Origin of the sequence: Citrobacter sp. CK198 (genome assembly GCF_030333295.1) — a bacterium.
Classification (GTDB): domain Bacteria; phylum Pseudomonadota; class Gammaproteobacteria; order Enterobacterales; family Enterobacteriaceae; genus Citrobacter_B; species Citrobacter_B koseri.
The window spans coordinates 403,699-459,671 of sequence record NZ_JAOWGE010000035.1; the positions used below are offsets into that span (position 1 = coordinate 403,699).

60 protein-coding genes (2 of these 60 only partly in view) are annotated in these 55,973 nt (G+C 54.4%); 18 read left to right on the forward strand and 42 right to left on the reverse strand.

Going from position 1 to position 55,973, the window contains the following annotated elements; all coding sequences use genetic code 11:
* The 8 genes from OGY62_RS19710 to pmbA all read right to left on the reverse strand — a co-directional run.
* A protein-coding gene (locus OGY62_RS19710) for an amidohydrolase/deacetylase family metallohydrolase (protein ID WP_112001304.1) crosses the window boundary here: on the reverse strand, positions 1–91 show its 5' end (the start). Its footprint begins 1,043 nt before the window's first position; 91 of the gene's 1,134 nt are visible here — the first part of the coding sequence; the start codon lies at positions 89–91; the stop codon falls past the left edge of the window.
* Between the two features lie 58 nt (positions 92–149).
* Complete coding sequence (locus OGY62_RS19715; RefSeq protein WP_012134365.1) at positions 150–794, reverse strand: DUF4310 family protein; 645 nt, start codon at positions 792–794, stop codon at positions 150–152.
* Positions 795–808: 14 nt separating this feature from the next.
* Positions 809–1,585: a DUF4311 domain-containing protein gene (locus OGY62_RS19720; RefSeq protein WP_012134366.1), complete on the reverse strand. Its 777-nt coding sequence runs from the start codon at positions 1,583–1,585 to the stop codon at positions 809–811.
* Positions 1,586–1,607: 22 nt separating this feature from the next.
* Positions 1,608–1,907, reverse strand: coding sequence for a DUF4312 family protein (locus OGY62_RS19725; protein ID WP_012134367.1), 300 nt, complete (start codon positions 1,905–1,907; stop codon positions 1,608–1,610).
* A 2-nt stretch (positions 1,908–1,909) separates the two neighbouring features.
* Positions 1,910–2,272, reverse strand: coding sequence for an SFCGS family glycine-rich protein (locus OGY62_RS19730; protein WP_012134368.1), 363 nt, complete (start codon positions 2,270–2,272; stop codon positions 1,910–1,912).
* 10 nt (positions 2,273–2,282) lie between these two features.
* Entirely contained in the window at positions 2,283–2,603 is a 321-nt protein-coding gene (locus OGY62_RS19735) for a glycine dehydrogenase (RefSeq protein ID WP_012134369.1), read from the reverse strand.
* Positions 2,604–2,934: 331 nt separating this feature from the next.
* On the reverse strand, positions 2,935–3,321 hold the full coding sequence (gene cybC, locus OGY62_RS19740) for a cytochrome b562 (RefSeq protein ID WP_130028971.1): 387 nt from the start codon (positions 3,319–3,321) through the stop codon (positions 2,935–2,937).
* Between the two features lie 44 nt (positions 3,322–3,365).
* On the reverse strand, positions 3,366–4,718 hold the full coding sequence (gene pmbA / locus OGY62_RS19745) for a metalloprotease PmbA (protein WP_047459405.1): 1,353 nt from the start codon (positions 4,716–4,718) through the stop codon (positions 3,366–3,368).
* 95 nt (positions 4,719–4,813) lie between these two features.
* Here pmbA and yjgA point away from each other — a divergent pair, with 95 nt between their 5' ends.
* Positions 4,814–5,365: a ribosome biogenesis factor YjgA gene (gene yjgA / locus OGY62_RS19750; protein WP_012134373.1), complete on the forward strand. Its 552-nt coding sequence runs from the start codon at positions 4,814–4,816 to the stop codon at positions 5,363–5,365.
* 25 nt (positions 5,366–5,390) lie between these two features.
* Positions 5,391–5,654 (forward strand): hypothetical protein, encoded by a 264-nt coding sequence (locus OGY62_RS19755; protein WP_286460450.1) that lies wholly within the window; start codon positions 5,391–5,393, stop codon positions 5,652–5,654.
* Between the two features lie 32 nt (positions 5,655–5,686).
* Here the strand turns inward: OGY62_RS19755 and mpl are convergent, their stop codons facing one another.
* Positions 5,687–7,060, reverse strand: coding sequence for a UDP-N-acetylmuramate:L-alanyl-gamma-D-glutamyl-meso-diaminopimelate ligase (gene mpl, locus OGY62_RS19760; RefSeq protein WP_024130777.1), 1,374 nt, complete (start codon positions 7,058–7,060; stop codon positions 5,687–5,689).
* A 175-nt stretch (positions 7,061–7,235) separates the two neighbouring features.
* Between mpl and fbp the strand changes: the two genes are divergently transcribed.
* The gene (gene fbp, locus OGY62_RS19765) at positions 7,236–8,234 is read left to right on the forward strand and encodes a class 1 fructose-bisphosphatase (RefSeq protein ID WP_024130778.1); all 999 of its coding nucleotides are present in this window, start codon (positions 7,236–7,238) and stop codon (positions 8,232–8,234) included.
* A 102-nt stretch (positions 8,235–8,336) separates the two neighbouring features.
* Here the strand turns inward: fbp and OGY62_RS19770 are convergent, their stop codons facing one another.
* The 5 genes from OGY62_RS19770 to ytfQ all read right to left on the reverse strand — a co-directional run bounded on the left by OGY62_RS19770 (position 8,337) and on the right by ytfQ (position 14,136).
* Positions 8,337–9,449 (reverse strand): methyl-accepting chemotaxis protein, encoded by a 1,113-nt coding sequence (locus OGY62_RS19770; protein ID WP_080750335.1) that lies wholly within the window; start codon positions 9,447–9,449, stop codon positions 8,337–8,339.
* A gap of 81 nt (positions 9,450–9,530) precedes the next feature.
* Positions 9,531–10,532 (reverse strand): galactofuranose ABC transporter, permease protein YjfF, encoded by a 1,002-nt coding sequence (gene yjfF, locus OGY62_RS19775; RefSeq protein ID WP_024130779.1) that lies wholly within the window; start codon positions 10,530–10,532, stop codon positions 9,531–9,533.
* Complete coding sequence (gene ytfT / locus OGY62_RS19780) at positions 10,519–11,541, reverse strand: galactofuranose ABC transporter, ATP-binding protein YtfT (RefSeq protein ID WP_024130780.1); 1,023 nt, start codon at positions 11,539–11,541, stop codon at positions 10,519–10,521. The genes yjfF and ytfT overlap by 14 nt, the downstream gene beginning before the upstream one ends.
* A 13-nt stretch (positions 11,542–11,554) precedes the next feature.
* Positions 11,555–13,057, reverse strand: coding sequence for a galactofuranose ABC transporter, ATP-binding protein YtfR (gene ytfR / locus OGY62_RS19785; RefSeq protein WP_286460451.1), 1,503 nt, complete (start codon positions 13,055–13,057; stop codon positions 11,555–11,557).
* A gap of 122 nt (positions 13,058–13,179) precedes the next feature.
* Complete coding sequence (ytfQ, locus tag OGY62_RS19790) at positions 13,180–14,136, reverse strand: galactofuranose ABC transporter substrate-binding protein YtfQ (protein WP_012134381.1); 957 nt, start codon at positions 14,134–14,136, stop codon at positions 13,180–13,182.
* 310 nt (positions 14,137–14,446) lie between these two features.
* On the opposite strand from ytfQ, the gene ppa reads away from it, so the two are divergent.
* Positions 14,447–14,977, forward strand: coding sequence for an inorganic diphosphatase (gene ppa / locus OGY62_RS19795; RefSeq protein WP_012134382.1), 531 nt, complete (start codon positions 14,447–14,449; stop codon positions 14,975–14,977).
* A gap of 209 nt (positions 14,978–15,186) precedes the next feature.
* Here ppa and OGY62_RS19800 read toward each other — a convergent pair whose 3' ends face one another.
* The 5 genes from OGY62_RS19800 to tamA all read right to left on the reverse strand — a co-directional run bounded on the left by OGY62_RS19800 (position 15,187) and on the right by tamA (position 22,660).
* The gene (locus tag OGY62_RS19800; RefSeq protein ID WP_047459410.1) at positions 15,187–15,459 is read right to left on the reverse strand and encodes a colicin immunity domain-containing protein; all 273 of its coding nucleotides are present in this window, start codon (positions 15,457–15,459) and stop codon (positions 15,187–15,189) included.
* Positions 15,460–15,469: 10 nt separating this feature from the next.
* Positions 15,470–16,546, reverse strand: a complete 1,077-nt coding sequence (tssD, locus tag OGY62_RS19805; protein ID WP_286460452.1) for a type VI secretion system tube protein TssD — start codon at positions 16,544–16,546, stop codon at positions 15,470–15,472.
* Positions 16,547–16,803: 257 nt separating this feature from the next.
* On the reverse strand, positions 16,804–17,148 hold the full coding sequence (locus tag OGY62_RS19810) for a gamma-glutamylcyclotransferase family protein (RefSeq protein ID WP_012134386.1): 345 nt from the start codon (positions 17,146–17,148) through the stop codon (positions 16,804–16,806).
* A 2-nt stretch (positions 17,149–17,150) separates the two neighbouring features.
* Positions 17,151–20,930: an autotransporter assembly complex protein TamB gene (gene tamB, locus OGY62_RS19815; RefSeq protein WP_286460453.1), complete on the reverse strand. Its 3,780-nt coding sequence runs from the start codon at positions 20,928–20,930 to the stop codon at positions 17,151–17,153.
* On the reverse strand, positions 20,927–22,660 hold the full coding sequence (tamA, locus tag OGY62_RS19820; protein ID WP_286460454.1) for an autotransporter assembly complex protein TamA: 1,734 nt from the start codon (positions 22,658–22,660) through the stop codon (positions 20,927–20,929). Before tamA ends, tamB begins: the two co-directional genes overlap by 4 nt.
* A gap of 213 nt (positions 22,661–22,873) precedes the next feature.
* On the opposite strand from tamA, the gene msrA reads away from it, so the two are divergent.
* Positions 22,874–23,512, forward strand: coding sequence for a peptide-methionine (S)-S-oxide reductase MsrA (msrA, locus tag OGY62_RS19825; RefSeq protein WP_024130782.1), 639 nt, complete (start codon positions 22,874–22,876; stop codon positions 23,510–23,512).
* 151 nt (positions 23,513–23,663) lie between these two features.
* Positions 23,664–25,007, forward strand: coding sequence for a polyamine export protein PaeA (gene paeA, locus OGY62_RS19830; protein ID WP_012134390.1), 1,344 nt, complete (start codon positions 23,664–23,666; stop codon positions 25,005–25,007).
* A gap of 81 nt (positions 25,008–25,088) precedes the next feature.
* On the opposite strand, the gene OGY62_RS19835 is transcribed toward paeA, so the two are convergent.
* Entirely contained in the window at positions 25,089–25,295 is a 207-nt protein-coding gene (locus OGY62_RS19835) for a DUF1107 domain-containing protein (RefSeq protein WP_004857160.1), read from the reverse strand.
* A 326-nt stretch (positions 25,296–25,621) separates the two neighbouring features.
* Between OGY62_RS19835 and OGY62_RS19840 the strand changes: the two genes are divergently transcribed.
* Positions 25,622–26,179: a YtfJ family protein gene (locus tag OGY62_RS19840; RefSeq protein ID WP_275166077.1), complete on the forward strand. Its 558-nt coding sequence runs from the start codon at positions 25,622–25,624 to the stop codon at positions 26,177–26,179.
* On the opposite strand, the gene cysQ is transcribed toward OGY62_RS19840, so the two are convergent.
* Positions 26,176–26,916, reverse strand: coding sequence for a 3'(2'),5'-bisphosphate nucleotidase CysQ (gene cysQ / locus OGY62_RS19845; RefSeq protein ID WP_047459424.1), 741 nt, complete (start codon positions 26,914–26,916; stop codon positions 26,176–26,178). The two genes, OGY62_RS19840 and cysQ, sit on opposite strands and share 4 nt — an antisense overlap.
* A 190-nt stretch (positions 26,917–27,106) precedes the next feature.
* Between cysQ and cpdB the strand changes: the two genes are divergently transcribed.
* The gene (gene cpdB / locus OGY62_RS19850) at positions 27,107–29,050 is read left to right on the forward strand and encodes a 2',3'-cyclic-nucleotide 2'-phosphodiesterase (protein ID WP_286460455.1); all 1,944 of its coding nucleotides are present in this window, start codon (positions 27,107–27,109) and stop codon (positions 29,048–29,050) included.
* Between the two features lie 88 nt (positions 29,051–29,138).
* Here cpdB and OGY62_RS19855 read toward each other — a convergent pair whose 3' ends face one another.
* Positions 29,139–29,519, reverse strand: a complete 381-nt coding sequence (locus OGY62_RS19855) for a winged helix-turn-helix transcriptional regulator (RefSeq protein ID WP_012134394.1) — start codon at positions 29,517–29,519, stop codon at positions 29,139–29,141.
* 89 nt (positions 29,520–29,608) lie between these two features.
* Here OGY62_RS19855 and OGY62_RS19860 point away from each other — a divergent pair, with 89 nt between their 5' ends.
* From OGY62_RS19860 to OGY62_RS19870, 3 genes are all read left to right on the forward strand, one after another.
* Positions 29,609–30,457, forward strand: coding sequence for an SDR family oxidoreductase (locus tag OGY62_RS19860; RefSeq protein ID WP_058668468.1), 849 nt, complete (start codon positions 29,609–29,611; stop codon positions 30,455–30,457).
* Between the two features lie 81 nt (positions 30,458–30,538).
* The gene (locus OGY62_RS19865) at positions 30,539–31,363 is read left to right on the forward strand and encodes an AraC family transcriptional regulator (RefSeq protein WP_047459432.1); all 825 of its coding nucleotides are present in this window, start codon (positions 30,539–30,541) and stop codon (positions 31,361–31,363) included.
* A gap of 76 nt (positions 31,364–31,439) precedes the next feature.
* Positions 31,440–32,405, forward strand: coding sequence for a DMT family transporter (locus OGY62_RS19870; RefSeq protein WP_200074042.1), 966 nt, complete (start codon positions 31,440–31,442; stop codon positions 32,403–32,405).
* 63 nt (positions 32,406–32,468) lie between these two features.
* Here OGY62_RS19870 and OGY62_RS19875 read toward each other — a convergent pair whose 3' ends face one another.
* A complete protein-coding gene (locus OGY62_RS19875; protein WP_286460456.1) occupies positions 32,469–34,022 on the reverse strand; it encodes a methyl-accepting chemotaxis protein in 1,554 nt (517 codons plus the stop codon).
* A 245-nt stretch (positions 34,023–34,267) separates the two neighbouring features.
* On the opposite strand from OGY62_RS19875, the gene ytfE reads away from it, so the two are divergent.
* The gene (gene ytfE / locus OGY62_RS19880; protein WP_012134400.1) at positions 34,268–34,930 is read left to right on the forward strand and encodes an iron-sulfur cluster repair protein YtfE; all 663 of its coding nucleotides are present in this window, start codon (positions 34,268–34,270) and stop codon (positions 34,928–34,930) included.
* A gap of 79 nt (positions 34,931–35,009) precedes the next feature.
* Here the strand turns inward: ytfE and cycA are convergent, their stop codons facing one another.
* Positions 35,010–36,419, reverse strand: coding sequence for a D-serine/D-alanine/glycine transporter (gene cycA / locus OGY62_RS19885; RefSeq protein ID WP_012134401.1), 1,410 nt, complete (start codon positions 36,417–36,419; stop codon positions 35,010–35,012).
* A 309-nt stretch (positions 36,420–36,728) separates the two neighbouring features.
* Entirely contained in the window at positions 36,729–37,349 is a 621-nt protein-coding gene (gene bamJ / locus OGY62_RS19890; protein WP_024130787.1) for a BamJ family beta-barrel-assembly machinery protein, read from the reverse strand.
* 219 nt (positions 37,350–37,568) lie between these two features.
* Here bamJ and OGY62_RS19895 point away from each other — a divergent pair, with 219 nt between their 5' ends.
* Positions 37,569–38,219, forward strand: coding sequence for an OapA family protein (locus OGY62_RS19895; RefSeq protein WP_012134403.1), 651 nt, complete (start codon positions 37,569–37,571; stop codon positions 38,217–38,219).
* Positions 38,220–38,307: 88 nt separating this feature from the next.
* Here the strand turns inward: OGY62_RS19895 and OGY62_RS19900 are convergent, their stop codons facing one another.
* From OGY62_RS19900 to rpsF, 5 genes are all read right to left on the reverse strand, one after another.
* On the reverse strand, positions 38,308–39,237 hold the full coding sequence (locus tag OGY62_RS19900) for a DMT family transporter (RefSeq protein WP_012134404.1): 930 nt from the start codon (positions 39,235–39,237) through the stop codon (positions 38,308–38,310).
* Between the two features lie 138 nt (positions 39,238–39,375).
* Positions 39,376–39,825 (reverse strand): 50S ribosomal protein L9, encoded by a 450-nt coding sequence (gene rplI, locus OGY62_RS19905; RefSeq protein WP_012134405.1) that lies wholly within the window; start codon positions 39,823–39,825, stop codon positions 39,376–39,378.
* Positions 39,826–39,866: 41 nt separating this feature from the next.
* A complete protein-coding gene (gene rpsR / locus OGY62_RS19910) occupies positions 39,867–40,094 on the reverse strand; it encodes a 30S ribosomal protein S18 (protein ID WP_000135199.1) in 228 nt (75 codons plus the stop codon).
* 4 nt (positions 40,095–40,098) lie between these two features.
* Positions 40,099–40,413, reverse strand: a complete 315-nt coding sequence (gene priB, locus OGY62_RS19915; protein WP_012134407.1) for a primosomal replication protein N — start codon at positions 40,411–40,413, stop codon at positions 40,099–40,101.
* A gap of 6 nt (positions 40,414–40,419) precedes the next feature.
* Complete coding sequence (gene rpsF / locus OGY62_RS19920; RefSeq protein WP_012134408.1) at positions 40,420–40,815, reverse strand: 30S ribosomal protein S6; 396 nt, start codon at positions 40,813–40,815, stop codon at positions 40,420–40,422.
* A gap of 333 nt (positions 40,816–41,148) precedes the next feature.
* On the opposite strand from rpsF, the gene yjfY reads away from it, so the two are divergent.
* Positions 41,149–41,424 (forward strand): DUF1471 family protein YjfY, encoded by a 276-nt coding sequence (yjfY, locus tag OGY62_RS19925; protein WP_024130788.1) that lies wholly within the window; start codon positions 41,149–41,151, stop codon positions 41,422–41,424.
* A gap of 134 nt (positions 41,425–41,558) precedes the next feature.
* On the opposite strand, the gene OGY62_RS19930 is transcribed toward yjfY, so the two are convergent.
* Genes OGY62_RS19930 through ulaA form a run of 6 tightly spaced genes read right to left on the reverse strand, consistent with a single transcriptional unit; the run spans position 41,559 to position 45,968 of the window.
* Positions 41,559–42,245: an L-ribulose-5-phosphate 4-epimerase gene (locus OGY62_RS19930; RefSeq protein WP_012134412.1), complete on the reverse strand. Its 687-nt coding sequence runs from the start codon at positions 42,243–42,245 to the stop codon at positions 41,559–41,561.
* Positions 42,245–43,099, reverse strand: coding sequence for an L-ribulose-5-phosphate 3-epimerase (locus tag OGY62_RS19935; RefSeq protein WP_230012262.1), 855 nt, complete (start codon positions 43,097–43,099; stop codon positions 42,245–42,247). Before OGY62_RS19935 ends, OGY62_RS19930 begins: the two co-directional genes overlap by 1 nt.
* A gap of 9 nt (positions 43,100–43,108) precedes the next feature.
* The gene (gene ulaD / locus OGY62_RS19940; RefSeq protein WP_024130789.1) at positions 43,109–43,759 is read right to left on the reverse strand and encodes a 3-keto-L-gulonate-6-phosphate decarboxylase UlaD; all 651 of its coding nucleotides are present in this window, start codon (positions 43,757–43,759) and stop codon (positions 43,109–43,111) included.
* Between the two features lie 13 nt (positions 43,760–43,772).
* Positions 43,773–44,240, reverse strand: coding sequence for a PTS ascorbate transporter subunit IIA (gene ulaC / locus OGY62_RS19945; protein WP_012134416.1), 468 nt, complete (start codon positions 44,238–44,240; stop codon positions 43,773–43,775).
* Positions 44,241–44,249: 9 nt separating this feature from the next.
* Positions 44,250–44,555, reverse strand: a complete 306-nt coding sequence (ulaB, locus tag OGY62_RS19950; protein ID WP_024130790.1) for a PTS ascorbate transporter subunit IIB — start codon at positions 44,553–44,555, stop codon at positions 44,250–44,252.
* 15 nt (positions 44,556–44,570) lie between these two features.
* Positions 44,571–45,968 carry a PTS ascorbate transporter subunit IIC gene (ulaA, locus tag OGY62_RS19955; protein WP_286451485.1) on the reverse strand — a complete coding sequence of 466 codons (1,398 nt, stop codon included), beginning with the start codon at positions 45,966–45,968 and terminating at the stop codon, positions 44,571–44,573.
* A gap of 363 nt (positions 45,969–46,331) precedes the next feature.
* Between ulaA and ulaG the strand changes: the two genes are divergently transcribed.
* Entirely contained in the window at positions 46,332–47,396 is a 1,065-nt protein-coding gene (ulaG, locus tag OGY62_RS19960; RefSeq protein ID WP_047459442.1) for an L-ascorbate 6-phosphate lactonase, read from the forward strand.
* Positions 47,397–47,502: 106 nt separating this feature from the next.
* Complete coding sequence (gene ulaR, locus OGY62_RS19965; protein ID WP_012134422.1) at positions 47,503–48,258, forward strand: HTH-type transcriptional regulator UlaR; 756 nt, start codon at positions 47,503–47,505, stop codon at positions 48,256–48,258.
* Here the strand turns inward: ulaR and yjfP are convergent.
* Positions 48,255–49,004 carry an esterase gene (yjfP, locus tag OGY62_RS19970; RefSeq protein ID WP_286460457.1) on the reverse strand — a complete coding sequence of 250 codons (750 nt, stop codon included), beginning with the start codon at positions 49,002–49,004 and terminating at the stop codon, positions 48,255–48,257. The genes ulaR and yjfP overlap by 4 nt on opposite strands.
* A 178-nt stretch (positions 49,005–49,182) precedes the next feature.
* Here yjfP and bsmA point away from each other — a divergent pair, with 178 nt between their 5' ends.
* Together bsmA and yjfN are read left to right on the forward strand one after the other, a co-directional pair.
* Positions 49,183–49,512 carry a biofilm peroxide resistance protein BsmA gene (gene bsmA / locus OGY62_RS19975; protein ID WP_012134424.1) on the forward strand — a complete coding sequence of 110 codons (330 nt, stop codon included), beginning with the start codon at positions 49,183–49,185 and terminating at the stop codon, positions 49,510–49,512.
* Between the two features lie 130 nt (positions 49,513–49,642).
* The gene (yjfN, locus tag OGY62_RS19980; RefSeq protein ID WP_012134425.1) at positions 49,643–49,918 is read left to right on the forward strand and encodes a DUF1471 family protease activator YjfN; all 276 of its coding nucleotides are present in this window, start codon (positions 49,643–49,645) and stop codon (positions 49,916–49,918) included.
* Positions 49,919–49,991: 73 nt separating this feature from the next.
* Here the strand turns inward: yjfN and OGY62_RS19985 are convergent, their stop codons facing one another.
* From OGY62_RS19985 to purA, 5 genes are all read right to left on the reverse strand, one after another.
* Entirely contained in the window at positions 49,992–51,614 is a 1,623-nt protein-coding gene (locus tag OGY62_RS19985; RefSeq protein ID WP_286460458.1) for an isovaleryl-CoA dehydrogenase, read from the reverse strand.
* A 117-nt stretch (positions 51,615–51,731) separates the two neighbouring features.
* Positions 51,732–52,463: a 23S rRNA (guanosine(2251)-2'-O)-methyltransferase RlmB gene (rlmB, locus tag OGY62_RS19990; protein ID WP_012134428.1), complete on the reverse strand. Its 732-nt coding sequence runs from the start codon at positions 52,461–52,463 to the stop codon at positions 51,732–51,734.
* Between the two features lie 93 nt (positions 52,464–52,556).
* Complete coding sequence (gene rnr, locus OGY62_RS19995) at positions 52,557–54,989, reverse strand: ribonuclease R (RefSeq protein ID WP_047459451.1); 2,433 nt, start codon at positions 54,987–54,989, stop codon at positions 52,557–52,559.
* A gap of 38 nt (positions 54,990–55,027) precedes the next feature.
* Positions 55,028–55,453, reverse strand: a complete 426-nt coding sequence (nsrR, locus tag OGY62_RS20000) for a nitric oxide-sensing transcriptional repressor NsrR (protein WP_024130794.1) — start codon at positions 55,451–55,453, stop codon at positions 55,028–55,030.
* Positions 55,454–55,680: 227 nt separating this feature from the next.
* Positions 55,681–55,973 carry the end of an adenylosuccinate synthase gene (gene purA, locus OGY62_RS20005; protein ID WP_012134433.1) on the reverse strand. It continues 1,006 nt past the right edge of the window, so the window shows 293 of its 1,299 coding nt (coding positions 1,007–1,299); its start codon lies off the right edge, out of view; it ends in the stop codon at positions 55,681–55,683.

Genomic DNA, 55,973 nt, shown 5'->3' on the forward strand with positions numbered 1-55,973 from the left:
TGCCCAACGCGGCAATTTTGCCGTCCTTCAGGGCGATATCGCTCACCGTATCGTCAACCAGACGCGCACGGCGCAGGAGTAAATCATACATCGCTCTCTCCTTTGCCGGATGGCGGCGTAACCGCCTTATCCGGCCTACAAATCAACAGTTAGCTAATGGCAATCGGGAAGATCGAACCTAAAATCATGGCGCCGAGGATCGCGCCGCCGGTGATCGGCTTCTGCCAGAGATAGAACAGCAACGCCCCCAGCAAAGAACCCACGCCGATTGGAATCGAGGCGGTCATCGCGCTGAGGATGATCAGCGGCCCCAGGAAGCGGCCTGACGCATTACCCGCCCCCATCATCACGTCCGCCCCGTAGGTGGAGTCGCTCTGATTGATGGTGAACTTACGCGCCAGAATGATGACGTAGCCAATTGCCAGACCAATCACCAGACCGGTGATTAACGAGGCGACAAAGTTAGCGACCGGGAAAACGATCCCTGCGCCCAGCAGCAGCGCCGGAACCCCAAGACCGACGCCGGTCTGGATCGCCCCGCCGATGTCCAGAATCCCCACCAGCGACCCTTCGATAATGCGGGCAAACAGGAAGCTTGCGCCAAACGCAGCCACCGCACCGTAAACGCCGGTGTCCATCCCCGCTTTCAGCATTGCCACAAAGGCCACTTCGTTAAACGCGCCGATACCGTACAGGTAGTACATATGCGTCCCGGCAAAAACGCCGGATGAGAGCAAGCCTACAAAGATCGGGAACGACCAGTCGGCATACCAAAAACCTTTATTCTGTTCCATTATGATGGCCTCCGTTATTTGCCGCTGAGCGAGCCGTGGATCAGTTCGAGCCAGTTCGGCACGGTCATATTGAAGGATTCGATCATCTTCATGTCGAAGCCGCGGAAGAAGCCGCTCAGGACAAACAGCGCCACAATGGCGACCATCATCACTTTGGTGACGTGGTTCCAGCCGCTCTCTTCAACGCCTTTGCCGATCAGAATACCCAGCACCAGACCCGGAACGGCGTTACCCATGATCAGCTGCGCCGCGCCGCCAAACACGGTGGCCCAGAAGCCTGATTTTTTCCCGGCGTCGATCGCCGCCAGCCAGAAGATAACCGGCATCACGGTATTCACCAGCAGGTTAGCCGCAGGCACCAATACCTTAACGGCGGTGACCTGCAACGCTTCCGGTACGGAAGAGGCGGTAAGGTTGAGGAAGGTCACGACGATCATGCCGATGATGCCGCAGGCAATCGCCATTTTCTTCGGATCGTGCAGCGTCTCGCCGACATTGCGGTTTTTGATCATCAGCGCTGCCGCGCCCCAGTTCGGGATGATGCGGTGATCGACATCCTGCGTGAATGAACCCGCCGCAACGGATGAAGCCCAGGCGTTGAAGAAGAAGCCCAGACCGAAGGAGAAGTGAGAAGCCGGGTCTCCTTCACAGGAGTTCAGTTCCCCCAATGTACGAAACGCGCCCATACCCTGTGTAGTCGGCGCATGAAACATGCGTGCAGCCCCGGCGCCCACACCGACGCCGACCAGGCCACCAATGATGAGCGATTTTATTAATATTATCAGGAACATATTTATGCCTTTTAATAAAGAATCAGCGTTGCGCGACGAAGTCCACCTTGTCGAGATTGATGGCAGTCACGTTGACGGTCACTTCCAGCTCCACGCTGTAGGTGCGTCTTTCCCGGCGCAAAAAGACAAATAAAAACGCTTCTTTGCGCACCGTTTCACGCGCTTGAACAACCTGCACATCCTGTGGCTCAATACGCAATAAAATATGCGGCGATGCTTTCATCACCGCGCCCTGAACGTGGTTCAGGGCATCGGCAAAGGCGCGCGCTTTGGCTTCGCCTTTACCGGTGACTCTCACCGTAGTGGTGAATTGTTCTTTCATACTTAAGCGCCGTATTTCTTCTGCCACGCCTGAACCAGACGCTCGCCAAGTTCTTCTTTATCCATAAAGCCGAACCCCAGCACGTTGCAGCCTTCGTTGATAGCCGTGACGCCTTCATCCACAGAGCGCATCCCGTATTTGGCTTTGTAGCCATACTTGTTTTGCGCCGTGATGGCGCCCGCGCCGCCGCTACCGCAAAAAGAGATGCCAAAGGTGGCGTTTTCCGCTTTCATCACGTCGCCCAGCTTCATATCCGCCGCCACGCCCGGCACCACCACCGCACGACCACCGGCTTTTTCTACACCTGCCGCCACTTTCTGGCCCTTACCCAGACGATCGCCAATTACGACTGTAATCTGTTCCATTTTTTGCTCCTTAAAGGTTGTCTTTCGCGACTTCGAAATGTACTGACAGCAGCCAGGCTTCTTCCTCTGGAAGGTTGCCAAACGCCGCCACGATGTCGCGGGCAAGTGCCATTGATTCGGCTGAAATTTCATCAAATAAACTGGCATCCACTTCCGGCAAAGGCTCGCCGGTCACTGACCGATGCGCCATGGCGCGAACATGAGACGTCAGCATTTGTTCCTGTACGGCGTTGGGAATGATGTGATGTTCGCTGAGTAAGGCATACACCTGCGCCAGCATGCGATCGGCCAGTTCACCGATCTCCGTCACCTGCTCCCCCATGTCGTTCATTACTGCTCCGTTATTCACTCGTCTTACCCCGTTAATGGCTCTGGGTTAAAACTAACGGCAGGGGTTAAAAGTTTGTAGCGAGTTGTTTTCCACTTCGAAGTGGAAAGGCGAGTGGCGACAGTGATCTGTTCCACAGAAAAGGGGGATTTGGCGATTTATCGCTGAAAAACTGTGACATACGTCCCAAGGAAAGGCGGAAAAACCGATGAGAAAAAGCACATTCGCGCGATCGCCGAATGTGAAAAAGTGTGACGGGAATAGGGATTACTTATAGCCCAGGGGAAATGCCGGATGGCGACGCGATGCGTCTTATCCGGCCTACATCACGTTATTAACGATACTTCTTATGGTACGCGTTGCGGGTGGTTTTAAACGCTTCCGCCGCCGCTTGCGCCTCTTTGATTTTGCCTTCATTCGCCAGTTTTAATGCGCCGTCAATCTGACCGACCAGCGTATCTAAACCGTGGCGAAAATCCTTCATCTCCGGGCTATCCGGGGCTTTATCTTCCAGCTTAGGCGGCGTGCCTTTTTGCGCATCCAGCGCAGCAACGCGCATTTTGCTTAACGCGTCTTTCAGTTCGGTCGCGTTATCCGTTTTTTCCACCACCTTCAGATTGTCGTTAAGCGTGTCCATATTGTCTTCAAGATCGGCAGAAAACACCGCCGAACTGAACGCCAGGGATGATATGGCAAGAACAGCTAACAGGTTTTTACGCATTGCTCACTTCCTCATTTTTATTATGAAAAGAAAACAAACGAGTGCTACTGCCCGGCGATTTTCATCTCCGGTAACAGCACGGAACCACACTGTATATTGCTACGCGTTTCAATATCGTTACCCACGGTGACGATATTGCGCCACATCTCTTTTAAATTCCCGGCGATGGTGATCTCGCTGACCGGATACTGGATCTCGCCGTTCTCAACCCAGAAACCGGCCGCACCACGGGAGTAGTCGCCAGTAATGCCGCTCACTCCCTGGCCCATGAGTTCGGTGACGACCAGACCGGTGCCCATCTCTTTGAGCAGTTGTTCAAAGCTCAGCCCCTGCCCGGCAATGCGCCAGTTATGGATGCCGCCCGCGTGCCCGGTGCTTTTCAGCCCCAGTTTGCGCGCGGAATAGTTGGTCAGCAGCCACTGGGTCAGCACGCCGTCTTTCACAATGTCGCGACGCTCTGTGCGCACACCTTCGCTGTCGAACGGCGAAGAGGCCAGCCCTTTCAGCAGATGCGGGTGTTCTTCGATGGTCAGCCATTCCGGCAGAATCTGTTTACCCAGCGAGTCGAGCAGGAAGGTCGATTTACGGTATACCGAGCCGCCCGCAATCGCGCCGACCAGATGGCCAAACAACCCGGTCGCCACTTCATTCGCGAAAATCACCGGCGCTTTCATGGTCGAGAGTTTGCGCGGCGCCAGGCGAGATAACGTACGGCGCGCGCACTCGGCGCCCACCCATTCCGGCGTTTGCAGATCACCTAACGCGCGGCCAATGGTGTAGGCGTAATCACGCTCCATGTCGCCCTTTTCTTCGGCGATGACACAGCTTGAGAGCGAATGGCGCGTGGAGCAATACCCCTGCAACATGCCGTGGCTGTTGCCGAACACTTTGATGCCGTAATGGCTGTTAAAGCTGCCGCCTTCGGTGTTGGTGATACGTTTATCCGCCTGTAACGACGCCTGCTCCGCGCGAGCAGCCAGATCAATGGCTTCATCCGGGGTCACTTCCGCCGGGTGGAACAGGTCGAGATCCGGCGCCTCAAAGGCCAGCAGATCTTTATCTGCCACGCCCGCGCACGGGTCCGGCGAGGTATAGCGAGCAATATCCAGCGCCGCCTGTACGGTACGGGCAATCGCCTGCGGACTTAAATCGGTGGATGACGCGCTGCCTTTACGGTTCTGGTGATAAACGGTGATCCCCAGCGCGCCGTCACTATTAAATTCTACGTTCTCCACTTCACCATAACGGGTGCTGACGCTGATGCCGGTGGTCTTGCTGACAGAGACTTCCGCGCCGTCTGATTTGCCTGAGGCGAGCTCCAGGGCTGTTGAGACCGCTTCTTCCAGAATCTTACGCTGCGCTTCAACTTGTGAGATTACTTTCATCGCAAATGCCATACTGTAGAGAGAGTTTCTCTGAAGTCTAACAGAGAACCGTTTTTCAGTGCGCATCTTAACTGGTAACATTAGCCTCTTTTTTTAAGGAGCCTGACATGACAAAGCAGCCCGAAGACTGGCTCGACGACGTTCCCGGTGATGACATCGAAGACGAAGACGATGAAATTATCTGGGTCAGCAAAAGTGAAATTAAACGCGATGCCGAGGAGTTAAAACGCCTGGGCGCGGAAATTGTGGATCTGGGGAAAAACGCGCTGGATAAGATCCCGCTTGATGCGGATCTGCGCGCCGCCATTGAGCTGGCCCAGCGTATTAAGATGGAAGGCCGCCGTCGTCAGTTGCAGCTGATCGGTAAGATGCTGCGTCAACGCGACGTTGAACCTATTCGTCAGGCGCTGGATAAGCTGAAAAACCGCCACAACCAGCAGGTGGTGCTGTTCCATAAGCTTGAGCAACTGCGCGATCGCCTGATCGTTGAAGGTGATGATGCGGTGGAGGAAGTGCTGAGCCTGTGGCCGAATGCCGACCGTCAACAGCTTCGCTCGCTGATCCGCAACGCGAAGAAAGAGAAAGAAGGCAATAAGCCGCCGAAGTCGGCGCGGCAGATCTTCCAGTATCTGCGTGAGCTGGCGGAAAACGAAGAGTAATGCGTACGTGAGTTAAGTGTGCCGGATGGCGACGCAACGCGTCTTATCCGGCCTACAGCCTGGTGCATTTGGTATTGCCGGATGGCGACGCAATGCGTCTTATCCGGCCTACAGCCTGGTGCATTTGGTATTGCCGGATGGCGACGCAACGCGTCTTATCCGGCCTACAGCCTGGTGCATTTGGTATTGCCGGATGGCGACGCAACGCGTCTTATCCGGCCTACAGCCTGGTGCATTGGTATTTGCCGGATGGCGACGCAATGCGTCTTATCCGGCCTACAGATTGTAGGCCCGGTAAGCGCAGCGCCACCGGGCATATGATTACTCCGCCGCCTCTGCCTTTTTCGCCAGGCCATCCAACAGTTTTTGATGGATGCCGCCGAACCCGCCGTTGCTCATCACCAGAATATGATCGCCAGGCTGCGCGGTTTTCACCACCATATCGGCCAGCGCGTCCACATCCCCGCTCCAGTGCGCAGGCTGAACACAGGCATCCGCGACTTCCGCCACCTGCCACGGAATATGCTGCGGTTGCAACAAGAACACTTCATCCGCACGCCCTAACGACGGAGCCAGATCGTCTTTGCAAAGACCCATCTTCATGGTGTTGGAGCGCGGTTCCAGCACCGCAAGAATACGCGCCGTACCGCCCACTTTACTGCGCAACGCCGCAAGCGTCGCCAGAATCGCCGTCGGGTGGTGAGCGAAATCGTCATACACCGTCACACCGTTGGCTTCACCGCGCAACTCCAGACGACGACGGGCGTTGATGAACGATCCCAACGCGTTAGCCGCATCCGCAGGCATCACGCCAACATGACGAGCGGCGGCAATCGCCATCAGCCCGTTATTCATATTGTGTTCACCGACCAGCGACCACTTCACTTCACCGGCTTTTTCACCGTCCAGCCACACTTCCCAAACGGATGCATCCGCGTTCAGTTTCTTCGCCTGCCAGTGCCCCTGCTCGCCCACCAGCTCCTGCTCGCTCCAGCAGCCCATCGCGATCGTCTGCTTCAGGTTGATGTCGTGTTCCGGGAAAATAATACGCCCTTGCCCCGGCACGATGCGCACCAGGTGGTGGAACTGCTTCTGAATCGCTTTCAGATCGTCAAAGATGTCCGCATGGTCGAACTCAAGGTTGTTGAGGATCAGCGTGCGCGGGCAGTAATGCACAAACTTGGAACGCTTATCGAAGAACGCGCAGTCGTACTCATCCGCCTCAATGACGAAGAAGTGACTTTCACCCAGACGGGCAGAAACGTCGAAATTGCCCGGAACGCCGCCAATCACGAAGCCCGGCTGATAACCGCAGGCTTCCAGAATCCAGGTCGCCATGCCTGCCGTGGTGGTTTTACCGTGCGTACCGGCTACGGCCAGCACCCAGCGATCGCGCAGAACAAAGTCATGCAGCCACTGCGGGCCGGACATATACGGAATGTTCTTTTCCAGCACCGCTTCAACACACGGATTTCCACGGGTCATGGCGTTGCCGATGATCACCAGGTCTGGCTGTGGGTCGAGCTGGCTGGCGTCGTAACCCTGAATTAAATCAATGCCCTGCTTCTCAAGCAGGGTACTCATCGGCGGATACACATTGGCGTCCGAACCCGTTACTTCATGACCGAGCGAGCGCGCCAGCATCGCCAGACCGCCCATGAAAGTGCCACAAATTCCCAAAATATGAATGCGCATACGTCACTACCCTTTTTTAATCTGGGGGCCATTTTACGCACATGTCAGGCAAGTGAGAAACGCATTTCAGGATATTCCGTACTTTGCTGGCGCGATTCACCTGAGCGCGGCCGCTGAAATATTTGTTAAGATTGTTACGGTCGCTTTACTCCATATCAATTGCAGGGAAAGTGTTATGAAAACGTTAGGTGAATTTATTGTCGAAAAGCAGCACGAGTTCTCTCATGCTACCGGTGAGCTCACTGCTTTGTTGTCGGCAATAAAGCTGGGCGCCAAGATCATCCACCGTGATATCAACAAGGCCGGTCTGGTCGATATCCTGGGTGCCAGCGGTGCTGAGAACGTGCAGGGCGAGGTTCAGCAGAAACTCGACCTGTTCGCGAACGAAAAACTGAAAGCTGCACTGAAGGCGCGCGATATTGTGGCAGGCATCGCTTCTGAAGAAGAAGATGAAATTGTCGTCTTTGAAGGCTGCGAACACGCGAAATACGTGGTGCTGATGGACCCACTGGATGGCTCGTCCAACATCGATGTTAACGTCTCTGTCGGTACTATTTTCTCTATCTACCGCCGCGTAACGCCTGTCGGCACGCCGGTGACGGAAGAAGATTTCCTGCAACCGGGCAACAAGCAGGTGGCTGCGGGTTATGTGGTCTACGGCTCTTCAACCATGCTGGTTTACACCACCGGCTGCGGCGTACACGCCTTCACCTACGATCCGTCGCTGGGCGTTTTCTGCCTGTGCCAGGAGCGTATGCGCTTCCCGGAGAAGGGCAACACCTACTCCATTAACGAAGGCAACTACATCAAATTCCCGAATGGCGTGAAGAAGTACATTAAGTTCTGCCAGGAAGAGGACAAGTCCACGAATCGCCCGTACACCTCGCGCTATATTGGCTCCCTGGTGGCGGATTTCCACCGCAACCTGCTGAAAGGCGGGATCTACCTCTACCCGAGCACCGCCAGCCACCCGGAAGGGAAACTGCGTCTGCTGTACGAATGCAACCCGATGGCCTTCCTGGCTGAGCAGGCGGGCGGCAAAGCGAGCGACGGTAAAGAGCGCATTCTGGATATTACGCCGGAAAGCCTGCACCAGCGCCGTCCGTTCTTCGTCGGCACCGATCATATGGTGGAAGACGTAGAACGCTTCATCCGCGAGTTCCCGGACGCATAATTATCATTAATCGCACGGATGTAGGCCGGATAAAACGCGCAGCGTTGCCATCCGGCAATTTATTGCCTGGTGGCGGCTTCGCCTTATCCGGCCTACGTTCGGTTACGCTGCCTGTAGCTTAAATACGGCCATCGCCTCCAGCAGCGCATGGGACTGCTCTTCCAGCGAACGGGTGGCTGCGGAAGATTGCTGTACCAGCGCCGCGTTCTGCTGTGCGGTTTCATCCATCTGACTGACCGCGATATTCACCTGCTCAATGCCCCGGCTCTGTTCCTGAGAAGCACTGGCAATCTCACGCATCAGTTTGGTCATGCGCATCACTTCTGTCGCAATCTCATCCATCGTTTCACCGGCCTGCATCGCCAGATCGCTGCCCTCTCCGACATGCGTTTGCGAGTCGCTGATGAGCGCGCGGATCTCTTTCGCAGCATCGGCGCTGCGGCTGGCGAGATTACGCACCTCACCGGCAACCACCGCAAAACCGCGCCCCTGTTCACCAGCGCGCGCCGCTTCAACGGAGGCATTCAGCGCCAGAATATTGGTCTGGAAAGCGATGCCGTCAATTACGCCGAGAATATCGGCGATACGGTCAGAGCTGCCGGAAATATCACGCATTTTCTCAATGACATAGCACACCATCTCGCTGCCGCGATCGGCGGTGTCCGAGACTGATTTCGCCAGTTGGTGCGCCTGATCGGCATTTTCAGCGTTCAGTTTCACCGTCGCAGTCAGCTCTTCCATGCTGGCGGCTGTCTGTTCCAGCGAGGTGGCCGTAGACTCCGTGCGTTGCGCCAGATGCAGGTTGCCCGCCGTCAGTTCACGGCTGCCGGTATCAATTTGCGTGCTGGCGTCACGAACGCGTACCACGGATTCACTCAGCGCCGCACGCATCTCTTCAAGGGCGGTATTCAGACGGTTAAATTCAGAGCTGGCAAAACGGCTTACCGTCGGCGATAAATCCCCTGTCGCCAGACGCTCCAGTTGCTCAACAACATTATCAAGAGGTTTCAGGAGCTTATTACGCAACATCAGCCATACCAGCGCCAGCAGGCCGATGGCGGCCAGCGTCGCCCCCGTCATCACCCCATAATAGACCCAGGAAGTGATAATACGGGTGGAGGCGTAGAGCCCCATACCGCCCGTCAGCAACAGGAGCAGGGTAAGTAAAGACAGTAAAACCAGTAAACTTGTACGAATAGAGAGGGATTTTGGCATCGTTATCTTTCCGGTTGTAGGGATATAGAATCTATCGACTACAACCGGAAAAAGTTTATACGTTTCAGGAAATTCAATATGTTACTTCGGTGTTGCGGCTGTGTTGACACGCGTAACCGGAGAGCTCTGGCGATTCTCCCACAGCACCGTCAGACCACGCTGCAAGGCAATAAAAATAAACAACAAAATCCCGATAGCGATCTTCGTCCACCAGGAACTCAGCGTGCCATCGAAGTTAATATAGGTCTGGATCAGCCCCTGGATCGCCACGCCGAACAGCGTACCTAACACCGTCCCCACGCCTCCGCTCAGCAACGTACCGCCAATCACCACCGATGCGATGGCATCCAGCTCAACGCCAACGCCCGCCAGCGCATAACCGGCCTGGGTATAAATGGAGAAAACAATACCCGCCAGCGTCGCAAGCCCGGTAGAGAGCATATAAATACGGATGGTGGTGCTGCGCGTCGAAATCCCCATCAGGTTCGCCGACGCCGCATTTCCGCCAATGGCGTAAACCTGATTACCAAACCGCGTACGGTGCGCGAGGAAAATACCGATCACCACCACCGCCAGCATCAGCAGCCCCATTGCGCTCAGACGCCCGCCGCCGGGGATTTTCCACGCCAGGCTGGAGAGCGTATCGTAAATCGGGTGGTTAATCGGAATCGACTCCTCAGACACCAGGTAGCTGACGCCACGCAGGAAGAACATCCCCGCCAGCGTAATGATAAACGCCGGAATCTTCAGCGCATCAATCAGTAGCCCCATAAATGCCCCGAACGCACAACCCATCGCCAGTACCAGCGGGAAGGCCAGCAGCGGCGAGATCCCCCAGTAGCCAATGGCCTTCGCCAGAAAAACGCCGGTAAACGCGATCACCGATCCCACGGACAGATCGATGCCGCCGGAGAGGATCACGAAGGTCATGCCAACCGCGATAATCCCGAGGAAAGCGTTATCGGTCAGGATGTTGCAGATAACCCGGGTTGAGGCGAAACCGGGGAACTGCGTCAGGCAATAGAGGTAGCCCAGCACAAAAACCCCGAGGGTGATCATCAACGGTAAGTTACGTTTTATCACGACCACGCACTCCTTTTATCAGACTGATAAAGCGCTGCGACTGCACAATCAGCACGCATAACACCACGATGGCTTTGACGACCTGGTTCATCTCCGGCGGAAAGCCTGACAGCAGGATGCCGGTATTCATCCCCTGGATAATCAATGCGCCCACGACCGACAGCAGCAGGTTAAAGCGCCCGCCCATCAGCGAGCCGCCGCCAATAACCACGGCCAGAATGGCGTCCAGTTCCAGCCAGAGTCCGGCGTTGTTGGCGTCCGCGCCGCGAATATCCGCCGTGATGATGATGCCCGCAATCGCCGCGCACAGGCCGCTCAGAACATAGGTGAGCATGACGATAATGCGGGTGTTCACCCCGGCATTTTTCGCCGCCCGAATGTTGATCCCCACCGCTTCAATGAACATCCCCAGCGCCGTTTTACGGGTCAGCAGCCAGAACACCACCAGGGTAAGCAGCGCGATAATCACGGGCGTCGGAAACAGCAGCAGCGAACCGCTGCCGAACCACGATAAGTTGGGTGAGTTAAAGGTGACGATCTGCCCGGAGGTGATGAGTTGCGCCACGCCACGTCCGGCCACCATCAGAATGAGCGTGGCGACAAACGGCTGAATTTTAAGGATCGCCACCAGAATGCCATTCCACAAGCCCGCCAGTACGCCTGTTCCCAGCGCCGCGAGCAGCACCACCGGTAAGCTGTGCCCGGCCACCGTCATGGCGGCAGTGGTCGCTCCGGCAATCGCCATTACCGCCCCGACGGAGAGATCGATACCGCCAGTGGCGATCACCAGCGTCATCCCAATCGCCAGCAGCGCAACGGGAGCCGCGCGGTTAAGAATGTCAATCGGGCTGCCGAACAGGCGACCATCCTGCAAAATCACCTGCCAGAAATGCGGCGCCACCAGGCTGTCCACCAACAGCACCAGCAGCAATGCCACGATCTGCGGCATACCTGTCGGCCAGCGAAAACGTCGCTTCGGCGGTGTGGTTTGCGGGAGAGACTGAGGCATCACACTATTCTCCTTACGCCGCAATGGCGTTCATGATCGCCGGAACGGACAGTTCCGCCAGCGGGATCTCCGCCACCTGTTTACGATCGCGCATGATGATCACCCGATCGGCATAGCCCACCAGTTCCTCCAGTTCAGAGGAGATGACCAGCAGCGCCAGCCCGTCCGCACACAGCGTTTCGATCAGGCGGATGATCTCCGCATGCGCCCCAACGTCGATGCCGCGTGTCGGCTCATCCAGGATCAGGAACTGCGGTTTGGTCAGCAACCAGCGCGACAGCAACACTTTTTGCTGATTGCCGCCGGAGAGAAATTCAATCGGCTGTTCCGCACTGGGGGTACGAATGCCCAACTGGCGGATAAAACGCTCGGCAATCTCCTGCTGTTCTCTGCGGGAAATCGGCCGCAGCCAGCCTCGCTGCGCCTGTAGCGCCAGAATGATATTTTCCCGTACCGATGCGGCGGCAATAATGCCGTCCGTTTTCCTGTCTTCCGGGCAAAAGCCGATCCCAAGGCATGAAGCCTGATGCGGCGATCGCAGGGTTTGCGGTTTACCTTTGATCATCGCACTGCCGCTGTCGGCCGGTTTAATGCCAAAGATCACCTCTGCGGTTTCGGTACGCCCCGATCCCAACAGCCCTGCCAGACCGACGATCTCGCCGGGGCGGACTTCCAGGCTGAACGGCGAGATGGTGCCCTTCCTGCCGTAATCTTTAAAGGCAGCCACCGGTTTATCGCTCAGCAAAGTGCGCCCCGCCCGCTGTAGCGCATGGGTCTCCAGTTCGCGCCCCAGCATCATTTTCACCAGTTCGATCTGTGGAAGCTCGCGGGTTTCGCGGCAGCCGACAAAGCTGCCGTTGCGTAACACGGTGATCCGATCGCTCACCTGATAAACCTGATCGAGAAAGTGCGTAACAAAGATCAGGCTGACGCCGCGATCGCGCAGATGGCGCATCAGGCCAAACAGCATCTCAACTTCCTGGGTGTCGAGGCTGGCGGTGGGTTCGTCGAGGATCAGGACTTTCGCGGAGAGATCGATGGCCCGGCAGATAGCGACAATCTGCTGCATTGCAACGGAAAAGCGGTTGAGCGGCTCACGCACATCCAGCGAAAAGCCGTAAGAGGCCATCAATTCTGTAGCGCGTTTCTCCATTTCTTTGCGCCGCAGCAGGCCAAAACGCCGGGGCTCACGACCGATAAACAGGTTATCCGCCACCGACATATTGGGCAGAAGGTTAACCTCCTGGTAGACGGTTCCGATCCCCAGTTGCTGGGCATGCGCGGTATTCTTCGGTGAAATCACCTGGCCTTCCAGCCAGATAGTGCCGCGATCGGCATGGTATACGCCGGTTAATGCTTTAATCAGCGTTGATTTTCCCGCCCCGTTTTCCCCGAGCAGCGCCATGATTTCGCCCCGGCGCAGGCTAAAATCGACGTTATCCAGCGCCTTAACGCCGGGAAAGAATTTACTGAGTCCCTCGGTACGGAGGATTTCCTGATTTTGGTCGATGGTCATGGCATTCCTCCGGTTCGAAAGCGCGGCCTTTCCGTAGGCCCGATAAGCGCAGCGCCATCAGGCAATAAATGCCGGATGGCGGCGTAACGCCTTATCCGGCCTACAGAAGACCGACAGCAAAATCAGTAGCCCATGTTTTTCTTCTTCTCTAACTCTTCTTTTGCGGTGTCAGGCAGGTACAGCGTCGATTTGGTGATGGTCAGCTTCTCAGGCATCGTGCCGTCTTTTTTGTATTTCTCCAGCGCATCGAAAGCGGGCCCGGCCATGTTCGGCGTCAGTTCAACGCTGGCGTTGGCTTCGCCATCAATCATCGCTTTATAGATATCCGGCACGCCGTCGATAGAGCCCGTCAGAATATCTTTGCCTGGCTTCAGGCCCGCTTCTTTAATCGCCTGGATCGCGCCGATCACCATGTCGTCGTTATGGGCGTAAACCATGCAGATGTTTTTGCCGTTGTTTTCCGCTTTGATAAAGCTCTCCATCACCTCTTTCCCTTTACTACGGGTAAAGTCGCCAGACTGAGAGCGGATGATTTTGATGTTTGGCGCTTTGGCGATGGCTTCGGCAAACCCTTTCTTACGGTCGATCGCCACGCTGGCCCCAACGGTGCCTTGCAGCTCAACAACGTTACACGGCTTGCCATCTACCTCTTTTACCAGCCAATCGCCGATCAATCTGCCTTCCAGCACGTTGTCGGCGGTGACGGTGGTCATATAGAGCGATTTGTCTTTAACATCAATGGAGCGGTCGAGCAGAAAGACCGGAATTTCCGCATCTTTGGCTTCTTTTAAGACCGGTTCCCAGCCTGTCGCGACCACTGGCGCAATAAAGATGGCGTCCACGCCCTGAGCGACAAATGAGCGTACGGCTTTAATCTGGTTTTCCTGTTTTTGCTGACCGTCGGCAATTTTCAGCGTGATGCCGCGTTTTTCGGCCTCGCTCTTCGCCACGTTGGTTTCGGCGGCGCGCCAGCCGGACTCAGAGCCGACCTGCGAAAATCCTACGGTTAAGGGGGCGGCCATTGCCATAGACGACATGGCTGCCGAAACTGCTGTGACTAAAAGTAAGCGCTTCCACATAATGATGTCCTCGTAGCCCAGGTTATTGTTGGGTGAAAAGCATTCGCGAGGAAAACTATAGACAATAGGTGATGTAACGGATTGCGTTACATCACACTTCAAAAAAGTAAATAAAAGGTTAATCACAACTTTGTAATCGCTTTCATTCGCCTATGAAAAAAGCAGCTGTTGTTATGGATTTTCCTGTCACGTAAACCGTCTGAAAATCGCAGCCGGAGGGGAAAGAAGACGAAAACAAGCGGAGACTTTCAGCGCGAGTTGGCTATAATACTCGCCACTTGTTTGCCATATATATTTAAAGGAAACAGACATGAGCTTACTCAACGTCCCTGCGGGTAAAGATCTGCCGGAAGATATCTACGTTGTTATTGAGATCCCGGCTAACGCAGATCCGATCAAATACGAAGTTGACAAAGAGAGCGGCGCACTGTTCGTTGACCGCTTCATGTCCACCGCGATGTTCTATCCGTGCAACTACGGCTACATCAACAACACCCTGTCTCTGGATGGCGATCCGGTAGACGTTCTGGTTCCGACGCCGTATCCGCTGCAACCGGGTGCTGTGATCCGTTGCCGTCCGGTTGGCGTTCTGAAAATGACCGACGAATCCGGTGAAGATGCGAAGCTGGTTGCCGTACCGCACACCAAACTGAGCAAAGAATACGATCACATCAACGACGTGAACGACCTGCCGGAACTGCTGAAAGCGCAGATCACACACTTCTTCGAGCACTACAAAGACCTCGAAAAAGGCAAATGGGTGAAAGTTGACGGCTGGGACAACGCTGAAGCGGCTAAAGCTGAGATCGTTGCTTCCTTCGAGCGCGCAGCGAAGAAATAAGTTCGTTTTCGCTTGAGCTCAACGTAATTTTTCAAAAGCCCTCGTATTTGCGAGGGCTTTTTTTATGCCGGGTAAAACTGCCTAAGAGAGATTATCGACAAACCTTGTTTGCAGGAACGTCGAGTTTTTCTTTCAGTAAAATGTAATATCTTTATTTTCTGCACCAGAAAATGTTTCTGCATGTCTAAACTTGTAACCAGAAAAATAAGTCAATCGACGTCTCGCCACTGCTTGTTCAAACGAATGACTTCACTCAATAGTTCATTCTCATCCAGATCGCCATCATCCCTTAACTCAGGATCAGCGCAATAAGTATCTAAAGCTGTAAATACACGATCGATATACAATTGCGTTTTTTCATCAACTTTGATGATATCACTGGAGTCCCTGTAGCTTCTCCAGGCATCCATATATTCAATCTCAAATGCTAATGCTGATAAGTCTCCAGAAAGGAAACTATCTATTAACCTGAGTAAATTCATAACATCCCCCTTAGAACACATTCCCTAACGCCAGTAAATCATGCCGTTGTCTTTCAGACAGCTTCCAACCTGAGATAAAATTTCCATCAAAATCTGTCATAACATTAAGATTAGTTGATGGATTAAAATAGTGACAGACATCAGAATCCCATCGATACTTCCCCTTTATTTTAATAGTATCAACCATATCCATATGTTTCCTCACTGCATTTTCAAACGACACCAGATTTTGCTTATTAGTTGTACCAGAAATGCCAAAGTCTATAGCATGTTTAAATTTTTTCTGTAACTGCTTTGTAGAAAATTTAAAATCATTAAATCTTACAGCAGTCCTGGTTTCAATTCGCCTCGATTCCTCAAGTGCTCGAACCTCTGATTCTAACCCCACCCTCCCCAACCCATACACTGCGGCAATTGAGGCTGCCGTTATGGCAACACCGACTGTTTTCTCGTTAAGAATCTGATCGTAACCCTCAACAGCATCGCCACCCAGTTTCTCGGCGGTGTCCCTGAATCCCCCGACATTACCATTATAAATCCCCCCGGCCGCCAGCAGTCGCCCTACGCCAGCGCTGTTAAGGGTATGAGTCGGGGCTTTCGGCGTTGGAACAAACAGCTTATTGTATTCCGCTGGCAGGGCAAGATAACTACACTCGGTATTGCTTATCAGATGTTTACTGAGAATATAATCATAATTAACAGATATTATTTCTGTATCTATCTCGTCTTTTATAATGCGAAGCTGAATCCTTGATATTGAAGCACCTCTGAGCTGAATATAATAATACCTCTCCCATTGACCATATCTATTTATGCGGTAAAACCAAAACGCCAGAAACAGGTTTTCATTGTTATTAATCGCATTAGCTAACAGCGGTGAACTTTTGTCTATTTGCTTGCTGAATGTTAAGCTCTGTAGATTCGCACCTTTACCTGTATTCGTTACCCCCGAACTCAAAGAAAACACAAATATTTCATTCACATGGTTTCGTTGCCAACGATTACCGACCGAATCAGTCGTGCCACATCCATCAGAAATATCACCTTGTTGCTCACCAATGAGTTTAAGATAAACAATATCACTCATCCATTACTATCCTTACCTGGATAATTATTTGGTAGAACGAGAATGCGACTGAAATAAAATTATTTCCGCTAGCGGGATCATATTACTTTATAATAATACAAGATAATATTTTAAGAAGAATAATAATTCACACTAATTAGTGTTTCATTTAATAAGCATTTTGCGTAATGAACAAAAAGATAAGTACGTCCTGATAATCCAGGACGACGGCTGGCACCACATAAAACAACGCCACCCGAAGGTGGCGTGTTTTTTTATCAGCACTGGTCTCTGTCTAACCAGTTACCGCTTTCAATCAGCGTTAACCCTTCGACCGGACGTTGGTACACATACATCCATGCGCTTCCGTACGGTGTCTGGATTAACTGGCGTGCATATTCGCCGCCCCTGGTGCGCAAGGCATCAAGTTCGGCCAGCGTGGCGTTATCAATACGATAAACTTCACCGTGTACCGATCCGTTTCCCGGAACTGCGCCTGGATAGTGGCCCAGGCTATACAACTGGTAGTTATCGATACTGTAATCGCCCAGCAACTGGGCGTTGGTCATCCAGTGGCTGTTGCCCTGTTTGCGTCGTAAACTGCCGTAAACAAATATTCGCATTGCTAAAACTCGAACTGATAGAGCAAATCAAGTGCCTGATCTACGCCAGACACTGCTTCCAGATATAGCTTAGGCATCAGGCGATAACGTAACGTGAGCGTCGCCAAAGAGTCAAATATACCCACACCATATTTCACTTGCAGACCTGGCAGCACATATCCGCTGACCACAACCTGGGATGAGTCACCCACCCCTTGCGTGTCCAGCGCCAGATTGCTTACGCCAAATGTCTCCCCGATTTTACCCACAACCTGACCACTTTGTGCAACCCCCAGACCAACAAGCATTGAGGTCATCGCCGCACTGTCGCTCTGATCGCTCTCCAGCCCCTGGCCGCGCAGCAGGTAAGACAGCGCCTCCTGCTGGGACATCGCCGGGTCAGAGAAGATTTCCGCTTTCGGCTCATCTGCGGTGCCAGTCACGCGCACCCCGGCAATAACGTCGTTCTCCGTCGATTCAGGATTACGAATCGCCTCGATGTTGAGCAGCGGCTGATCCGGCGGGCCAGAGAACAGCAGTTCCCCCTTACGCACGATCAGATCCTGCCCATACGCATGGAAGCGCCCGTCAGGAATATTGATCTGCCCGTTAAGCCCCAGTCCCTGTTTGTCCTGCGCAACTTTCAGGTCGCCGGTCAGACGCGCTTTCAGGCCAAACGCATCCATGCGGACGTTGTTCCCTACGTGGACAATCAGGTTGCTGTTGATCGGAATCGACGCGCTCTGCGGATTTTCAGGCTGTAAATCGTTATTGAGCATGACTTCATCGCTGGAGACGCCTACCGCGCTTTCCGGCAGTTCATGCACCACGATACGCGCCCACGGCACATCCACGCGTCCATCCAGCGTGAACAGGCTCGGCGTCGCCTCAAAGACCACATCCGGGGAAACATCCAGCCGCACCATCGGCGGCACGGTGATACGCACGCGGCTGCCTTTCGCCGCCACGCGGGCGCGCCAGTTATCTATCTGGCTCCAGTCGGCGTCGCCGCTCAGATTAATTTGCCCCTGCTGTGTGCGCACCACGCCTTGCAGAGTTGAGCGCGTACCGTTGAAATTCATCGCCAGTTGGCTTGGCTGCATATCAAACGGCATAAAGTTGCCATCCACATCCAGGCCGCTCAGCTGTAGCTGACCAAACATCTGTGGGCTTTGCACGTCGCCCCCCAGACGCAGGTTTGCGTTCAACATGCCCGCCGCTTTTTCGCCGCGCGAGAAGACAGGGTTGACCATCGCCAGGTTGAAGTTGCGGATATTGACGTTACCGCCAATATTACGCCGCCCTTGCGGGTCGGTTATCTGTACCTGCCCGTCGAACTGGCCGTTATTGGTCAGACGGATCATCCAGCCTAACTGCGCCCGGTTATTGTGCAGATCGGCATTCAGGTTCAGCGTGTCGAAAGCCACCGGTAACGGCGCGTCATTGACCCGTTGCGTTACCTTCACGTTACGACCCGACAGTGTAACCTGCCCTTGCGGCAGCCCCTCTTTGGTGGTGTCCCACGCGACATCCGCTTTTCCGCTAAAGACGCCGCTGGCCTGCGTGGCGTCCGGCATAAACGGCTTCAGCATCGCCAGATCGAAACGGTTGAGATTCACCACCGCCCGTCCTTCTGCCCCGGCATCGATCGTTTGCGGTACGCACAGCTCCGCATTCGGGTTCGTCCAGCAGTGCGGCCCGATGCTGATTTTCTGTTCCTGGTTACGGTAATCCAGCGCAATGGCGCGCGTCAGCGACCACGGCCCCACCGGCGTCTGGAAGCGCGTATTGCTGAGCGTGCCTTTCCAGCGCGCTTCTTTACGGTCAAAACTGCCCGCAAGCGCAAGCTGCCCGGAGACCGGCTCGCCCTGAATCCGCAGTTGCAGTTCATGCTGCTTTTCGCTGCCTTTGGCATTCAGGGTGACGAGGTTGATATTGACGTTCGGCTGCGTAATCCGCTCAACGCGAACGTCAAGATTCCCGGCGATCTGGTCGGTGGATTTGATGTCCCCTTCCACACGCACCTGCGCCACCGACAGCTCCTGCCAGCGTAATCCACGCGCGTTGATATCCGCCAGCAACTGCGGCGCATCGACCGTACCACGAACCTTCACCAGCCCTTTGGCAGTACCGCCCAGCCCCGGCAGCGCGTTATCCAGATTCGGCGCATCAATTGTGGCGTCGAGATTGAGATCCTTAATGCCCAGCTCGCCTTTCACATCGGCGCTATTGCGTCCCAGCTCCAGATGCAGGCCCGGAATGACCCACTGCATGTAGCTGTTACCCTTCAGAGAACCGTTAACATTGACCTTGTTCTGCTTCACGTTACCGGTCAGTTTCAGCTCAGGCACATCCATCTGCCAGCTGCCGCCATAGAGGCTTCCCCGGGTTTTGATCAGGCCGTTGAGCGTAGAAGGCCAGTCCGGGATCTCTTTCGCCGTGTTGATGCCGTCCAGCGTCAGTTCGCCGCGCCAGCTGATCGCCTGCTGCCAGTCAACCAGCGCTTTCAGCTCGGTTTTCCCTTCCAGCGCCGCCACGGTGAGCTTATCGAGATTGATCTGCTGTTCGTTGCCTTTCGCATCCAGGGTAATAGTGGCGGGCGGAATGTCCTGCCCCTTCACCGCCGTGCGCATCGACAACGTGTAGTCGGTCATCTTGCCGGTAAGTTTGAGTTTGATATCGTCGGCCTGGAACTGCTTGTCGCCGGTAAACGGCCAGTAAACCTGGCGGCTTGCCACTTCAACGTTCAGCGGCAACCCGGCCTCGGCGAGGCGCGTCTGGGCGCGCAGATCCATATCCACCGGCCCGGAGAGGTTAACGCCGATCTCCAGCTGTTCACGCAGCGCGCCGCCTACCTTCAGCTTCACCTTTTCGCCTTTCAGCGGATCGATATTCAGCGTGCTGTTGAGGGTGATATCCACCGGCCACGAGTTGGTCAACTGCGCCGTTCCGGTCGCATTGACGGTGCCCTGGTTGGCGTCGATATCCAGCGCATCCAGTTTCATATTGCCGTCGATGCTGCTGACTTTCAGCAGCATGTTGCGCACCGTCAGGTCAGTATCGCCCGTCACGCGCAGCTGTTCGCCCTTAAACTCCTCAATATTAAGGTTGAGCGGCAGATGCACATCGGCCATCTCCGGCAACACGGGCTTTGAGAACAGATCTTTCAGCGTCTCGCCAAGCGGCTTTTCATCCGGTTGGGGATGGTCAATCTTCGGTTCAACCACCTCTTCCTGCGCCACTTCCGCCACTTTTGGCAGCGCGATTAGCAGCCCCTGTAGCGAAGTGGGCTTCAGAGTCAGGGTTTTCTCCTGCCAGTTAAGGCCGGAGGTGAAATCCATCACCGAGACGGTCGTATCATCAATTTTGAGATTGATATTGCTGAGCGCCACGCGCGAAAGCGTGATGGGATACGGCGTGGAAAGATTCAGCGGCCCGCTGTCCTCTTCTTCCTCCACCGGTTCGGAAGGCGGCATTTTTTTGCTGTCGATGGCGACGTTGATGTCCTTCAACGACAGATCGTTAACACACAGGCTGCTGTCCCACAGGCAGCCGAGTTTCACCGCCAAATGGATTTCACCGGCATTCACCGCCACGCCGGGCTGATCGTAACGAATATTTTTCAGCGACAGGTCACGCCAGCCGCCAGTTACCTGACCGATCTCCAGCCCCGGCACCCAGCGGTTCGCCGCGTTAAAGACCAGATGCAGCCCCGTCGTGGTGCCCACCAGGAACGCCACGGTTCCCAGCAGCAGCAGAATAAAAATCAGTACGCCGAGGCTTATTTTCTTCCATAAACTCATAATTCAGGCCCCAGACCGATGTAAAACTGTAAACCGTGTTCGTCTTTGTCACCAACCGGCACGGCAAAATCGAGCTTGATCGGCCCGACCGGAGACTGCCAACGCACGCCAACCCCGGCGCCGGTTTTAACGTCGCTCTTACGGATATCGCTGACGGCTTCGCCGCTGTCGACGAACATCGCCCCCCACCATTTTCCGGTCACGTTGTACTGGTATTCCAGCGAGCCCGTCACCAGCTTCGACGCCCCTTTCAGGTTGCCGTCGCTGTCTTCCGGCGAGATAGATTTGTATTTATAACCGCGAATACTGCGATCGCCACCGGCGAAGAAACGCAAATCCGGCGGCACTTTGTCGAAATCGCCGGTCTCAATCCAGCCCAGGTTGCCGCGCATCACGAAGCGATGGCGATCGTACAGCGAGCGAATCCAGACGTTTTGCGCCTGAAATACCGAGAAATCCACGTCCGAACCCCAGGCGGTGTTTGAGTAATCGATGGAGTAACGCTGGGAATCCCCCCACGTCGGCATCAGGCCGCCGCGCGATCGGGTACGGCTGATCATCACGCCCGGATAGAGCAACATGGTGGTGTTGGTGACGTTACCCTGCGTAAAGTGGTCGAGACTCCAGCGCAGATTGATGGCGCGCTGCCAGCCGCTGGAAAGGTCCCAGTAGCGGGAAACGGCAAGCGTGGAGGAGTCCGCTTCGGTGTCGTTGAGATCGGTGCGCTTAATCCCCCCCTGAACCAGATAGTATTGTTCCAGCGGGTTCTTTAAGAGCGGCATTTTATAGCTGAAATCGACCTGCTGCTCTGGGGCGGAGATACTGGCGCTGGTGGTCAGGCTGTGGCCGTAGGAGTTCATCCACGGTTTTTTCCACGTCGCCTTCACACGCGGCCCGACGTCGGTAGAGTAGCCGACGCCCGTTTCAATGGTGTTTTCAGTACGTGGCGACATGACGCCGTGCAGCGGTAATACTTTGGTTTCGCGCGCTTTATCAAATTCAGGCGCGACGACGACCGAGTTAAACCAGCCGGTGGCCGACAGACGGCGGTTCAGCTCCGCCAGGTCTTTCGACTGGTAGTAATCTCCCTCTTTGAACGGGATCAGGTTTTGCAGATACTCGTCGCGAATCTGCGAACCTTCGAAAGTGACCAGGCCAAAGCGATAGCGCTCGCCGCTGTTGTAATCAATGTCCCAGAACGCCTGGTGACGATCGAGCGACACGCCTAACTGGCTTTTATTAAATTCACTGTCGAAATAGCCTTTACGTAGCGCCACGCTGGTTAATGACTTTTTGAAGCCGTCATAGTCGCCATGATTCAGCACGGTTCCGATGGCCGGACGCGTTTTCAGCAAATCCAGATAATCCCTGTCGGTACGCGCGCCGCCGCGTAAAATCACTTCTGTTCCGCCGATGCGAACCGGTTCGCCTGGCGTCACTTTGGCGAGCAAGACCTGACGCCCCTTCTCCGGCGGCGGGCGCAGCTCAAAATCAATGGTCGGCTCGTAGTAGCCCAGCGCTTTTAATCCTTCGCGGATGGCATCATCAACGCGCGCGCGAAAACGCCGGTCCGGCGTCACTTCATCACTTTGAATCGTAGACAACTGCGCACGAACGTTTTTTTCCAGCTCGCCCGATAACCCCTCGACCTGTAAACGGACGTTTGCGGCTACGGCAGAACCGCTTAAGCACAGTAAGCTAACCCAGCATAACTGACGGATATATGGCACGTTTTCTCCTGAATATCCCTTATTCCCACCCCTGGAAGGAAATCACAATGCCGCTCCACGGCTTAACAAAAACCCAACAACCGGGATTGAAAAACAGACGACAACCCAAATATTTCTTATGTTTACTCTAGACGCATTCACTGTAACTATTGTGTGCAAAGACGCGTCTCGTTACAACCTTAACCCCAATTACTGATTTCGGGAGAATGGCCCATGAGTTTATTTGATAAAAAGCATCTTGTTTCACAAGCAGATGCCCTACCTGGACGCAATACCCCGATGCCAGTGGCAACTTTACATGCGGTAAACGGACACTCAATGACAAACGTGCCCGAAGGGATGGAAATTGCCCTCTTCGCCATGGGTTGCTTCTGGGGCGTCGAGCGTTTGTTCTGGCAATTACCTGGCGTTTACAGCACCGCAGCGGGATACACCGGCGGCTACACGCCAAACCCAACCTACCGGGAAGTCTGCTCCGGGCAAACCGGCCACGCCGAAGCGGTACGCGTCGTCTACGATCCGCAGGTTATCAGCTATGAACAATTGTTGCAGGTCTTCTGGGAAAATCACGATCCGGCGCAAGGTATGCAGCAGGGCAACGATCACGGAACGCAGTACCGCTCGGCGATTTATCCGTTAACGCCAGAGCAGAACGCCGCCGCACATGCCAGCCTGGCGCGTTTCCAGAGCGCGATGACTGCGGCAAACGACGATCGCCACATCACCACCGAGATCAACACCGCCACCCCGTTTTACTATGCCGAGGACGATCACCAGCAGTATCTGCACAAGAATCCGTATGGCTATTGCGGCATTGGCGGGATCGGCGTGTGCTTACCGCCGCAAGGTTAATTCAGCGCCACTGGCGGCTTTACAGTTCCTTACGCTATACTAGCGACTGAAATTACCGGCCCACATCCTTCGGGCCGGTTTTCAATGTGTATATCACACGGATTTATCAACTTCCCCTTCCGAGGATCTGACCTGAACGGTCGGATAAGATATGTTAAACAGTATTTTAATTATACTCTGCCTGATCGCTGTGAGTGCGTTCTTCTCGATATCCGAGATCTCGCTTGCCGCTTCACGAAAGATAAAACTCAAGTTGCTGGCTGATGAAGGCAACATCAATGCGCAACGCATCCTGAAAATGCAGGAAAACCCCGGGACGTTTTTTACCGTGGTGCAAATTGGCCTTAACGCTGTCGCCATTCTGGGCGGTATCGTCGGTGATGCCGCATTCTCTCCGGCCTTTCATTCGTTGTTCTCGAACTATATGTCGCCAGAACTCTCCGAGCAGTTAAGCTTCGTGCTCTCCTTCTCGTTAGTTACCGGTATGTTCATCCTGTTCGCCGATTTAACCCCGAAACGCATCGGTATGATTGCGCCAGAAGCCGTGGCTTTGCGTATCATCAACCCGATGCGCTTCTGCCTGTTCGTCTTCCGCCCCTTAGTGTGGTTCTTCAACGGCCTGGCAAACAGCATTTTCCGCCTGTTTAAAATCCCGATGGTGCGTAAAGACGATATCACCTCGGACGATATTTACGCCGTCGTGGAAGCCGGGGCGCTTGCTGGCGTGCTGCGTAAGCAGGAACACGAGCTGATTGAAAACGTGTTTGAGCTGGAATCGCGTACCGTGCCGTCTTCCATGACGTCGCGTGAAAACATCATCTGGTTCGATCTGCATGAAGATGAGCAAAGCCTGAAAAATAAAGTCGCGGAGCATCCGCACTCAAAATTCCTGGTGTGTAATGAAGATATCGATCACATCATCGGCTACGTTGATTCTAAAGATCTGCTCAACCGCGTTCTGGCAAACCAGAGTATGGCGCTTAACAGCGGCGTGCAGATCCGCAACACATTAATCGTGCCGGACACCCTGACCCTCTCTGAAGCGCTGGAAAGCTTTAAGACGGCGGGGGAAGACTTCGCGGTGATCATGAACGAATACGCGCTGGTGGTCGGGATTATCACGCTGAACGACGTGATGACCACGCTGATGGGCGACCTGGTCGGTCAGGGTCTGGAAGAACAAATCGTGGCGCGCGATGAAAACTCCTGGCTGATCGACGGCGGAACGCCGATTGACGACGTCATGCGCGTGCTGGATATCGACGAGTTCCCGCAGTCCGGCAACTACGAGACCATCGGCGGCTTTATGATGTTTATGCTGCGTAAAATCCCGAAACGCACCGACTCGGTGAAGTTCTCGGGCTATAAATTTGAGGTGGTGGATATCGACAACTACCGTATCGATCAGCTACTGGTAACGCGCCTCGACACCAAAACCAGCATCCTGGTCCCTAAACTGCCGGATAGCAAAGAGAAAGAAGAAGGCCCGGCATAAATGCCAGGCCCTGGAAACATCAACGGCTCCCATTGGGAGCCGTTTTTTTATACTACTTTAAACTACTGCATAGCACTTTGGTTAAGCCATCTCAGTTTGCAGACGCAGAACCTGACGGTTAACTTCGGACATCACAGACAAATGCTGCTTATCCTTCACTTTTGGGATAAGAATCTTGCCCTTATCAAACTCAAAAGCGCCAACGTCCTTGATATATAACCGTCCACGGAACAGGATCTTCACGTACTTCGCCACCTGTAGCGGGTTGTACCGTTGGAAAATTTTCATTGTTATCTCCTGCTGAGCGTTACGCCTTTGCGGTGCCACATTCGGCCCAGCTGTTCTAAGGCGCAAATTTTAATGCCATATGACTATAGACTATCTCTACGATGTTTCCAGTGTGTATAAGTTTATTTACCTTTTCATTACAGTTATTCAGAATTATCTATTCACCGATTCGCTGTCTTCAGTATAAGTCTTCATTTTTCGCAGGATTTGTGCGCCCGTCCGCAAACTGGCATCACGCTTGCGGGAAAAAGCATCATTCGCACATATGATTAAACTTCAGACCCAAGTGGTCGGATCACCTGCAAAAAAATAAAGAAGGAAACCCCATGACCTTACGTAAACTGCTGGCGCTGTCGTGCCTGTTACTGCCGATGATGGCCTCCGCGCATAACTTTGAAACCCATCAGCGCGTATCACCGATTGGGATCGCCGATCGCGGCGAACTGATTCTTGATAACAACAAGTTTAGCTACAAAAGCTGGAATAGCGCGCAGCTCCCCGGGAAAGTTCGAGTGTTGCAGCACATCGCCGGGCGAACGTCAGCGAAAGAGAAAAATGCCGCGCTGATAGAAGCGATTAAATCCGCGAATCTCCCGCATGACCGCTACCAGACGACCACTATCGTCAACACCGACGACGCGATTCCGGGCACCAGCATGTTTGTGCGCAGCAGCATCGAGAGCAATAAAAAACTCTATCCGTGGTCACAATTTATTGTCGACAGCAATGGCGTGGCGCGTAAGGCATGGCAGCTTGAAGAAGAGAGCTCCGCCATTGTGGTGCTCGATAAAGACGGGCGTATTCAGTATGCCAAAGACGGCGGGTTAAGCCAGGCAGAGGTGCAGCAGGTGATCGCCCTGCTGCATAAGTTGCTGAATAATTAATAGATAGAGACCCGGAAGCCGGGGTTAAGGAACGATTCACGCGGGGTATAGTCCAGGGGTTTCCCCTGCCAGTTGTGAACGTGCGCCCCGGCCGCAGCGGCAACGGCATGGCCTGCGGCAGTGTCCCAGACGCAGGTCGGCCCAAAGCGCGGATACAGCTGCGCCTGCCCTTCCGCCACCAGACAAAACTTCAGCGATGAGCCGATGGAGGTCGTCTGATGCTCGCCCAGCTGTTGCAGGTACTCTTGCAACTCGTTGTCGGCATGGGAGCGGCTAATCACCACCAGCGGCGGTCGCGCGTCGCGCACCTGAATCCGTTTACGCACGCCGCACTCTTCTTTCCAGGCTTTTCCTTCCGCAGCGCTGTACATCACTTTCATGACGGGCGCGTAGACCACGCCCAGAACCGGTTTGCCTTTATCAATCAGCGCAATATTGACGGTAAACTCGCCGTTACGTTTGATGAACTCTTTGGTGCCGTCTAACGGGTCAACCAGCCAGTAGCGCTGCCAGTGCTGGCGCACATCCCAGGAGGGCGGATCTTCTTCCGACAAAACCGGGATATCCGGCGTCAGCGCCTGTAACCCTTCCAGTATCACCGCGTGGGCGGCAATATCCGCCGCAGTAACCGGAGAATCATCCTGCTTGTTGGTGATTTCAATCGGTTTGATTCCATCGTAGACCTGCATAATGGCATCGCCCGCATTCCGTGCAAGCTGGCATACATGTTCTAGCATTCTCCACCTCGTTTATGGCAGTGGCGTTTAACTCTTTGTTTTACTTATACCCCATCGTAAATGAATCCGCCATCTGTGATAGCGATTGCGGTTTTAATGGCTGAATTCATGTCATGATTCACAGTTCTGTAAGCAACAAGACTTATATACATTTTCTTTTGTGTTTCAGATCTAAAAAAGGATGCCCCTGATGATTAAGTTTAGCGCAACGCTCCTGGCCACGCTGATCGCCGCCAGCGTGAATGCGGCGACCGTCGATCTTCGGATTATGGAAACCACTGATTTGCATAGCAACATGATGGATTTCGATTATTACAAAGATACAGCGACCGAAAAATTCGGACTGGTACGCACAGCAAGTTTAATTAACGCCGCCAGAAATGAAGTCAAAAATAGCGTGCTGGTCGATAACGGCGATCTTATTCAGGGGAGTCCGCTGGGCGATTACATGGCGGCAAAGGGGCTGAAAGCCGGTGATATTCACCCTGTCTACAAGGCGTTGAATACGCTGGATTATGCGGTCGGCAACCTCGGTAACCATGAATTTAACTACGGTCTGGACTATCTGCATAAGGCGCTGGCGGGCGCGAAGTTCCCTTACGTGAATGCCAATATCATCGACGTTAAGACCAAAAAGCCGCTGTTTACGCCTTATCTGATCAAAGAGACTGACGTGGTCGATAAAGAGGGCAACACGCAGACGCTGAAAATTGGCTATATCGGTTTTGTCCCTCCGCAGATTATGACCTGGGATAAAGCCAACCTGAGCGGCAAAGTCACCGTCAACGACATTACCGAAACCGCTCGTCAGTATGTGCCGGAAATGCGGGCCAACGGCGCCGACGTTGTGGTGGTGATTGCCCACTCCGGGCTTTCTGCCGATCCGTACCAGACGATGGCGGAAAACTCCGTGTATTACCTGAGCGAAGTCCCCGGCGTTAACGCCATCATGTTCGGCCATGCGCACGCGGTCTTCCCTTCCAAAGATTTTGCCGATATCAACGGCGCGGATATCGCAAAAGGTACGCTTAACGGGGTACCGGCGGTCATGCCGGGTATGTGGGGCGATCATCTGGGCGTGGTGGATCTGGTGCTCAACAACGACAGCGGCAAATGGCAGGTGACCGGTGCGAAAGCCGAAGCGCGGCCCATTTACGATGCCGCCGCGAAAAAATCGCTGGCCGCAGAAGATAAAAAACTGGTGGGTATCCTGAAAGCCGACCACGATGCCACCCGCGAGTTTGTTAGCAAACCGATCGGTAAGTCCGCCGATAACATGTACAGCTACCTGGCGCTGGTGCAGGACGATCCTACCGTGCAGGTGGTGAACAACGCGCAGAAAGCGTATGTCGAACACTTTATTCAGGGCGACCCGGACCTGGCGAAACTGCCGGTGCTCTCTGCCGCTGCGCCGTTTAAAGTCGGTGGACGTAAAAACGATCCTGCCAGCTTTGTTGAAGTGGAAAAAGGTCAGCTTACCTTCCGCAACGCCGCCGATCTTTACCTCTATCCGAACACGCTGGTCGTCGTAAAAGCCAGCGGCAAAGAGGTAAAAGAGTGGCTGGAATGTTCCGCCGGGCAGTTCAATCAGATTGATGTCCACAGCAGTAAACCGCAGTCATTGATCAACTGGGACAGTTTTCGCACCTATAACTTTGATGTGATTGACGGCGTGGAGTATCAGATTGATGTGTCGCAGCCTGCGCGCTACGACGGCGAATGCCAGACGGTGAATCCGCAAGCGGAACGTATTAAAAATCTGACCTTCAACGGCAAGCCTGTCGATCCGAACGCCATGTTCCTGGTCGCGACCAATAACTATCGCGCCTACGGCGGCAAATTTGCCGGTACGGGCGACAGCCACATCGCCTTTGCATCACCGGATGAGAACCGCTCCGTGCTGGCGGCGTGGATTGGCGCGGAGTCGAAGCGTGCGGGGGAAATCCATCCGGCGGCGGACAACAACTGGCGTCTGGCGCCAGTTCACAGCGACACGAAACTGGATATCCGCTTCGAAACCTCGCCGTCCGACAAGGCTGCCGCGTTTATCAAAGAGAAGGGACAATATCCGATGAATAAAGTCGCTACCGATGACATCGGCTTTGCGATTTATCAGCTGGATTTGAGTAAGTAAAACCACGCCGGGTGGCAGCTTCGCCTTACCCGGCCTACGCGATCGACACGCCGTAGGCCGGATAAGCGCAGCGCTATCCGGCAAGCCGTTATGCTGCTCGCTCTTTCCGCTGTGCCAGCACCTGCGGCAAATTGAGCTCGATCCAGTCCGCCAGCGCGGCGACCTTCTCACTCACCTGTTCACCCAACGTCGTCAGACTGTACTCCACATGCGGCGGCACCACCGGGTACGACACCCGATGAATAAATCCATCCTGCTCCAGCGCCTGTAATGACTGCGCCAGCATTTTTTCACTCACGCCGCCCATCTTGCGGCGTAAATCGCTGAAGCGGTGCGTTCCATCACGCAGCGCCACGAGAATTAATACGCCCCAGCGGCTGGTGACATGCTTTAACACCTCGCGAGAAGGACACTGCTCGGCAAACAAATTGCCATCGCGAAGCTGCTGAGAAAGCGTCGGGTTCGTCATCTTTACACTTACCTTTTTGTACGTACTTACTAAAAGTAAGTTTAAGTGCTAGCTTAATGAAACACAAGACGAACACAGGGAGATCCCCCATGATTGCAATTACCGGCGCGACCGGCCAACTGGGCCAACACGTTATCGATACCTTACTGAAAACCGTTCCTGCCAGCCAGATTGCGGCGATTGTCCGTAACCCCGCGAAAGCTGACGCGCTAACCCGACTGGGCGTTACCGTACGCCAGGCAGACTACAGCGACGAAGCCGCGTTCACGGCAGCGTTGCAGGGCATCGACAGATTGCTGCTGATCTCATCAAGCGAAGTCGGGCAACGTGCCGCTCAGCACCGCAACGTGATTAACGCGGCAATAGCTGCAAACGTGAAATTCATTGCCTATACCAGCCTGCTGCACGCGGACCGTTCCCCGCTGGGCCTGCATGTTGAACATGTGGAAACCGAAAAAATGCTGGCGGATTCAGGCATTCCTTACGCCCTGCTGCGCAACGGCTGGTACACCGAAAATTACCTGGCGAGCGCGCCAGCGGCCCTGGAGCACGGCGTCTTTATCGGCGCGGCCGGAGAAGGCAAAATCGCCTCCGCAACCCGTGCCGATTACGCTGCCGCAGCCGCTCGCGTCATCAGCGAAGAAGGCCATGCCGGTAAAGTGTATGAACTGGCAGGCGACGAAGGCTGGACGCTGAGCCAGTTAGCCGCCGAACTGGCAAAACAGAGCGGGAAAAAGGTCGTCTATCAGAACCTGAATGAAGCCGATTTCGCCGCCGCGCTGAAAGGCGTGGGCCTGCCAGCGGGTCTGGCGGATATGCTGGCTGATTCTGACGCGGGCGCCGCAAAAGGCGGCCTGTTTGACGACAGCCATACTCTGAGCGCACTGATCGGTCGCCCGACAACCTCACTGGCGGAAAGCGTCAAAAGCATCCTGTAAGTGTTAAAAACAGGTTAATTGTTGTGGCATCCCTGCTGGCCATCTCTGATAATGAACAGATGGCTTTCAGGGAGAGACAACGTGCAAGGCGTACCCGAACAGTTTAGCGATGAGAAAGACAGCGCCCGCTTTCGCCATCTGGCGCAGGTGCCGGGGGTTGAGCTGTATCATGCGCATATCTCGCGTTACGCTTTCGAGCCTCATACCCACGAAGCCTTCGGTATCGGCGCGATTGAAGCCGGCGCCGAACGCTTTCGCTATCGCGGTACGCAGTACGTTGCCCCCGTTCACTCCGTTGTCACCATGAATCCCGATGAGCTGCATACCGGCGAAGCGGAAACCGCCGACGGCTGGCGCTATCGGATGATTTATCTCGATCCCGATCTGCTGGAAGAAGTGACCGGGGTTCGTCACTGGTGGTTTCATGAGGTCACGCGCCACGATCCGCTGCGCTCACGCCAGATCTGCACGCTGATCCACGGCCTGTGGCATACCGACGATCCGCTGGCGCAAAAAGGGCTGCTGCTCGATCTGATCGACACCTTCCAGCCGCTGGCGCGCCATGCGCCGGAAGTGCGGGAAGGCGGACATCGCTTTGAGCGCGTGCGGGACTATCTGCACGACAACTACATGCATCCGGTCACGCTTGACGAACTGGCGCGGGTCGCCTCATTAAGCCCCTGGCATTTTCAGCGTCAGTTCAAGGCTCATTTCCACGTTACGCCGCACCAAATGCTGATGGCGATCCGTCTGTGGCGGGCAAAGGCGTTTCTCACGCTCGGGATGCCCGCAGCGGATGTGGCGGCCGCCACCGGGCTAACCGATCAATCTCATCTCACGCGCGCCTTTACCCATCGCTACGGCATTACGCCAGTGCGCTATCAAAAACAGGTTTATCCGCGCTAATGCGCAATCTCATACAATACTGGCGCATTTCTCCTGCCTACACTTTTCGCAATGTGAAACGATGTGGATATCAACGATGATTAGCGGCGTGTTGTATGCCCTGCTGGCAGGGTTAATGTGGGGACTGATTTTTGTCGGACCGTTGATCGTACCGGAGTATCCGGCGGTATTGCAGTCGATGGGGCGCTATCTGGCGCTGGGGTTAATTGCTGTACCCCTGGCGTGGCTGGGGCGTGCGCGCCTGCGCCAGTTGACGCGCAAAGACTGGATAACCGCACTCGCGCTGACGATGATGGGCAATCTGATCTATTACGTCTGCCTGGCGAGCGCTATCCAGCGCACGGGAGCCCCCGTTTCCACCATGATCATCGGCACGTTGCCGGTGGTGATCCCGGTGTTTGCCAACCTGCTCTACAGCCAGCGAGATGGTAAGTTATCCTGGCGGCGTCTGGCGCCTGCGCTGGCGCTCATCGGCGTTGGCCTGCTGTGCGTCAATATTGCGGAGCTGAATCAGGGGCTGCCGGAGTTTAGCGGCTGGCGCTACGGTTCAGGTATCGCGCTGGCGCTGGTTTCCGTTGTGTGCTGGGCATGGTACGCGTTGCGTAATGCCCGCTGGCTGCGGGAAAACCCGGATAAACATCCGATGATGTGGGCAACAGCACAGGCGCTAGTGACGCTTCCCGTTTCGCTGCTGGGTTATGTTGCGGCCTGTATCTGGTTGGGTAAGCAGATGCCCGACTTTCCTCTCCCCTTTGGCCCCCGGCCGGATGTCTTTGTCGCCCTGATGGTCGCCATTGCCGTGCTCTGTTCATGGGTGGGGGCGCTATGCTGGAACGTCGCCAGTCAAAAGCTGCCGACGGTGATTCTGGGGCCCTTGATCGTGTTCGAAACGCTGGCTGGCCTGTTGTACACCTTTATACTGCGCCAGGAATTTCCACCGCTGCTGACGGTAAGCGGCATTGTGCTGCTGATTGTTGGGGTGGTGATAGCCGTCAGAGCCAGGCCGCAGAAACCCGGCGTCGTCGTGGTTTCACAGTCATAATGTGCCGGATGGCGCTGCGCTAATCCGGCCTACAAGATATTATCCTGTAGGCCGGAGCAGAGGTTAAACTTTAAACACCGCTACCGTCTGGGTCAGACGTGCCGCCTGCTCTTCAAGCGCTACGGCGGCAGTCGCCGACTCTTCCACCAGCGCGGCGTTCTGCTGCGTCACGCGATCCATCTCCGCCACCGCCAGGCCAACCTGGTCAATGCCGCGACTTTGTTCATCAGATGCAGAGGCAATCTCCCCCATGATGTCGGTCACACGCGTTACCGCACTGACAATTTCCGCCATCGTTTCCCCCGCTTCATGCACCAGCGCGGAACCCGCGCTGACTCGATTACCGGAGTCATCAATCAGCGTTTTGATCTCTTTCGCCGCCTGCGCGCTACGCTGCGCCAGCGTGCGCACCTCGCCAGCGACCACCGCAAAGCCACGACCCTGTTCGCCCGCGCGAGCAGCTTCCACCGCCGCGTTCAGCGCCAGGATATTGGTCTGGAATGCGATACCGTCGATAACGCTGGTGATCTGCGCGATTTTGCTGGAGCTGGTGGCAATTTCATCCATCGTGCGCACAACGCCGTCCACTACGTTGCCGCCCTTCTGCGCCGTCTCAGAGGCATTTTTTGCCAGGCTGGACGCCTGACGTGCGTTGTCGGCGTTCTGTCTCACGGTTGCGGTGAGTTGTTCCATACTGGCGGCAGTCTCTTCCAGCGATGCGGCCTGCTGTTCAGTACGTGAAGAGAGATCGCTACTGCCTGCCGCAATTTCACCCGCACCGGTATAGATCGTGTCAGCACCTTCACGTACCACGCTGACCGTATTCGCCAGCGCCTGCTGCATCTCATGTACGTTATGCGCCAGTAGCGCCATTTCATTACTGCCTTCGGTATGGATATTGCGCGTCAGGTCGCCTGCCGCAATATGGCGGATATGTTCCATAACATCATGCAACGGTTTAAGTAAGACACGCTGCATTGCCAGCCAGCTAATCACGATCACCGCGACAACCGCCAGCATAACGGCCGCCAGAATCCACAGAATGCGCTGGTAGTCCTGTTCATTTTGTTGAATGCCCGCGTTCGTCAGTTCGGCCTGCGCGGCACGCCATTCCAGGTACACGTCCTGCATCGCCGTCTGTTTTTGTTCCGCATTCTGTTTGAACATCTCTTCCAGTTGTCCTGCGGCAAGGAAGGTATTCATTTTCGCCAGCGTCGCGGAGTAGATGCCGTACTGCTCTTCCAGACGGTCGGCCAGGTGTTCATCCAGCCCCGGCGTTTCTGGCAGCGCGTAGTATTTATCGTAATGACGCTGCGCATCAGCCAGCAGGGTATTCGCCGTCTTCACCAGTTCATTTAGCTGACCGCCGTTGATCTCATTGGCCATGCTGCTTTGCAGGCGCAACATGCCGCGGTTAAGCGTGACGCGCGCCTGGTTCAGGCTGATCCAGGCATCGGTAAACTCCGCGACGTTCTGGCTGGAACGCTGCGATACGGTAAAATTCTGCTTATCGTTATTAAGCGCGCTGATAAAAACGCCCGCCGAAATAAGCTGCATCGCGCCGAGGGCGAGTAACACGATAATCAGTAAGGTTATAACTTTGATTCGTTTGAACATTTGTTGCCTTTTACTATGCAGGTATTGTCAGAGGTCTAACTATCGGCAGTGCCGCCGGCATATTTAATTTTGTCCGGCGGCTTGCCGCGCGTATTCCTGCCCTTTTCAATAAGATTCAGCACGTTAAGGCACAAACATTTTTTTGTGATGGTCATCACATTTTATTCTGACCCGAAAGGGTTATATCTTCGGCTTAAAGATGCATTTAAAATACATCTTATATTATTGAGAATGAGGTAACGGCTATGTCTTTTCGCGATCAACCTTTAGGTGAACTGGCGCTCTCTATTCCTCGCGCCTCGGCGCTGTTTCGTAAGTACGATATGGATTACTGCTGCGGTGGTAAGCAGACGCTCGCGCGCGCTGCTGCACGTAAAGAGCTGGATGTAGAAGCCATTGAAGCAGAACTGGCACAGTTGGCTGAACAACCGATTGAGAAGGACTGGCGTACCGCGCCGTTGGCCGAAATTATCGACCACATTATCGTGCGCTACCACGACAGACACCGTGAGCAGCTGCCGGAGCTGATCCTGCAAGCCACCAAAGTGGAACGCGTTCACGCAGACAAACCCAGCGTACCGAAAGGTCTGGCGAAATACCTGACTATGCTGCATCAGGAACTTTCCAGCCACATGATGAAAGAAGAGCAGATCCTGTTCCCGATGATCAAACAAGGCATGGGAAGCCAGGCAATGGGCCCGATTAGCGTCATGGAAAGCGAACACGATGACGCTGGCGAATTGCTGGAAGTGATCAAACACACCACCAACAACGTCACGCCGCCGCCAGAAGCCTGCACCACCTGGAAAGCGATGTACAACGGCATTAATGAAATGATTGACGATCTGATGGAACACATCAGTCTGGAAAACAACGTCTTGTTCCCGCGCGCACTGGCCGGGGAATAATGTGTAGCCGGATGGCGCTAACGCTTATCCGGCCTACAATCCGTAGGCCCGGTAAGCTTTGCGCCACCGGGCATCAAGATTAACGCACTCCTGCCATACGTTTCTTACCGATAAACAGCCAGCCCAGCCCCAGCGCAATAAACCACAGCGGCGTGACGATCAGCGCCTGACGGGTATCATCTTCCAGCGTCAGCAGTACCAGCACAAAGACGAAGAACGCCATACACACCCAGCACATCAGCTTACCAAGCGGCATCTTATAGATGGACTTCTCATGCAGGTGCGGACGCTGCTTACGGTACACCAGGTACGAGCAGAGAATGATGGTCCAGACAAACATGAACAGAATAGCCGACACCGTCGTGATCATGGTGAACGCGCCAATCACGCTCGGATTGATGTACAGCATCACCACGCCGCCCAGCAGACAGATACAGGAGAAGGTCAGCCCTTTTGCCGGCACCGCGCGCTTAGACAATTTAGCGAACGCTTTCGGCGCCACGCCCTCTTGCGCCAGACCAAACAGCATACGGCTGGTAGAGAACACGCCGCTGTTGGCGGAAGAGGCTGCAGACGTCAGCACCACGAAGTTAATCAGGCTGGCGGCGGCCGGCAGTCCTACCAGTACAAACAGCTCAACAAACGGGCTCTTGGTTGGTACTACCGAGCTCCACGGCGTGACCGACATAATGATGATCAGCGCAAAAACGTAGAACATGATGATACGAATCGGGATTGAGTTAATCGCGCGCGGCAGGGATTTCTCCGGGTCTTTGGTCTCTGCGGCGGTGGTGCCCACCAGTTCAATCCCCACGAACGCGAATACCGCTATCTGGAAGCCCGCAAAGAAGCCGCTGATCCCTTTCGGGAACCAGCCGCCATCATTCCACAGATGAGTAAACGACGCTTCAACCCCGGTCGGTGATTTGAAGTGCATCATAACCATCACCAGACCAACGACGATCAGCGCCACGATGGCGACAATCTTGATCATCGCGAACCAGAACTCCATCTCGCCGAACATTTTCACGGTCGCAAGGTTAAGGCTCAGCAGCAGAACAACGACCGCCAGCGAGGCGACCCAGTCAGAAAGGCCGGGGAACCAAAACTGCGCATAGGCGGTAATCGCAACGACGTCCGCCATCCCGGTGACTACCCAGCAGAACCAGTAAGTCCAGCCGGTGAAATATCCCGCCCACGGCCCGAGCAGGTCAGAAGCGAAATCACTGAAGGATTTATATTCCAGATTCGAGAGCAGCAATTCACCCATTGCCCGCATGACGAAAAAGAGCATAAAACCGATGATCATATAAACGAAAATGATCGACGGCCCGGCGAGGCTGATCGTTTTACCAGAGCCCATAAATAAGCCGGTGCCGATGGCGCCGCCAATCGCAATAAGCTGAATATGACGGTTTGTGAGATTGCGCCGTAGCGACTGTTCAGCCGGTGCCTGTTCGTCGGCAACGACTTTTACCTGATCTACCATGTTTTTTCTTCCTGTACCTGTCTGTGTTGTGCAGGCTCTGCGGCCTTTAGTGCGTCATATGATACGACGATCCTGTTATCAGGACTCATCGATATTAGGTAAGAATCGGCGGGATGAATACTAAGATTTAGATATAATGTTAATTATATGTTTAAAGTGAGTGTCATATCACTCTGGCAACGCGAATTAGCTCACAAAAATACACGCAATAGCTACATTTGCAAGATAAAATATCGACATCTGGCTAACTTACGGTTTTCTTGCATATTTTCTGTTCCCCCCAACAAAGAGGGGAACAGAAGTCACTGCTTACAGGATTTCCAGCAGTTCTACGTCAAACACCAGAGTGCTGAACGGAGGAATGGACGCGCCCGCGCCACGCTCGCCGTAGGCCAGTTCCTGAGGGATAGTCAGTTCCCATTTGGAACCAACCGGCATCAGGGTCAGCGCTTCAATCCAGCCTGGGATCACGCCGTTCACCGGGAATTCAGCCGGTTCGCCGCGCGCAACGGAGCTGTCAAATACGGTGCCGTCGATCAGTTTGCCGGTGTAGTGTACACGTACACGGTCAGTACGCGCCGGAATCGCACCTTCACCCTGGGTGATCACACGGAATTGCAGACCGGATTCGGTGCTGTTCACACCCTCTTTCTCACGGTTTTCTTCCAGATATTTGACGCCATCTGCCGCCATTGCCTGGAAGCGTTCGCGACGTACGGCATCCGCACGTTCGTGGATTTCACGCAGCGCGCGATGCACCACATCAACAGGCACTGCCGGGTGTTTGCCTTCCAGCGCATCAGCGATACCTGCCACCAGCGCTTCAGGCAACAGACCTTCCAGACCGGATTCGCTCAGCTGCTGCCCTACCTGTAAACCAATGCCGTAGCTTGCTTGCGCTTCGATAGTGTCAAAAGTCGGGGTTGCCATCATATTTCCTTTCATCGGAGGTAAAGTAGCGGGCAGCATAACAGCCACGTCTCTTCCGGTAAAACTTTGTCTCGGGAAGAGATGACAAATCGCGGGGAAAAAGAAACAATAAGAATAACCCATGCTGATGTCACGAAAGCGGGTATAACTACGAACATCATAGCGTTAGGCATCTATACTCTATGATTGAGGAACGAGACGCGGAGCAGGAGGAAAGCCATGCCCGGGCGCTTTGAACTAAAACCAACCCTGGCGAAAATCTGGCATGCACCGGACAATTTTCGCATCATGGACCCGCTGCCGCCTATGCATCGCCGTGGCATTATTATTGCCGCTATCGTGCTGGTGGTCGGTTTTCTGCTTCCCTCGAATGATACCCGCGATACGCCCGTCGTCACGCGTAATGTCCAGACAGATATCCAGTCACAGTCGCAACCGCCGACGGAAGCCGAACTTCAGGCGCAACTGGTCGCCCCGCAAAACGATCCGGGACAGGTCGCCCCCGTAGCGCCGGAACCCATCCAGGAAGGCCAACCGGAAGAACCGCCGCAGACGCAGCAATCCCAGCCGCAAACACAGCCTTTCCAGCAGAATGGGGGAATTGACCAGCAGTGGCGCTCCTATCGCGTGGAGTCAGGTAAAACGCTGGCGCAGTTGTTCCGTGACCACGGCCTGCCGCCAACGGACGTTTACGCGATGGCGCAGGTTGAAGGCGCAGGCAAGCCGCTGAGCAATCTGAAAGATGGCCAGATGGTGCAGATCCGCCAGAATGCGAATGGCGTGGTGACAGGATTGACCATCGATACCGGTAATGACCAACAGGTTCTGTTTACCCGTCAGCCAAACGGCAGCTTTATTCGCGCCCGTTAAGCGCGCAAATTGCCGGATGGCGGCGTCGCCCTATCCGGCCTACGGCACCCGCGATTGCAGGCCTGATAAGCGGTAGCGCCATCAGGCGTTACCGCTTCACCTTGTTCACCCACCAGATCCCCGAACACACCAGCACCAGCGCAACCGCATATTTCAATTCAAAAATGTTTTCGCCGAGGAAAATCGCCGACAGCACCGCACCAGAAACCGGAATCAGGAAGTTAAACGGCGCAATCATCCCGACGCGGTTGTACTTGAGCAAAATACTCCACAGCGCAAAAGCAACAGACGAGAGCAGCGTCAGATAGCCCAGAATCGCCACAGAAGAGAGGCCGTGCACGGAGAGCGAGCCGCCGAAGGCATAGCCGCCAATCACCAGCGCCAGGCCGCCGATGCCAAGCTGATAGCCCGTCATCACCGTTGGGTCAACCGTCTGCGAAATACGTTTACCGTAAAGGGTCGCGGCAGAAAGAATAAAAGCAGCCAGCACCACGGAGCCATCACCCAACAGGCTAAAGCTGAAATCCATCAGCCCGCTGTTGAAGTTCACCACCATCACCCCGGCAAAACCAAGAATACAGCCGAGGGTTTTGTTGTAGCTCAGTTTGTCGTTCTGGTAGATGAAGTGCGCCAGCAGCACGCTAAAAAAAGTGCCTGTGGCATTCATGATCGATCCTTTCACGCCCGTGGTGAACGCCAGACCGATATAGAAAAAGATATATTGCAGCGAGGTTTGCGTCAGCCCCAGCAGGGTCAGTTGACCAAACTGGCGCGGGCTTAAGCGGCCGATCGGTTTACGCTGCGCCATCGCCAGCAACAGCAGCAATAACCCCGCGAACAAGAAACGGTATCCGGCAAAGACAATTTTTGACGGGATATCATCTGTCGCAATCTGAAAGATCTCGTACCCGCTTTTTATCGCCGGGTAGGCGCTTCCCCATAACAGACAACAAAATGCCGCCCCCAGATAGACAACGTTTTTACGCGCGAACAGGGGCTGCTGGTGGGTTATCTCCATTCCATCACCACTTTGAAATAATGTTTTATTTTTTATTATCCCGAAAAGGGTAAAGAATAGCCAGTGCGAAAAACAGGGGGGCAGAAAAGCAAAACGCCAGCACAAGGCCGGCGTTTTTACGCGATAGAAGAATAAAACTTATTCAGCTACTACGTTTACAGTCAGTTTAGCGAATACTTCGCTGTGAACCTGGAAGTTCACTTCGTGCTCACCAGTGGTACGCAGAACGCCGTTCGGCAGACGAACTTCGCTCTTAGCCACTTCAACGCCTGCTGCTGTTACAGCGTCAGCGATGTCGCGAGTACCGATGGAACCGAACAGTTTACCTTCGTCGCCAGCTTTGGACGCGATGGTTACGGTTTCCAGGGCGTTGATTTTCTCTGCGCGTGCATTTGCAGCAGCCAGAACGTCAGCCAGTTTAGCTTCCAGTTCAGCGCGACGTGCTTCGAAGAATTCAACGTTTTTCTTGGTAGCAGGAACAGCTTTACCCTGTGGTACCAGGAAGTTACGAGCGTAGCCCGCTTTAACGTTAACCTGATCACCCAGGCTACCCAGGTTTGCTACTTTATCAAGCAGAATAACTTGCATTACCTTATCCTCTCAAAGTCGTATTAATGGACCGTGGCCGATTACTGATGACGATCAGTGTACGGCAGCAGGGACAGGTAGCGAGCGCGTTTGATAGCGCGAGCCAGCTGACGCTGGTATTTTGCACGGGTACCGGTGATACGGCTTGGGACAATCTTACCGCTTTCGGTGATGTAGTTTTTCAGCGTAGCGATATCTTTATAGTCGATCTCTTGAACGCCTTCCGCGGTGAAACGGCAGAACTTGCGACGACGGAAATAACGTGCCATATGGCTAGTCTCCAGAATCTATCAATTCAATCTGCTCGGCATGCAGAACCATTTTGCTCAGACCGTTCTTTGCCTTGTGGCAAGAGATGAACCCCTGAACGGTTATGCGGCTGCCGACCGTTATACTGTGAGTAATGGCCTGGTTTTCGTGTCCGCTAACAATAACGGGCATTTGACACCATGCCTGCCGGTGAAACCCGGCTTCCTCCTGCACAGAACGATGCTCAAGCACGAACTGGCAGTGCGGAATTCCTGATGGACTGACCTTTCGAAGGGGCATCCTGCACACGGTGCCGGACAACGCCAGACGGTTGGTCATCAGAAATTACTCTTCAGAATCCCCAGCATCTGCATCATCTGCGGTTTCGTTTGCGAAATCATCGCGACGCTCACGGCGCTCGTCTTTCGCTTTAACCATCGGAGATGCTTCGGTAACAGCGTGCTTAGTACGCATTACCATGCTACGGATAACGGCATCGTTGAAGCGGAAGTTAGTTTCCAGCTCATCGATCACTTCCTGCGGCGCTTCAACGTTCAGCAGAACGTAGTGAGCTTTGTGCAGTTTGTTGATCGGGTAAGCCAGCTGACGGCGGCCCCAGTCTTCCAGACGGTGGATCTTGCCTTCTGCACCAGTGATTGCACCAGTGTAGCGCTCGATCATGCCCGGAACCTGTTCGCTCTGGTCAGGATGGACCATAAAAACGATTTCGTAATGACGCATCGAATTGCTCCTTACGGATTATTCAGCCTCCTGTCTGGGTCAGCCGAATCCCGGGGAGGCAAGGAACGTGTTAAAGGTCGGCTGAAAAATGACGCGTCATAATACTTGCGCCCATGAGGAAACACAAGTTGATTGCGCAAAAATTCACACGAAGCGCAAAGACGGGTTAACCATGTGATTTAAAATTAATCACATGGCATCGCGCCAATTTTTTGAACAACTGCATCAGAAATGGTCGCTATCGACTTCGCTGGTAGCGATTAAAATTAAATCAGAAGCAATTCACTTACAGGAGATATTGCTAACCAGACACAGCAGTCGAGGAGGTACAGTATGCGAGCGCGTGTTATGACCCTTCTGGCTGCGCTTTTGCTCAGTGCAAACGCGATGGCAGCCATCAAAATCGATAATCACCAGGCACGAAATATGGATGATGTGCAGAGCTTAGGCGTGATTTATATAAACCATAACTTCGCCACTGAAAGTGAAGCAGATCAGGCATTGAATGAAGAGACAGATGCGCGAGGCGCAACGTACTACCACGCCATCCTGACCCGGGAACCGGGAAGTAACGGCAACATGCGCGCCAGCGCGGATATTTATCGCTAGCACCAGGAAAAACCAACGAGAACATTGCCATAGTTTGACTTGCCCCCTTCACCGGGGGCTTTTTTATGGCAAAAGCGGCCCCGGAATCAGGCCGGTAACATCCCGAAGGAAGTAATGATTCCAGGGCACGTGTCTTACTTTTGTCCGTAATAGGCGTCAGGCCCATGCTTACGCATAAAATGTTTATTCATTAAATAATCGTCGATCGGGCTGAGCGCCGGATTGATACCACGAGCAATCCATGCCATCCGCGCGACTTCTTCCATCACCACCGCATTATGCACGGCGTCATGCGCATCTTTGCCCCAGGCAAACGGCCCGTGCTGATACACCACGACGCCAGGCGTATGCAGCGGCTGACCGTCACCCAGCGTTTCGATAATCACATGACCGGTGTTCAGCTCATATTCACCCTGCACTTCTTCTTCGGTTAACGCCCTGGTACAGGGGATATCGCCAAAGAAGTAGTCCGCATGGGTCGTGCCCAGCGCCGGGATCGCCAGCCCTGCCTGCGCCCACGCCGTGGCATGCGTAGAGTGCGTGTGCACGATGCCGCCCAGCGAAGGGTAACGACGGTACAGCGCCAGATGCGTGGCGGTATCGGAAGAAGGCCGCCACTGCCCTTCCACCACATTGCCCTGGAGATCCACCACCACCATATCGTCCGCTTTCATGGTTTCATAAGCCACCCCGCTAGGCTTAATGACCACCAGCCCGCGCTCCCTGTCGATCGCGCTGACGTTGCCCCAGGTGAAAGTCACCAGGCCATAACGCGGCAAATCCATATTGGCTTCAAAAACGTGCTGCCTGAGTTTTTGCATTATGCTGTCTCCACCAGACCGGCGCTGGCCATACGCGCTTTCACCCAATCACGCGCTTTCGCCACCTCACGCGCCGGATTGTCCGACGTTTCACTCCACATCTCAATCAGGTATGGCCCGCAATACCCACTCTGCTTGAGCGTGGCGAAACAGCGTTCAAAATCGACGACACCTTCACCGAACGGCACGTTCTTGAACACGCCTGGCTTCGTATCTTTGACATGAACCGCGACGATATGCCCCATTCCAGCCTGCAACTCCATCTGCACATCGTTATCCCAGGCTGACAGGTTGCCGATATCAGGATAAAGCTGGAACCACGGGTTATTAAGATAGTGCGCATAACCCAGCGCTTTGCTGATGGAGTTCATCAGAGGGTAATCCATGATCTCCATCGCCAGCGTGACCTGAGCACGGCTTGCCATCTCGACGCTCTCTTTCAGCCCATCACGAAAACGACGGCGCGTTTCATTGTTGGCCTCCTGATAGTACACGTCGTAACCCGCAAGCTGGATGACGCGAATACCGATATCCTGCGCAAACTGAATGGCTTTACGCATGATCTCCAGCCCTTGCGCACGTACAGCATCATCTTCGCTGCCCAACGGAAAGCGACGATGCGCGCTCAGGCACATGGACGGCACCCGCACGCCGGTCTCAGCGATAGCGCTCACCAGCGCCAGGCGCTGCTCACGGTTCCAGTCGAGGCGCGCCAGGCGGGCATCGGTTTCATCGACAGACATTTCAACGAAATCGAAGCCCAGTTCTTTCGCCAGCCGCAGGCGATCCAACCAGCACTCCCCGGCGGGGAGCGCTTTTTCGTAGATGCCAAGCGGAGTCTGTTTAGACAGCATATCCGCTCCTTATCCCCACAACTGGGCGATAGAACGTTTAAACTGACGCGCGGCTTCAACCGGAGAGGCGGCGTCGCGAATGCTGCGACCAGCAATAAAGACATGGATTGGAATGCCCTTAAACAGCGGCAGATCTTCCAGCGCCAGACCGCCGGTCACGGTCACTTTAAAGCCCATATCAGAGAGACGTTTGATCGCGCTGATATCCGCTTCGCCCCAGGCCACTCCAGCGGCCTGGGCATCACGGCTACGGTGATAAACCACCTGCTGAATCCCCGCATCGCGCCACTCCTGCGCCTGCTCCCAGGTCCAGTAGCCGGTCAGTTCAATCTGCACATCGCCGTTAAACTCTTGCGCCACTTCCAGCGCGCCTTTGGCGGTGTTGATATCCGCGCAGCAGATAACCGTCACCCAATCCGCGTTGGCTTCAAAGCACATACGAGAAAGAATTTTCCCCGCGTCCGCAATTTTGGCGTCAGCCAGCACGATCTTATGCGGATAGAGCGCTTTCAGATCGCGTACCGCACGTACGCCTTCACCCACGCACAGGATGGTGCCAACTTCGATAATATCGACTTCTTCCGCGATCAGGCGGGTCGTTTCGTAAGCGTGGGACAGCGTCTGGTTATCCAGCGCAACTTGCAACATAGGTAATGACATTTCTATTCCTTACTTAAACTGCCGCCGCAGTGGCGTTATCAATTAAATCCAGCACATCCTGCTCGGTACGGCAGGCGCGTAAACGGTCAAAGTTGGCTTCATCTTCAAACAGGTTGACGATTTGCATGATGCCGTCTTCCTGATGCGCGCGGGCATCCACTGCCGCCAGCGTGATGAGGATATCGACCGGGTCATTATCTTCGTGGTTGAAGACCATCGGCGTTTTCAGCGTCACCAGCGCGAAGCCGGTTTTTTTGACGCCCTCTTCCGGGCGGCCATGCGGCATCGCCAGGCCTGGCGCAATCACAAAATACGGACCAAAACGCTCTACGCCATCAAGAATGGCCTGGTAGTAACGCGGCTCCACAACATCTGCTTCCACCAGCAGGTCTACGCCGATTTTCACCGCCTCCTGCCAGGTGCTCGCTTCTGCATTCAGGCGAATGGACTTATTCTCCGCCAGCGAATCACGTAATTTCATGCTGCGTCCTTATTTCAGGTCGTTCGGAAAGTGCTCTTTGATCACTTCCATCAGTTTCGGACCAAAATCAGCGGCGGAAAGCATATTGCGCACGCCCACCACATATTTATTACCGGAAACGGTGATTTCGCTGGCGACGTGCGTCGAGGCAATAATGATGTCCGCGCCGTTCAGCTCACTTTTGTACTCACCCACCGCGCAGCTATTTACCGTGTGCGCAACGCCCTGCTGCGTCAGAAACTGGTCAACTTTCATTTTCATGATCATTGAACTGCCTTGCCCACAACCACAAACAGCCAGAATACGTACGGTCATAATCGGAACTCCTTATTAAGCAGAGTGTTCTGCCAGTTGTTTTTCTGCATCTTCTTCAGCGCGCAATGTGCGCCCTGCGAAGAACATATAAGCCAGTGAAATCAGTATCATGACGCTCATAAACATCAGCCCGACGCTGACGAAGCCTTGCATCATCGGAGGCGCCAGAATCGACCAGTCCGCCATTCCCATCCAGGCGCTCATACCGGTCAGTTTCACCGCCCAGACGCAGCCAAAGATTTCGATCATGCCCATAACCAGGCAAATCTTGAGCGCCGCGCGCCAGCCGCCAAAGTGGTTAGCGAACACGCCAATCGTGGCGTTAGAGAAGAACATTGGGATAAAGCCAGGGATGATCAGAATGGAGGAACCGCAACCTACCAGGATACCAACGGCGATCAGCTGACCAATCGTGCCCCACATAAAGCCCCAGACCACCGCGTTCGGCGCGAAGCTATAAATCGCCGCACAGTCAATCGCCAGCACAGCACCGGGGATCAGACGCTGAGAGATACCGTTAAATGCTTCGGACAGTTCGGCGACAAACATGCGCACGCCCTGCGTGATGATGAAAATAGCGACGGCGAACTGGAAGCCGGTTTGCAGGATATAGATAGACCAGTGCGTTTTACCCGCCATCGCCTGAACCACATCCAGGCCAAAAGAGAGCAGGATCGCGCCGAAGAAGATGGTCATGACAATTGCCGTGGAGACGATATTGTCGTGGAAGATATTCAGCCAGCCGGGCAGTTTGAGATCTTCAACGCTCTCTTCTTTTTTACCGAGATATGGCGCGACTTTATACGCCAGCCATGCGGCAAACTGTTGCTGGTGACCAATGGAGAAACCACAGCCGTCTGTGACTTCCTGCGTCGGCTTATACATCATATTGGAGGTGATCCCCCAATACAGGGACACCAGAACCGCCGTGCAGATAATGGTGGTCCACATCGGATAACCGAAGATGTAGAAGAACACCGCGATCAGCCCCGCCTGCTGGAACATGATATGCCCGGTAAGCATGATGGTGCGAATCCCGGTAATCCGGCGCAGCAGCACGTAGCCGATATTCAATGCCAGCGCTAACAGCACGGCATACCCGACCCAACTGTAGGCGTCGCCCATGCGTTCGATCGTCGCCATCATGGAGGCGTAAGTATCAGAAATCGCGCCATTGATGCCATACACCTCAGACATCTTCGCCACGACGGGCTTAAAGGTACTGGTCAGGATGCCGGACCCTGCCTGTAATAACATGAAACCAATAATGGTTTTTATCGTACCTTTGATAATAACGCTGACACTTTTGCGTAGGAGGATATAGCCCAGACAGGTGACAATACCCAGTAGCAGCGGAGCATTGGTCATAACCTGGTTAAAGAAAACGGTAAAGATGTTGTAGAGGATCTCCATAACGATCTCCAGTAGACGAAGTTGCTGAGCTCTGCGTACGCTCAGGTTGTTGTGTCACCACTCTAATTTTCAAAAGTAATCACAACAAGATTGAATTTGATTAATTGTGACGCACCACGCAAATAATTCCCACACTTCAGAAAAGGATTAACCCGACGTTAACCAGCCATCAATAAAACTCATTTTAATCAAATAGATATATTTAATTTCAATAGTTATACGCCCTTCATTACGTTCTCCTTTACTTCCAGACCGCCCTTCACAAGCAAAAATATGCCGTTGCCATCTTGAAAAAATAATGTCAGGATTAATCAAAACCAATCACACACTGATTCAATTTGAACAAACATGAAGGTAAATGCGATGAGTAAAGTGAAAAGTATCACGCGTGAATCATGGATCCTGAGCACCTTTCCTGAGTGGGGAAGCTGGCTGAATGAAGAGATCGAACAGGAACAGGTCGCGCCCGGCACATTTGCTATGTGGTGGCTCGGTTGCACCGGCATCTGGCTGAAATCAGAAGGCGGCACCAACGTATGCGTTGATTTCTGGTGCGGCACCGGCAAACAAAGCCACGGCAATCCGTTGATGAAAACGGGCCATCAGATGCAGCGCATGGCAGGGGTGAAGAAATTGCAGCCGAACCTGCGCACCACGCCGTTTGTTCTCGATCCTTTCGCGATTCGCCAGATCGATGCCGTGCTGGCCACTCACGATCATAACGATCATATCGACGTCAACGTCGCCGCAGCGGTGATGCAAAACTGCGCTAACGATGTGCCTTTCATCGGGCCGCAAACCTGCGTTGACCTGTGGATTGGCTGGGGCGTGCCGAAAGAGCGCTGCATCGTGGTCAAACCGGGCGATGTTGTGAAAGTGAAAGACATCGAAATTCATGCGCTTGATGCGTTTGATCGTACTGCGCTCATCACGCTTCCGGCCGATCAAAAGGCGGCGGGCGTACTGCCGGACGGCATGGATGCGCGCGCGGTGAACTACCTGTTCAAAACGCCGGGCGGTACGCTGTATCACAGCGGCGACTCCCACTACTCCAACTACTATGCGAAGCACGGCAATGAGCATCAGATCGACGTGGCGCTCGGCTCCTATGGCGAGAACCCGCGTGGCATCACCGACAAGATGACCAGCGCCGACATGCTGCGTATGGCGGAAGCGCTGAACACGAAAGTTGTGATTCCGTTCCACCATGATATCTGGTCGAACTTCCAGGCCGATCCGCAGGAAATCCGCGTTCTGTGGGAAATGAAAAAAGATCGCCTGAAGTATGGCTTCAAGCCGTTTATCTGGCAGGTTGGCGGTAAGTTCACCTGGCCACTGGATAAAGACAACTTTGAATATCACTACCCGCGTGGTTTTGATGACTGCTTCACGATGGAACCGGATTTACCGTTCAAATCCTTCCTGTAATTGTTCTCCGATGCCGGGTTTTCCCGGCATTTTTCTATATTTACTTTAGTATTTTCAGGCTATTTCAAATATCATCTTTTAAAATCAATTCGTATCGGAATAGCTCATGACTGAAGCACAAAGACATCAAATATTGCTGGATATGCTGGCGCAATTGGGCTTTGTTACCGTCGAGAATGTGATCGAACGTCTGGGGATCTCCCCGGCCACGGCGCGTCGGGATATCAACAAGCTCGATGAGAGCGGAAAGCTCAAAAAAGTGCGTAATGGCGCCGAAGCGATCGCTCAGCAACGTCCGCGCTGGACGCCGATGAATCTGCATCAGGCGCAGAACCACGATGAAAAAGTGCGCATTGCTAAAGCGGCAGCGCAACTGGTGAATCCTGGGGAAAGCGTGGTGATCAACTGTGGATCGACCGCCTTTCTGCTGGGCAGAGAAATATGCGGTAAGCCGGTGCAGATCATCACCAACTATCTCCCGCTGGCGAACTATCTGATCGATCAGGAACATGAAAGCGTGATCATCATGGGAGGTCAGTACAACAAGAGCCAGTCCATCACGCTTAGTCCCCAGGGCAGCGAAAACAGCCTGTATGCCGGGCACTGGATGTTTACCAGCGGCAAAGGCCTGACCGCAGACGGTCTGTATAAAACCGATATGCTCACCGCTATGGCCGAGCAGAAAATGCTCAGCGTGGTCGGAAAGCTGGTGGTGCTGGTGGATAGCAGCAAGATCGGCGAGCGCGCAGGCATGTTGTTCAGCCGCGCCGATCAAATAGACACGCTGATTACGGGCAAAAATGCTAACCCTGACATTCTGCAACAGCTTGAAGCGCAAGGCGTTAGCATTCTGCGCGTTTAAAGATGCTGGCGGAAAAACGACACCGTTGCCGCCAGCGCCTCTGGCGTAATACGGTGGCGTACGCCTGCTTCCCACAGACAGGTCAGGTTCTGATCCCTGTTCGCCTGAATCAGCGCCTGTTGTAAGCGGAACGTTTCCACCGCAGGGACGACGTCATCTTCCTGTCCATGCCATAGCAGCAGCGGCCGGTCGGCCAGTTTTGGCAACTGATGCGCCACCTCCCACTCAGCCAGGGGAGCAATAATGTCGTCAAATTCTCGCTGTTGCTCAGGCGTCTCAGGAATTAATGGCGGAAAAAGCGTATGCGCCAGTCGGGTGAAATAACCCGACCCCATCAGGCTGGCGACGCATTTTACCTCCGGGTGGCGGGCCATGATCCCCAGCGCCGTCATACCGCCCATTGATGCGCCCCCCACGGCCAGACGTTCTTCCAGCACCCAGTTTTCCTGTTGAACTGCCGCACGTAACGCAGCGAATTCCTGCATGTTTTGCCGCAGAATCTGCCAGAATTGGGTCATTCGCCCCTGCGCATCACCGCTAAACCGCGCGCCATGCTCGGGCGCATCCGGCATGATAACCCGGAACCCGGCCTGCGCCAGGGCAACAGCAAAGTAGCTATAGACCAGGCTGGAAGAGGTAAAACCGTGGTAAAAAATAATACATGGAAAGGGCGTGTCACGTTTACCGTCAGGAAACGCGTGGAGTATGGAATGTCCTGCCAGGTACCGTGTTTCTATTTTTATCATATATCCCCCTTTCTCTGATATGCCACGGAGAAATACATAACTCAAGTTAATGAGTACGGCAATGATTCATAATGTTGAGAAGTGGATTACGCTTTCACCCTATTTTCATTCGAAAATCGCGTGAGAGATAACAATTTGGGAACATTCCCCCTAAAGGAAATTAATAAGGCACTACACTATGGCTATCAGTAAACGAGATAGAGTTATGCGCCGGTTCGCCCCATTGATGCTGGTACTGTTTTTAAGCGCCTGTAGCGTATTGCAAGGGACGCCGCAACCAGCACCGCCAGTCGCTGACCATCCTCAGGAAATTCGCCGTGACCAGACACAAGGGTTGCAGCGCCTGGGAACGGTAAGCTCAATGGTTCGGGGTTCTCCTGACGATGCTGTGGCAGAGATCAGAGCGAAAGCCGCCGCCGCTAAAGCAGATTATTACGTTATTTTGTTGGTTGATGAAACCATCGTAACAGGCCAATGGTATTCGCAAGCCATCCTGTATCGTAAATAGCGGAAGGTTGAAATTTAGTCAGCTTTACATTGCTTTGCGCCTCTATGCGTTTACCTGTGCACAATGAAATCATGGGATGACCGCAATGGAATGCCCTGTTGAACGCGGGGTCACGTAAAAGGAGCTGACGATGAAACGATCTCTTGCCTTATCCTCACTGCTGCTTTCTGCCGGCCTGGTGAGTACGACGGCGCAGTCTGCCGAATTCGCCAGCGCGGACTGCGTAACGGGCCTGAATGAAATTGGTCTGATATCCGTGAGTAATATTTCGGGAAATCAGCAGGATGTGGAACGTATCATTGCGTTAAAAGCCGATGAGCAGGGCGCTTCGTGGTATCGGATTATCCAGATGTACGAAGAACAGCAGCCCGATAACTGGCGCGTACAAGCCATACTTTATGCGTAACAGATTGCCTGATGGCGTAAACTTATCTGGCCTGCACCGATCGCAGGCATGATAAGACGCGCCCGCGCCGCCGTTATCGCAATCCCCCCGTTGCCCGCAGCAACAGATCATTTTGCACCTGTTCAGACAGGCGTAACACGCCGCGCGTGTCCAGCATCATTTGGCACCAGGCCTGTGCCAACGGCGGAGAAACATAGCGCAACATTTGCGCCCCGCAGCCGAGCAGGAACAGCTGCTGCGTTATCTCCCGCCCCTGCGCTTCATCGGGTTTGCGCAAGCGCTGTTGCAGCTGACGTACCGCCCGATCATAATGCCGATCCTGCCCTTTGACCTCCGCAAAAGCCTCGTTGAGCAGCTCATAGACGCCGGTCTGTTTACTCAGCACCCGCAGCACGTCCAGACACATGACGTTTCCCGACCCTTCCCAGATGCTGTTGACCGGCATCTCACGATACAGGCGCGGCAGCTCGCTCTCCTCGCAATAGCCAACGCCACCGAGCACTTCCATCGCCTCGGCAACAAAGGGGATGCCGCTTTTGCAAATAGCAAACTTCGCGGCTGGCGTGAACAAACGCGCCCGGAGCGCTTCTTTCGGGTCGCCACGACGATCCCACGCGCGAGCCAGACGAAACAGCAGCGCCGTCTGGCCTTCAAGCTGGAGCGCCATACGACTTAAAACCTGCCGCATCATGGGCTGATCAATCAAAGACTTGCCGAACACCTGCCGCTGATGCGCGTGGTAAATCGCCACGGAAAACGCCCGGCGCATCATACTATGACTGCCCAACGCGCAATCAAAGCGGGTCATCCCTCCCATCTTCAGTATGTGACGAATCCCCTCGCCTTCCTCACCCAGTAGCCAGCCTACCGCATCCTGAAACTCAACCTCGCAACTGGCATTAGAGCGGTTGCCCAGTTTGTCTTTCAACCGCTCAAGGCGAACGCCGTTTCGCTGCCCGTCAGGCAAAAAACGCGGGACAAAAAAGCAGGATAACCCGCCTTTCGTCTGCGCCAGCACCAGGTGCGCGTCGCTTTGCGGCACGGAGAAAAACCATTTGTGCCCCACCAGGCGCCAGGCACCGTCGTCCAGTCGCTCTGCCCGGGTGGTGTTACTCAGCACATCGGAGCCGCCCTGCTTTTCCGTCATGCCCATGCCAATCAGCAGGCCGCGTTTTTGCCCTCCGGGCAGGAGGTGTGAATCATAGCGATCGCTGCGTAGCGGCGTTAACCAGTCGTGAAAGGGAGGCGGCAGCATCTGTAGCAGCAGCGGCGTAGCGGCAAAAGTCATCGTAACTGGACACAACGTACCCGCTTCCACCTGCGCATGCAGCATGAAACGCGCAGCCCGCGCGACAAATGCCCCCTGCCTGGCGTTCTCTTCCCAGGCCAGGTTATGCACGCGGTTAGCGCACAGGCCCTGCATCAGCAGATGCCAGGCGGGATGAAAACGGACATCGTCCAGCCGCTGCCCTTGTGGATCGTAACGTAACAGTTCAGGTGGAAAGGCGTTCGCCAGCCGCCCCAGCTCCAGCGACTCCGCAGTGCCCAGTTGTTGACCGATGCTGGCGAGAAGATCGCTGTCCCAGCCCGCGCCTTCACGGGCGACCGCCTCGCAAAGCGCGCCATCAGACAGGAATAAATTGCTGTTGTTGAGCGGTGCCGGTTGGTTAAAAACGGTATGCGTTTGCCAGTGCATTGTGTTTCCCTCCGTCAATGGCAGTCGCATTAAGTATGGTCAGCCTGTGGGGGACGCGCCTGGGATAACGGTCACAAAAAAGCCATCCCGAGGGATGGCTTCATCAGTCAAAAGCGCTTAGCTGCGCTGTCGCACCGCTTCAAACAGGCAGATCCCGGTCGCGACGGAGACGTTCAGCGACGACACGCTGCCCGCCATCGGAATGCTGATCAGCTCATCACAGTGCTCGCGGGTCAGACGACGCATCCCTTCGCCTTCAGCGCCCATCACCAGCGCCATCCGGCCGGTCATTTTGCTCTGGAACAGCGTATGGTCAGCTTCGCCCGCCGTACCGACAATCCAGATATTCTCTTCCTGCAACAGACGCATGGTACGCGCCAGGTTGGTCACACGGATCAGCGGCACGCTTTCGGCTGCGCCGCAGGCCACCTTTTTCGCCGTTGCGTTAAGCTGTGCGGAACGATCTTTCGGCACAATGACCGCATGTACGCCAGCGGCGTCTGCGCTACGCAGACAGGCGCCGAGGTTATGCGGATCGGTCACGCCGTCGAGGATCAGCAGGAAGGGATTGTCGAACTTCGCGATCAGATCAGGAAGATCGTTTTCCTGATACTGGCGTCCCGGCTTCACGCGCGCAATGATCCCCTGATGTACCGCACCCTCGCTTTTTTCATCAAGATACTGGCGGTTCGCCAGTTGGATCACCACGCCCTGCGCTTCCAGCGCATGGATCAGCGGCAGCAGGCGTTTATCTTCCCGCCCTTTCAGAATAAAGACGTCCTGAAAGCGCTCTGGCGCACGTTCCAGCAGAGCCTGCACCGCGTGGATGCCGTAAATCATTTCACTCATTGATGGTTCTCATTGATCAATTTTGCCGGGCGGCGCGATGCCTGCCCGGTCTACAGTACAAACGCCCTCTCCACGCGGGGGGAGAGGGGGAAATTACTCAGCTGACTTTTTCTTCGCCGCGCGCTTCGCTTTTGTCGCGGCAGCGATTTTCTGCGTCTTTGCCGATGGATTTTTGGCTTTCTTCTCTTTCTTCGCCTTACCTTTCGCTTTCTCGCCGCGGAAGGCGCTATCCGGTTCGAAATTCACCTTTTTGCCCACCTGACGACGCTTACCGGCATTTTTAGCCGTTTCGCCTCTTTTCGCTTTCTCACGCGCGGTTTTACCGACGTTGCGCGGGGCGCGTTCGCTGGAGATCAGGCTAAAGTCAATTTTACGCTCATCCATATTGACCGCTTCGACGCGGACTTCCACGCGGTCGCCCAGACGGTAGGTCTGGCCGCTAGATTCCCCCATCAGACGCTGCCCTACCTGATCGAAACGGTAGTAATCGTTGTCCAGCGAAGAGACGTGTACCAGACCATCAATAAACAGCTCATCCAGACGAACAAAGAAGCCAAACCCGGTTACGCTGGAAATCACCCCTTTAAAGACGTTCCCCACCTGATCCAGCATGAAGTCACACTTCAGCCAGTCAGAGACGTCGCGCGTGGCTTCGTCAGCACGGCGCTCGGTCATAGAACAGTGCTGGCCCAGTTGCAGCATCTCTTCCATCGAATAGTGGTAGCCGCCCGTTTCCGTCGTGTTGCCCTTATGCCCTTGCTCATGCGCCAGCAGATACTTAATGGCGCGGTGCAGCGACAGGTCAGGATAACGGCGGATCGGTGAGGTAAAGTGCGCGTAAGACTGCAATGCCAGACCAAAGTGGCCACGGTTTTCTGGATCGTAAATTGCCTGTTTCATTGAGCGCAGCAGCATAGTTTGCAGCATTTCCGCGTCAGGCCTGTCGGCAATCGACTCCAGCAGCTCCGCATAATCACGCGGTTCCGGCTTATTGCCGCCCGGCAATTCCAGCCCCAGCTCCGCCAGAACGGAACGGAAGGAGGTTATCGCCTCGGTGCTCGGCTTGTCGTGGATACGGAACAGCGCAGGCTCTTTGGCTTTCTCAACGAATCGCGCCGCCGAGATATTCGCCAGAATCATGCATTCTTCGATCAGCTTGTGTGCGTCATTACGCTGCGTCTGCTCGATGCGTTCAATGCGACGTTCAGCATTGAAGATAAACTTCGCTTCTTCGCTTTCAAATGAGATGCCGCCACGCTCTTCGCGGGCGTTATCCAGCACTTTGTATAGGTTATGCAGCTCTTCGATGTGCCTGACCAGCGGCGCATACTGCTCGCGCAGGTCCTGGTCGCCCTGTAGCATATGCCAGACTTTGGTATACGTCAGGCGCGCATGGGAACTCATCACTGCTTCGTAGAATTTATAGCCGGTTAAACGCCCTTTTGATGAAACGGTCATTTCGCAGACCATACACAGGCGGTCAACCTGCGGGTTCAGCGAGCACAGGCCATTGGAGAGCACTTCCGGCAGCATCGGCACAACCTGCGACGGGAAATAGACCGACGTCCCACGGTTGCGCGCTTCGCGATCCAGCGGCGTTGGCGGACGCACGTAATAACTTACGTCAGCGATAGCCACCCACAGGCGCCAGCCGCCACCGCGTTTCTTCTCGCAGTAAACCGCATCGTCAAAGTCACGGGCGTCTTCGCCATCAATCGTCACCAGCGGTAAGTCGCGCAGATCCACACGGCCTGCTTTCGCCTCTTCCGGCACTTCTTCTTTCAGGCCGGCGATCTGCTGTTCTACCGCCTGCGGCCAGATATAAGGAATTTCATGGGTGCGCAGCGCCATATCGACAGCCATGCCAGTGCCCATATTATCGCCGAGAACCTCAACGATTTTACCGACCGCTTTAGTGCGGCGGGTCGGGCGCTGGGTGAGTTCCACCACCACCACAAAGCCCATACGCGCACCCATCACCTCTTCAGGCGGGATCAGGATGTCGAAGCTCAGACGACTATCGTCCGGCACCACAAAGCCCACGCCCGCATCGGTAAAGTAACGACCGACAATCTGGCTGGTTTTCGGCACCAGAACGCGCACGATACGCGCTTCGCGGCGGCCTTTACGATCGGCCCCCAGCGGCTGCGCCAGTACCTGATCGCCATGAATGCAGGTTTTCATCTGCTCACTGGAGAGATACAGGTCATCTTTACGTCCTTCGACACGCAAAAAGCCGTAGCCATCACGGTGGCCGATAACGGTACCTTTCAGCAGGTCGAGGCGTTCCGGCAGCGCATAGCACTGGCGGCGGGTGAAGACCAGCTGTCCGTCGCGTTCCATCGCGCGCAGACGGCGGCGCAGGGCTTCCTGCTGCTCTTCACCTTCAATGTTCAGTTCCACAGCCAATTCATCACGGTTGGCTGGTTTTTCACGTTTTGTTAAATGTTCGAGGATAAATTCCCGGCTCGGGATAGGGTTAGCGTATTTTTCAGCTTCACGTTCCAGGAAAGGATCTTGTGACATGGCGGTTCCTCCGTTGTCAGCTCTGATGAAGATTTTCGTCACTCCACCAGCAATAATTTATAAAGCGGTTGATTCTCTTCAACCAAATCGGCAAGCGTGTAGTTATCCAGTTCCTTGAGAAAACTTTGCACGGCCTTCGAAAGTGCCTGCTTGAGTCGGCAGGCAGGAGTAATGTGGCAAAATTCGCTGCTGCAATTTACCAGAGATAAAGGTTCCAGCTCACGAACCACATCACCGATAACAATAACATTAGCTGGTTTACCCAGGCGGATACCGCCATTTTTTCCTCGAATAGCAGTAACGAAGCCCGCCCGGCTAAGTTGATTGATTATTTTGACCATATGATTACGGGACACGCCGTAGACTTCTGTCACCTCAGAAATACTGGTCATACGTCCTTCGGGTAGCGACGCCATATAGATTAGCGCACGTAATCCGTAATCGGTGAAACTCGTTAACTGCACATCAACCTCAGGAAAAGGGGAAAACGGGATAAACCAGGTTGTATTAATTACATTGATGATAAACCAGCCACCAGCCAGGTCGCTAATTTATTTCAGTTCGGGAAGGAAAAAAGCGAGGATCTTACGCTGTATTAAGCCGGATGGCGGTGAAAAGCGCCTTATCCGGCCTACAGTGTGAACAGGTCTGATAAGCGCAGCACCATCAGGCACTGCGCCATGACCCCAAATTATGCGTCAAACGGGTCACGCAGAATCATCGTTTCAGTACGGTCCGGGCCGGTAGAAATAATATCAATCGGCACGCCGGTCAGTTCTTCGATACGTTTGATGTAGTTCAGCGCCGCCTGCGGCAGGCCGCTGCGATCCTTCACGCCAAAGGTGGACTCAGACCAACCCGGCATGGTTTCGTAGATCGGCTCGATGCCTTCCCAGTCATCCGCTGCCAGCGGTGTGGTGGTTACTTCACGGCCATCCGGCATACGGTAAGCCACGCAGATTTTCACCTCTTCCAGGCCGTCCA

Excerpts from the sequence above, each read along its gene's own strand:
- OGY62_RS19715 (WP_012134365.1), bottom strand. The coding sequence starts at position 794 with ATGGAACAGAATAAAGGTTTTTGGTATGCCGACTGGTCGTTCCCGATC.
- OGY62_RS19720 (WP_012134366.1), bottom strand. The coding sequence starts at position 1,585 with ATGTTCCTGATAATATTAATAAAATCGCTCATCATTGGTGGCCTGGTC.
- OGY62_RS19725 (WP_012134367.1), bottom strand. The coding sequence starts at position 1,907 with ATGAAAGAACAATTCACCACTACGGTGAGAGTCACCGGTAAAGGCGAA.
- OGY62_RS19730 (WP_012134368.1), bottom strand. The coding sequence starts at position 2,272 with ATGGAACAGATTACAGTCGTAATTGGCGATCGTCTGGGTAAGGGCCAG.
- OGY62_RS19735 (WP_012134369.1), bottom strand. The coding sequence starts at position 2,603 with ATGAACGACATGGGGGAGCAGGTGACGGAGATCGGTGAACTGGCCGAT.
- cybC (WP_130028971.1), bottom strand. The coding sequence starts at position 3,321 with ATGCGTAAAAACCTGTTAGCTGTTCTTGCCATATCATCCCTGGCGTTC.
- pmbA (WP_047459405.1), bottom strand. The coding sequence starts at position 4,718 with ATGGCATTTGCGATGAAAGTAATCTCACAAGTTGAAGCGCAGCGTAAG.
- yjgA (WP_012134373.1), top strand. The coding sequence starts at position 4,814 with ATGACAAAGCAGCCCGAAGACTGGCTCGACGACGTTCCCGGTGATGAC.
- OGY62_RS19755 (WP_286460450.1), top strand. The coding sequence starts at position 5,391 with ATGGCGACGCAACGCGTCTTATCCGGCCTACAGCCTGGTGCATTTGGT.
- mpl (WP_024130777.1), bottom strand. The coding sequence starts at position 7,060 with ATGCGCATTCATATTTTGGGAATTTGTGGCACTTTCATGGGCGGTCTG.
- fbp (WP_024130778.1), top strand. The coding sequence starts at position 7,236 with ATGAAAACGTTAGGTGAATTTATTGTCGAAAAGCAGCACGAGTTCTCT.
- OGY62_RS19770 (WP_080750335.1), bottom strand. The coding sequence starts at position 9,449 with ATGCCAAAATCCCTCTCTATTCGTACAAGTTTACTGGTTTTACTGTCT.
- ytfT (WP_024130780.1), bottom strand. The coding sequence starts at position 11,541 with ATGCCTCAGTCTCTCCCGCAAACCACACCGCCGAAGCGACGTTTTCGC.
- ytfR (WP_286460451.1), bottom strand. The coding sequence starts at position 13,057 with ATGACCATCGACCAAAATCAGGAAATCCTCCGTACCGAGGGACTCAGT.
- ytfQ (WP_012134381.1), bottom strand. The coding sequence starts at position 14,136 with ATGTGGAAGCGCTTACTTTTAGTCACAGCAGTTTCGGCAGCCATGTCG.
- ppa (WP_012134382.1), top strand. The coding sequence starts at position 14,447 with ATGAGCTTACTCAACGTCCCTGCGGGTAAAGATCTGCCGGAAGATATC.
- OGY62_RS19800 (WP_047459410.1), bottom strand. The coding sequence starts at position 15,459 with ATGAATTTACTCAGGTTAATAGATAGTTTCCTTTCTGGAGACTTATCA.
- tssD (WP_286460452.1), bottom strand. The coding sequence starts at position 16,546 with ATGAGTGATATTGTTTATCTTAAACTCATTGGTGAGCAACAAGGTGAT.
- OGY62_RS19810 (WP_012134386.1), bottom strand. The coding sequence starts at position 17,148 with ATGCGAATATTTGTTTACGGCAGTTTACGACGCAAACAGGGCAACAGC.
- tamB (WP_286460453.1), bottom strand. The coding sequence starts at position 20,930 with ATGAGTTTATGGAAGAAAATAAGCCTCGGCGTACTGATTTTTATTCTG.
- msrA (WP_024130782.1), top strand. The coding sequence starts at position 22,874 with ATGAGTTTATTTGATAAAAAGCATCTTGTTTCACAAGCAGATGCCCTA.
- paeA (WP_012134390.1), top strand. The coding sequence starts at position 23,664 with ATGTTAAACAGTATTTTAATTATACTCTGCCTGATCGCTGTGAGTGCG.
- OGY62_RS19835 (WP_004857160.1), bottom strand. The coding sequence starts at position 25,295 with ATGAAAATTTTCCAACGGTACAACCCGCTACAGGTGGCGAAGTACGTG.
- OGY62_RS19840 (WP_275166077.1), top strand. The coding sequence starts at position 25,622 with ATGACCTTACGTAAACTGCTGGCGCTGTCGTGCCTGTTACTGCCGATG.
- cysQ (WP_047459424.1), bottom strand. The coding sequence starts at position 26,916 with ATGCTAGAACATGTATGCCAGCTTGCACGGAATGCGGGCGATGCCATT.
- cpdB (WP_286460455.1), top strand. The coding sequence starts at position 27,107 with ATGATTAAGTTTAGCGCAACGCTCCTGGCCACGCTGATCGCCGCCAGC.
- OGY62_RS19855 (WP_012134394.1), bottom strand. The coding sequence starts at position 29,519 with ATGACGAACCCGACGCTTTCTCAGCAGCTTCGCGATGGCAATTTGTTT.
- OGY62_RS19860 (WP_058668468.1), top strand. The coding sequence starts at position 29,609 with ATGATTGCAATTACCGGCGCGACCGGCCAACTGGGCCAACACGTTATC.
- OGY62_RS19870 (WP_200074042.1), top strand. The coding sequence starts at position 31,440 with ATGATTAGCGGCGTGTTGTATGCCCTGCTGGCAGGGTTAATGTGGGGA.
- OGY62_RS19875 (WP_286460456.1), bottom strand. The coding sequence starts at position 34,022 with ATGTTCAAACGAATCAAAGTTATAACCTTACTGATTATCGTGTTACTC.
- ytfE (WP_012134400.1), top strand. The coding sequence starts at position 34,268 with ATGTCTTTTCGCGATCAACCTTTAGGTGAACTGGCGCTCTCTATTCCT.
- cycA (WP_012134401.1), bottom strand. The coding sequence starts at position 36,419 with ATGGTAGATCAGGTAAAAGTCGTTGCCGACGAACAGGCACCGGCTGAA.
- bamJ (WP_024130787.1), bottom strand. The coding sequence starts at position 37,349 with ATGGCAACCCCGACTTTTGACACTATCGAAGCGCAAGCAAGCTACGGC.
- OGY62_RS19895 (WP_012134403.1), top strand. The coding sequence starts at position 37,569 with ATGCCCGGGCGCTTTGAACTAAAACCAACCCTGGCGAAAATCTGGCAT.
- OGY62_RS19900 (WP_012134404.1), bottom strand. The coding sequence starts at position 39,237 with ATGGAGATAACCCACCAGCAGCCCCTGTTCGCGCGTAAAAACGTTGTC.
- rplI (WP_012134405.1), bottom strand. The coding sequence starts at position 39,825 with ATGCAAGTTATTCTGCTTGATAAAGTAGCAAACCTGGGTAGCCTGGGT.
- rpsR (WP_000135199.1), bottom strand. The coding sequence starts at position 40,094 with ATGGCACGTTATTTCCGTCGTCGCAAGTTCTGCCGTTTCACCGCGGAA.
- priB (WP_012134407.1), bottom strand. The coding sequence starts at position 40,413 with ATGACCAACCGTCTGGCGTTGTCCGGCACCGTGTGCAGGATGCCCCTT.
- rpsF (WP_012134408.1), bottom strand. The coding sequence starts at position 40,815 with ATGCGTCATTACGAAATCGTTTTTATGGTCCATCCTGACCAGAGCGAA.
- yjfY (WP_024130788.1), top strand. The coding sequence starts at position 41,149 with ATGCGAGCGCGTGTTATGACCCTTCTGGCTGCGCTTTTGCTCAGTGCA.
- OGY62_RS19930 (WP_012134412.1), bottom strand. The coding sequence starts at position 42,245 with ATGCAAAAACTCAGGCAGCACGTTTTTGAAGCCAATATGGATTTGCCG.
- OGY62_RS19935 (WP_230012262.1), bottom strand. The coding sequence starts at position 43,099 with ATGCTGTCTAAACAGACTCCGCTTGGCATCTACGAAAAAGCGCTCCCC.
- ulaD (WP_024130789.1), bottom strand. The coding sequence starts at position 43,759 with ATGTCATTACCTATGTTGCAAGTTGCGCTGGATAACCAGACGCTGTCC.
- ulaC (WP_012134416.1), bottom strand. The coding sequence starts at position 44,240 with ATGAAATTACGTGATTCGCTGGCGGAGAATAAGTCCATTCGCCTGAAT.
- ulaB (WP_024130790.1), bottom strand. The coding sequence starts at position 44,555 with ATGACCGTACGTATTCTGGCTGTTTGTGGTTGTGGGCAAGGCAGTTCA.
- ulaA (WP_286451485.1), bottom strand. The coding sequence starts at position 45,968 with ATGGAGATCCTCTACAACATCTTTACCGTTTTCTTTAACCAGGTTATG.
- ulaG (WP_047459442.1), top strand. The coding sequence starts at position 46,332 with ATGAGTAAAGTGAAAAGTATCACGCGTGAATCATGGATCCTGAGCACC.
- ulaR (WP_012134422.1), top strand. The coding sequence starts at position 47,503 with ATGACTGAAGCACAAAGACATCAAATATTGCTGGATATGCTGGCGCAA.
- yjfP (WP_286460457.1), bottom strand. The coding sequence starts at position 49,004 with ATGATAAAAATAGAAACACGGTACCTGGCAGGACATTCCATACTCCAC.
- bsmA (WP_012134424.1), top strand. The coding sequence starts at position 49,183 with ATGGCTATCAGTAAACGAGATAGAGTTATGCGCCGGTTCGCCCCATTG.
- yjfN (WP_012134425.1), top strand. The coding sequence starts at position 49,643 with ATGAAACGATCTCTTGCCTTATCCTCACTGCTGCTTTCTGCCGGCCTG.
- OGY62_RS19985 (WP_286460458.1), bottom strand. The coding sequence starts at position 51,614 with ATGCACTGGCAAACGCATACCGTTTTTAACCAACCGGCACCGCTCAAC.
- rlmB (WP_012134428.1), bottom strand. The coding sequence starts at position 52,463 with ATGAGTGAAATGATTTACGGCATCCACGCGGTGCAGGCTCTGCTGGAA.
- rnr (WP_047459451.1), bottom strand. The coding sequence starts at position 54,989 with ATGTCACAAGATCCTTTCCTGGAACGTGAAGCTGAAAAATACGCTAAC.